This is a genomic window from Yimella sp. RIT 621 (assembly GCF_004146205.1).
Taxonomy (GTDB): Bacteria; Actinomycetota; Actinomycetes; order Actinomycetales; family Dermatophilaceae; genus Yimella; species Yimella lutea.
Map to the genome: position 1 here is coordinate 56,271 of NZ_SEIP01000001.1, position 55,614 is coordinate 111,884.

At 66.2% G+C, this 55,614-nt stretch carries 60 protein-coding genes, 1 tRNA gene and 1 pseudogene (1 of these 62 cut by a window edge); 29 read left to right on the forward strand and 33 right to left on the reverse strand.

Annotated elements, in window-relative coordinates; all coding sequences use genetic code 11:
* The 4 genes from EU513_RS00280 to EU513_RS00295 all read left to right on the forward strand — a co-directional run.
* Positions 1-271 carry the 3' end of a YncE family protein gene (locus EU513_RS00280; RefSeq protein ID WP_168990071.1) on the forward strand. Its footprint begins 788 nt before the window's first position, so only the last 271 of its 1,059 coding nucleotides appear in the window; the start codon falls outside the window, past its left edge; the stop codon is at positions 269-271.
* A 96-nt stretch (positions 272-367) separates the two neighbouring features.
* A tRNA-Pro gene (locus EU513_RS00285) sits at positions 368-441 on the forward strand.
* Positions 442-708: 267 nt separating this feature from the next.
* Complete coding sequence (locus EU513_RS00290) at positions 709-1,032, forward strand: helix-turn-helix domain-containing protein (RefSeq protein ID WP_129623870.1); 324 nt, start codon at positions 709-711, stop codon at positions 1,030-1,032.
* Entirely contained in the window at positions 1,032-2,309 is a 1,278-nt protein-coding gene (locus EU513_RS00295) for a tyrosine-type recombinase/integrase (RefSeq protein WP_129623871.1), read from the forward strand. Before EU513_RS00290 ends, EU513_RS00295 begins: the two co-directional genes overlap by 1 nt.
* Before the next feature lie 60 nt (positions 2,310-2,369).
* Here the strand turns inward: EU513_RS00295 and EU513_RS00300 are convergent, their stop codons facing one another.
* Positions 2,370-2,969 carry a 3'-5' exonuclease gene (locus EU513_RS00300; RefSeq protein ID WP_129623872.1) on the reverse strand — a complete coding sequence of 200 codons (600 nt, stop codon included), beginning with the start codon at positions 2,967-2,969 and terminating at the stop codon, positions 2,370-2,372.
* A 733-nt stretch (positions 2,970-3,702) separates the two neighbouring features.
* Here EU513_RS00300 and EU513_RS00305 point away from each other — a divergent pair.
* Positions 3,703-3,936 carry a hypothetical protein gene (locus EU513_RS00305; RefSeq protein ID WP_129623873.1) on the forward strand — a complete coding sequence of 78 codons (234 nt, stop codon included), beginning with the start codon at positions 3,703-3,705 and terminating at the stop codon, positions 3,934-3,936.
* Positions 3,937-4,248: 312 nt separating this feature from the next.
* Here EU513_RS00305 and EU513_RS16600 read toward each other — a convergent pair.
* Both EU513_RS16600 and EU513_RS15640 read right to left on the reverse strand, forming a co-directional pair.
* Positions 4,249-5,452: pseudogene (locus EU513_RS16600) on the reverse strand (CoA transferase).
* Positions 5,421-6,782, reverse strand: a complete 1,362-nt coding sequence (locus EU513_RS15640) for an FtsX-like permease family protein (RefSeq protein WP_168990073.1) — start codon at positions 6,780-6,782, stop codon at positions 5,421-5,423. The pseudogene EU513_RS16600 and the gene EU513_RS15640 overlap by 32 nt, the downstream one beginning before the upstream one ends.
* A 12-nt stretch (positions 6,783-6,794) precedes the next feature.
* Between EU513_RS15640 and EU513_RS15645 the strand changes: the two genes are divergently transcribed.
* The 4 genes from EU513_RS15645 to EU513_RS00335 all read left to right on the forward strand — a co-directional run bounded on the left by EU513_RS15645 (position 6,795) and on the right by EU513_RS00335 (position 9,880).
* Positions 6,795-7,445 (forward strand): hypothetical protein, encoded by a 651-nt coding sequence (locus tag EU513_RS15645; RefSeq protein ID WP_168990074.1) that lies wholly within the window; start codon positions 6,795-6,797, stop codon positions 7,443-7,445.
* 43 nt (positions 7,446-7,488) lie between these two features.
* A complete protein-coding gene (locus tag EU513_RS00325) occupies positions 7,489-8,424 on the forward strand; it encodes a hypothetical protein (RefSeq protein ID WP_129623876.1) in 936 nt (311 codons plus the stop codon).
* Positions 8,425-8,526: 102 nt separating this feature from the next.
* Entirely contained in the window at positions 8,527-9,204 is a 678-nt protein-coding gene (locus tag EU513_RS16235) for a hypothetical protein (RefSeq protein ID WP_240795855.1), read from the forward strand.
* 166 nt (positions 9,205-9,370) lie between these two features.
* Positions 9,371-9,880, forward strand: coding sequence for a hypothetical protein (locus EU513_RS00335; protein WP_129623877.1), 510 nt, complete (start codon positions 9,371-9,373; stop codon positions 9,878-9,880).
* Positions 9,881-9,931: 51 nt separating this feature from the next.
* On the opposite strand, the gene EU513_RS00340 is transcribed toward EU513_RS00335, so the two are convergent.
* The 6 genes from EU513_RS00340 to EU513_RS00365 form a co-directional block, all read right to left on the reverse strand.
* The gene (locus EU513_RS00340) at positions 9,932-10,606 is read right to left on the reverse strand and encodes a deaminase (RefSeq protein ID WP_129623878.1); all 675 of its coding nucleotides are present in this window, start codon (positions 10,604-10,606) and stop codon (positions 9,932-9,934) included.
* Positions 10,599-10,805, reverse strand: a complete 207-nt coding sequence (locus EU513_RS00345; protein WP_129623879.1) for a hypothetical protein — start codon at positions 10,803-10,805, stop codon at positions 10,599-10,601. Before EU513_RS00345 ends, EU513_RS00340 begins: the two co-directional genes overlap by 8 nt.
* Positions 10,802-11,050, reverse strand: coding sequence for a hypothetical protein (locus EU513_RS00350; protein WP_136622849.1), 249 nt, complete (start codon positions 11,048-11,050; stop codon positions 10,802-10,804). The genes EU513_RS00345 and EU513_RS00350 overlap by 4 nt, the downstream gene beginning before the upstream one ends.
* Before the next feature lie 8 nt (positions 11,051-11,058).
* The gene (locus tag EU513_RS00355) at positions 11,059-11,751 is read right to left on the reverse strand and encodes a hypothetical protein (protein ID WP_129623881.1); all 693 of its coding nucleotides are present in this window, start codon (positions 11,749-11,751) and stop codon (positions 11,059-11,061) included.
* 81 nt (positions 11,752-11,832) lie between these two features.
* A complete protein-coding gene (locus tag EU513_RS16520) occupies positions 11,833-11,955 on the reverse strand; it encodes a hypothetical protein (RefSeq protein WP_255407397.1) in 123 nt (40 codons plus the stop codon).
* A gap of 160 nt (positions 11,956-12,115) precedes the next feature.
* Positions 12,116-12,667 carry a TetR/AcrR family transcriptional regulator gene (locus EU513_RS00365; protein WP_012397337.1) on the reverse strand — a complete coding sequence of 184 codons (552 nt, stop codon included), beginning with the start codon at positions 12,665-12,667 and terminating at the stop codon, positions 12,116-12,118.
* A gap of 83 nt (positions 12,668-12,750) precedes the next feature.
* Between EU513_RS00365 and EU513_RS00370 the strand changes: the two genes are divergently transcribed.
* Positions 12,751-13,206 (forward strand): DoxX family protein, encoded by a 456-nt coding sequence (locus EU513_RS00370; protein WP_026077386.1) that lies wholly within the window; start codon positions 12,751-12,753, stop codon positions 13,204-13,206.
* On the forward strand, positions 13,203-14,249 hold the full coding sequence (locus tag EU513_RS00375) for an IS481-like element ISKrh1 family transposase (RefSeq protein WP_129623883.1): 1,047 nt from the start codon (positions 13,203-13,205) through the stop codon (positions 14,247-14,249). The genes EU513_RS00370 and EU513_RS00375 overlap by 4 nt, the downstream gene beginning before the upstream one ends.
* Here the strand turns inward: EU513_RS00375 and EU513_RS00380 are convergent.
* From EU513_RS00380 to EU513_RS00390, 3 genes are all read right to left on the reverse strand, one after another.
* Positions 14,183-14,884 (reverse strand): AbiV family abortive infection protein, encoded by a 702-nt coding sequence (locus EU513_RS00380; protein WP_129623884.1) that lies wholly within the window; start codon positions 14,882-14,884, stop codon positions 14,183-14,185. The genes EU513_RS00375 and EU513_RS00380 overlap by 67 nt on opposite strands.
* A 69-nt stretch (positions 14,885-14,953) precedes the next feature.
* Positions 14,954-15,220: a hypothetical protein gene (locus EU513_RS00385; RefSeq protein ID WP_129623885.1), complete on the reverse strand. Its 267-nt coding sequence runs from the start codon at positions 15,218-15,220 to the stop codon at positions 14,954-14,956.
* A gap of 28 nt (positions 15,221-15,248) precedes the next feature.
* Positions 15,249-15,773, reverse strand: a complete 525-nt coding sequence (locus tag EU513_RS00390) for a hypothetical protein (protein WP_129623886.1) — start codon at positions 15,771-15,773, stop codon at positions 15,249-15,251.
* 735 nt (positions 15,774-16,508) lie between these two features.
* Here EU513_RS00390 and EU513_RS00395 point away from each other — a divergent pair.
* A complete protein-coding gene (locus tag EU513_RS00395) occupies positions 16,509-17,228 on the forward strand; it encodes an ABC transporter ATP-binding protein (RefSeq protein WP_129623887.1) in 720 nt (239 codons plus the stop codon).
* 1,788 nt (positions 17,229-19,016) lie between these two features.
* Here EU513_RS00395 and EU513_RS00400 read toward each other — a convergent pair.
* From EU513_RS00400 to EU513_RS00420, 5 genes are all read right to left on the reverse strand, one after another.
* Positions 19,017-20,420: an IS256 family transposase gene (locus tag EU513_RS00400; protein WP_129623888.1), complete on the reverse strand. Its 1,404-nt coding sequence runs from the start codon at positions 20,418-20,420 to the stop codon at positions 19,017-19,019.
* Positions 20,350-21,165 carry a hypothetical protein gene (locus EU513_RS00405; protein ID WP_129623889.1) on the reverse strand — a complete coding sequence of 272 codons (816 nt, stop codon included), beginning with the start codon at positions 21,163-21,165 and terminating at the stop codon, positions 20,350-20,352. Before EU513_RS00405 ends, EU513_RS00400 begins: the two co-directional genes overlap by 71 nt.
* Positions 21,166-21,226: 61 nt before the next feature.
* Positions 21,227-21,523, reverse strand: a complete 297-nt coding sequence (locus EU513_RS00410) for a hypothetical protein (RefSeq protein WP_129623890.1) — start codon at positions 21,521-21,523, stop codon at positions 21,227-21,229.
* A 74-nt stretch (positions 21,524-21,597) separates the two neighbouring features.
* A complete protein-coding gene (locus EU513_RS00415) occupies positions 21,598-21,882 on the reverse strand; it encodes a hypothetical protein (protein ID WP_129623891.1) in 285 nt (94 codons plus the stop codon).
* A gap of 56 nt (positions 21,883-21,938) precedes the next feature.
* Positions 21,939-22,214 carry a helix-turn-helix transcriptional regulator gene (locus EU513_RS00420; protein WP_129623892.1) on the reverse strand — a complete coding sequence of 92 codons (276 nt, stop codon included), beginning with the start codon at positions 22,212-22,214 and terminating at the stop codon, positions 21,939-21,941.
* Positions 22,215-22,286: 72 nt separating this feature from the next.
* On the opposite strand from EU513_RS00420, the gene EU513_RS00425 reads away from it, so the two are divergent.
* The 10 genes from EU513_RS00425 to EU513_RS15655 all read left to right on the forward strand — a co-directional run bounded on the left by EU513_RS00425 (position 22,287) and on the right by EU513_RS15655 (position 32,087).
* A complete protein-coding gene (locus tag EU513_RS00425; RefSeq protein WP_129623893.1) occupies positions 22,287-22,481 on the forward strand; it encodes a hypothetical protein in 195 nt (64 codons plus the stop codon).
* On the forward strand, positions 22,478-22,654 hold the full coding sequence (locus tag EU513_RS15650; protein ID WP_168990075.1) for a hypothetical protein: 177 nt from the start codon (positions 22,478-22,480) through the stop codon (positions 22,652-22,654). The genes EU513_RS00425 and EU513_RS15650 overlap by 4 nt, the downstream gene beginning before the upstream one ends.
* Before the next feature lie 199 nt (positions 22,655-22,853).
* Positions 22,854-23,459, forward strand: coding sequence for a hypothetical protein (locus tag EU513_RS00430; protein ID WP_129623894.1), 606 nt, complete (start codon positions 22,854-22,856; stop codon positions 23,457-23,459).
* 37 nt (positions 23,460-23,496) lie between these two features.
* Complete coding sequence (locus EU513_RS00435) at positions 23,497-24,657, forward strand: hypothetical protein (RefSeq protein ID WP_129623895.1); 1,161 nt, start codon at positions 23,497-23,499, stop codon at positions 24,655-24,657.
* Between the two features lie 19 nt (positions 24,658-24,676).
* Complete coding sequence (locus tag EU513_RS00440) at positions 24,677-29,050, forward strand: hypothetical protein (RefSeq protein ID WP_129623896.1); 4,374 nt, start codon at positions 24,677-24,679, stop codon at positions 29,048-29,050.
* A gap of 301 nt (positions 29,051-29,351) precedes the next feature.
* Positions 29,352-30,347 (forward strand): hypothetical protein, encoded by a 996-nt coding sequence (locus EU513_RS00445; protein WP_129623897.1) that lies wholly within the window; start codon positions 29,352-29,354, stop codon positions 30,345-30,347.
* Positions 30,347-31,564 carry a hypothetical protein gene (locus EU513_RS00450; RefSeq protein WP_129623898.1) on the forward strand — a complete coding sequence of 406 codons (1,218 nt, stop codon included), beginning with the start codon at positions 30,347-30,349 and terminating at the stop codon, positions 31,562-31,564. Before EU513_RS00445 ends, EU513_RS00450 begins: the two co-directional genes overlap by 1 nt.
* A gap of 1 nt (position 31,565) precedes the next feature.
* The gene (locus EU513_RS00455; protein WP_129623899.1) at positions 31,566-31,790 is read left to right on the forward strand and encodes a hypothetical protein; all 225 of its coding nucleotides are present in this window, start codon (positions 31,566-31,568) and stop codon (positions 31,788-31,790) included.
* A complete protein-coding gene (locus EU513_RS16525; RefSeq protein ID WP_255407399.1) occupies positions 31,787-31,915 on the forward strand; it encodes a hypothetical protein in 129 nt (42 codons plus the stop codon). The genes EU513_RS00455 and EU513_RS16525 overlap by 4 nt, the downstream gene beginning before the upstream one ends.
* 22 nt (positions 31,916-31,937) lie before the next feature.
* Complete coding sequence (locus EU513_RS15655) at positions 31,938-32,087, forward strand: hypothetical protein (protein WP_168990076.1); 150 nt, start codon at positions 31,938-31,940, stop codon at positions 32,085-32,087.
* Here EU513_RS15655 and EU513_RS00460 read toward each other — a convergent pair.
* Together EU513_RS00460 and EU513_RS00465 are read right to left on the reverse strand one after the other, a co-directional pair.
* Complete coding sequence (locus EU513_RS00460; protein ID WP_168990077.1) at positions 32,070-32,870, reverse strand: bifunctional 2-polyprenyl-6-hydroxyphenol methylase/3-demethylubiquinol 3-O-methyltransferase UbiG; 801 nt, start codon at positions 32,868-32,870, stop codon at positions 32,070-32,072. The genes EU513_RS15655 and EU513_RS00460 overlap by 18 nt on opposite strands.
* Positions 32,867-34,123, reverse strand: coding sequence for an MFS transporter (locus tag EU513_RS00465; protein WP_168990078.1), 1,257 nt, complete (start codon positions 34,121-34,123; stop codon positions 32,867-32,869). The genes EU513_RS00460 and EU513_RS00465 overlap by 4 nt, the downstream gene beginning before the upstream one ends.
* Before the next feature lie 751 nt (positions 34,124-34,874).
* Here EU513_RS00465 and EU513_RS00470 point away from each other — a divergent pair.
* The 3 genes from EU513_RS00470 to EU513_RS00480 all read left to right on the forward strand — a co-directional run bounded on the left by EU513_RS00470 (position 34,875) and on the right by EU513_RS00480 (position 36,835).
* Entirely contained in the window at positions 34,875-35,054 is a 180-nt protein-coding gene (locus EU513_RS00470) for a hypothetical protein (RefSeq protein WP_129623902.1), read from the forward strand.
* A 9-nt stretch (positions 35,055-35,063) separates the two neighbouring features.
* Positions 35,064-35,324 (forward strand): hypothetical protein, encoded by a 261-nt coding sequence (locus tag EU513_RS00475; protein WP_129623903.1) that lies wholly within the window; start codon positions 35,064-35,066, stop codon positions 35,322-35,324.
* Positions 35,325-35,590: 266 nt separating this feature from the next.
* On the forward strand, positions 35,591-36,835 hold the full coding sequence (locus EU513_RS00480) for a cysteine desulfurase-like protein (protein WP_129623904.1): 1,245 nt from the start codon (positions 35,591-35,593) through the stop codon (positions 36,833-36,835).
* Between the two features lie 80 nt (positions 36,836-36,915).
* Here EU513_RS00480 and EU513_RS00485 read toward each other — a convergent pair whose 3' ends face one another.
* From EU513_RS00485 to xerD, 11 genes are all read right to left on the reverse strand, one after another.
* Positions 36,916-37,668, reverse strand: coding sequence for a PIG-L deacetylase family protein (locus EU513_RS00485; protein ID WP_129623905.1), 753 nt, complete (start codon positions 37,666-37,668; stop codon positions 36,916-36,918).
* 32 nt (positions 37,669-37,700) lie between these two features.
* Positions 37,701-38,459, reverse strand: coding sequence for a PIG-L family deacetylase (locus EU513_RS00490; RefSeq protein WP_168990079.1), 759 nt, complete (start codon positions 38,457-38,459; stop codon positions 37,701-37,703).
* 124 nt (positions 38,460-38,583) lie between these two features.
* On the reverse strand, positions 38,584-40,053 hold the full coding sequence (gene der, locus EU513_RS00495; protein ID WP_129623907.1) for a ribosome biogenesis GTPase Der: 1,470 nt from the start codon (positions 40,051-40,053) through the stop codon (positions 38,584-38,586).
* Positions 40,054-40,091: 38 nt separating this feature from the next.
* Positions 40,092-40,769 carry a 1-acyl-sn-glycerol-3-phosphate acyltransferase gene (locus EU513_RS00500; protein ID WP_129623908.1) on the reverse strand — a complete coding sequence of 226 codons (678 nt, stop codon included), beginning with the start codon at positions 40,767-40,769 and terminating at the stop codon, positions 40,092-40,094.
* Positions 40,762-41,433 carry a (d)CMP kinase gene (gene cmk / locus EU513_RS00505; RefSeq protein WP_129623909.1) on the reverse strand — a complete coding sequence of 224 codons (672 nt, stop codon included), beginning with the start codon at positions 41,431-41,433 and terminating at the stop codon, positions 40,762-40,764. The genes EU513_RS00500 and cmk overlap by 8 nt, the downstream gene beginning before the upstream one ends.
* A 37-nt stretch (positions 41,434-41,470) precedes the next feature.
* Positions 41,471-42,541 (reverse strand): prephenate dehydrogenase, encoded by a 1,071-nt coding sequence (locus EU513_RS00510; RefSeq protein WP_345770841.1) that lies wholly within the window; start codon positions 42,539-42,541, stop codon positions 41,471-41,473.
* Between the two features lie 108 nt (positions 42,542-42,649).
* The gene (locus EU513_RS00515; RefSeq protein ID WP_129623910.1) at positions 42,650-43,513 is read right to left on the reverse strand and encodes a pseudouridine synthase; all 864 of its coding nucleotides are present in this window, start codon (positions 43,511-43,513) and stop codon (positions 42,650-42,652) included.
* Positions 43,510-44,151 (reverse strand): SMC-Scp complex subunit ScpB, encoded by a 642-nt coding sequence (gene scpB / locus EU513_RS00520; protein ID WP_129623911.1) that lies wholly within the window; start codon positions 44,149-44,151, stop codon positions 43,510-43,512. The genes EU513_RS00515 and scpB overlap by 4 nt, the downstream gene beginning before the upstream one ends.
* On the reverse strand, positions 44,144-45,070 hold the full coding sequence (locus EU513_RS00525) for a ScpA family protein (RefSeq protein ID WP_129624130.1): 927 nt from the start codon (positions 45,068-45,070) through the stop codon (positions 44,144-44,146). The genes scpB and EU513_RS00525 overlap by 8 nt, the downstream gene beginning before the upstream one ends.
* Positions 45,071-45,131: 61 nt before the next feature.
* Entirely contained in the window at positions 45,132-45,986 is an 855-nt protein-coding gene (locus EU513_RS00530; RefSeq protein ID WP_205744615.1) for a ParA family protein, read from the reverse strand.
* Between the two features lie 314 nt (positions 45,987-46,300).
* Positions 46,301-47,227, reverse strand: coding sequence for a site-specific tyrosine recombinase XerD (gene xerD, locus EU513_RS00535; RefSeq protein WP_129623913.1), 927 nt, complete (start codon positions 47,225-47,227; stop codon positions 46,301-46,303).
* A gap of 103 nt (positions 47,228-47,330) precedes the next feature.
* Here xerD and EU513_RS00540 point away from each other — a divergent pair, with 103 nt between their 5' ends.
* Positions 47,331-48,056: a hypothetical protein gene (locus EU513_RS00540; protein ID WP_129623914.1), complete on the forward strand. Its 726-nt coding sequence runs from the start codon at positions 47,331-47,333 to the stop codon at positions 48,054-48,056.
* Here the strand turns inward: EU513_RS00540 and hisS are convergent.
* Together hisS and EU513_RS00550 are read right to left on the reverse strand one after the other, a co-directional pair.
* Complete coding sequence (gene hisS, locus EU513_RS00545) at positions 48,043-49,389, reverse strand: histidine--tRNA ligase (RefSeq protein WP_129623915.1); 1,347 nt, start codon at positions 49,387-49,389, stop codon at positions 48,043-48,045. The genes EU513_RS00540 and hisS overlap by 14 nt on opposite strands.
* Before the next feature lie 20 nt (positions 49,390-49,409).
* The gene (locus EU513_RS00550) at positions 49,410-50,105 is read right to left on the reverse strand and encodes an MBL fold metallo-hydrolase (protein ID WP_129623916.1); all 696 of its coding nucleotides are present in this window, start codon (positions 50,103-50,105) and stop codon (positions 49,410-49,412) included.
* Between the two features lie 210 nt (positions 50,106-50,315).
* On the opposite strand from EU513_RS00550, the gene EU513_RS00555 reads away from it, so the two are divergent.
* From EU513_RS00555 to EU513_RS00565, 3 genes are read left to right on the forward strand one after another with little or no spacing between them, the layout of a single operon-like run.
* Positions 50,316-50,990, forward strand: coding sequence for a peptidylprolyl isomerase (locus tag EU513_RS00555; protein WP_136622850.1), 675 nt, complete (start codon positions 50,316-50,318; stop codon positions 50,988-50,990).
* A 2-nt stretch (positions 50,991-50,992) separates the two neighbouring features.
* The gene (locus tag EU513_RS00560) at positions 50,993-52,357 is read left to right on the forward strand and encodes a DUF349 domain-containing protein (protein ID WP_129623918.1); all 1,365 of its coding nucleotides are present in this window, start codon (positions 50,993-50,995) and stop codon (positions 52,355-52,357) included.
* Positions 52,357-53,634 carry a M18 family aminopeptidase gene (locus EU513_RS00565; protein ID WP_129623919.1) on the forward strand — a complete coding sequence of 426 codons (1,278 nt, stop codon included), beginning with the start codon at positions 52,357-52,359 and terminating at the stop codon, positions 53,632-53,634. Before EU513_RS00560 ends, EU513_RS00565 begins: the two co-directional genes overlap by 1 nt.
* Positions 53,635-53,646: 12 nt before the next feature.
* On the opposite strand, the gene EU513_RS00570 is transcribed toward EU513_RS00565, so the two are convergent.
* Positions 53,647-55,560, reverse strand: a complete 1,914-nt coding sequence (locus EU513_RS00570) for an acyltransferase family protein (RefSeq protein WP_168990080.1) — start codon at positions 55,558-55,560, stop codon at positions 53,647-53,649.
* Between the last annotated feature and the right edge of the window lie 54 nt (positions 55,561-55,614).

Sequence of the window (55,614 nt, forward strand, 5' to 3'; positions counted from 1 at the left end):
CACCGAGCGCGAACCCCGGACGATGGCCATCTCCCCCGACGGCAAGGCGCTCTACGTCGTCGACCACTGGGCGAACGTCGCGCAGAAGATCCGCACCAGTGACATGCGGGTGATCCAGACGGTGAAGACTTTCGCGAACCCGATCGGTGTCTCCTACGACTCGGTCACCGGGACCGTGTGGATCGCGAATTACTCCGGGCGGATCCAGGTGTTCGACGACACCTCCCCCGCTGCAGCGACATCCTCGGCAGCGCCAGACGCGACGAACTGAAGTAGGACATCTGCCTGAAAGGTCGGCGAAGTCGGGTCCGATTCGGCTCTCCCGCGACGGTCGGCTAGGATTCCGGAGGTTCGGAAACGAGCCGATCGGGCTGTGGCGCAGTTTGGTAGCGCACTTGACTGGGGGTCAAGGGGCCGCAGGTTCAAATCCTGTCAGCCCGACAACGCAAAGGACACCTGTTTGTCCCGGAAATCCGGGACACATAGGTGTCCTGTTGCTTTCTCCACCGGTGTCTTTGAGTTGTGGGCCCGAGTGTTGTGGGCCCACAACCGGGCCCACAACGACCTCGGAGGTGCGTGTTGAACCGCGACGAGCCCACAACGACGCCGTCCGACGCGCGACGCCTGCGCCTTGACGGACACGGCGGTCCGACGGTGGAGCGGTTTCGGTGGCGAGGTGTCGGACGGGACTCGTCGCACCGTCCGCCCATGAGTAACCAGACACCTTCCAAGAGCGTCATCCTCGCGACGATAGCTCGACTCCAAGAAGACCTTGAGCGAGTCACCAGCATGGTCGTGGCTTCCGTTCCAGACGAGACCGTTGGACCTCCGATCATCCCCCTGACCGACCCGGCGTACACCCTCGCTGATGCGTCAGCCCTCCTCGGCGTTTCCGAGCCGACCTTGCGTCGGCTGATCTCAGAGGGAGAAATCAGTCGCACCCAGGTCGGCCACTCCCCCCGGATTCTGCGATCGGACATTGAGGAATACCTCGAGCGCCACCGCGTCCCGTCCATCGGCCAGGCAAGCTGATGGCCCGCCCGATCAACCCCGAGGGGACATGGACGGTCACCGCCAACAAGAAGCGTCGCCTGAAGCAGTCGTTCCGCCTCGCCGACGGACAGACCGTGCGCAAGAGCTTCACGGCCACGACCAAAGATGCGTGCCGGGACCTGCGCGATGAATGGATGCTCGCCAATGGACTCGACCCGGTCCGACCGACGGCCCCGGCTCGGTCGATGCCGACGCTGGACCAGTGGATCGTCGAGGTCCGACGTACTGACGACCTGAACAACCTGGAGGCGGCTACCGTCTCAGCCGCAGCCAGCTTGTACCGGAACCACCTGAAGTCACAGCTCGGCAATCGTTTGATCGACACCATCACTGCGACAGACGTCGTCGAGCTGCAAATCCACCTCAAGGCCAAAGGCATGTCCGCCAGCACCGTTCGTGCAGTGCACGTCCAGCTCGCAAAGGCGCTCAACCTCGCCGTGCGCCGCGGACACCTCACACGAAATGTCGCGGCCGACGTCGCCAAACCGGCACCCGCCCAGCGTTCACCTCAGCCCTTCTCTCAGACGGAGTTGCTTGCCGTCTGGAACGTCGTCATTCGACACCGAGACTCCGCTCGTTGGGCCGCTCAGCTGATGACCGGGGGCCGCCAGTCCGAATGTCTCGGGTTGGCATGGGGCGACTTCAATCTCGAAGAGAACCGTCTGATCATCAAACGATCTCTGAAGCGAGTCCAGTGGCTGCACGGATGCGACCCGAAGGAGCAGGATCAGCACACCCCCGCGCAATGCCCCCACAAGACGAAGGCCAGCCAGTTCGGAAAGACCAAGTCGGCGGCTGGCGTTCGGGCGATCTGGCTTCCTGATCAGCTCGTTGAAGTGCTGCGAGACTGGCGCGTTGACTGGGAGCGAGCGGCAAAACGCGGAATCTTCGACACCTCGATCCTGTCCGAGCACGGTGGCCTGGTGTTTCCGTCGAGCACTACCGGTGGCGCCCGTGACCATCGCGCCGATGCTCGTCAGTGGCAGGCGATTCTGCACGAAGCCGAAGTGCTGCACCGCGGAACTCACTCCTCGCGTCACACGGTGGCGACACAGTTATTGACCGAAGGAATCGACCCGCGCATCGTGCAGGAGGCACTGGGCTGGTCTGACGGCTCTCAACTTCCCCGGTACCAGCACGTCACCACGTCGCTGACAAAGAAGGCCGGTAAGGCAATCGAAAACCAGTGGGATCAGATCATCGGCCGCGACGCCGACGTCCTGCCGATCCGTCGCGCCGGAACGACCGTCGACTGACGGACCGACGATCAGCGCCCTCCGGAGATCCCGGAGGGCGCTGCTGTGTGGTCTGGAAGGTCAGGCGGCCAGCAAGCCCATGCGCTGGCCGATCTCGTAGGTGATGACTGCGTCGGAGACGACGTACTCGCGCAGCTGCTTCCCGGTGAGCAGGTGCATCTTGGTGCGGTCGACCTCTACGGGGTGCAGCCCGTACTCGCTGCGCGCGTGCATCTTGAGCGAGCACCAGCGGCCGGTCCGTTCGCGGGTGACGAGGGCGACATCGACGTGGTTGGCGCCCAGACCTCGCACGTCGTATCCGCCGAGGTAGCCCGGCGTCGGTTCGTACTTGACGGGGATGTCCGGGTTGTGGACCAGCGTCCACGGTGTCTGGATGTCATGCAGGCCCATCCGCGCGTCGAGGAACGGGAAGTCGAACGCGGAGCCGTTCCAGGTGAGGACCGTGTCGGCGTCGCTGGTGCGCAGCCGGTCCGCCAGGTCGGTCAGGAGTGACCTCTCCTCGCCGGAGAAGACGTGGCTGTCGGTGCCGTCGTACATGCTGACGGCGGTGACGGCGGTGATGGCCGGGTCCAGTCCTCGAGAGGTGTAGCCGGCGGCTTTCTCCTTGTCGGTCAGCGGGGATGTGTCGGTCTCGATGTCGAGCGCAATCGCGTTTGCCATATGGGTACGGTGCGACGCACCTCACGATCGAACGACCCTCGGTAGGTCCGTGCGACGGGATCGGATCTGCGGCAAGGTATGCGTCATGCCGTGCACGAACCAGCAGCCCTCTCTCCCCCGATCGGGAAGGAGGGGCCGGCGCAGGAACGCGACCCGGCCCGAACGACGGTTCGTCCCTGGACAGACCGTGCTGTGGCACTGCCAGCACCAGCGGTGGATCCGCAACTACCGCGCGCACTGATCCGTACCGCCCGTAGGTGAACCCACGCCCCCCTCGAAACGACGATAGGACGCCATCAAATCGATGTACCAGCACTCGAACTCGCGCTCCCGGCCAAAAGATCGAATACCCCCATGCCTGGCGAGCCCGCGCGAAACTCAACGAACCGTGACCTGTCCACCGGTCGTACCGGCCCTTCCACGGGTGCGCTTCCAACCCCTGAGCCTCCGGGAACCCCATCTGCGCGCCAGCTTGGATGAATGTGATAAGCAGGTCACCATCGTCCTGCACGACGCCCCAGCGGCCAGAAGCAGCGCCTCGAGCGGCTGGTGATCCTCGGGCGTCATGCCAGATCCTCAGGACGAAGACCTTCGGTTCCGAGGTAGACGTCGCGACTCGACTCAAGGGCAAGTGTCAGAGTCTTGCGGTAGCGGTCATCAAGTTCAGGAAGTGCGTCAACGGTCTCACCCGGCATGATGCTGACCTACCTTTGCGGCGAGCTAGTTTGGGGCGTTGAGCACGCCGACCAGCGGTACGCCATTCTCAACGCCTGCCGCGGCGTACGCGACCGACCAGATCATCCTCTCCAAGATCGACGGCGGCCGCTGGTGGGCCAGGCGCTACGGCCACGATCGCCTCGTCCAACAGGCGCCGGCGGCACAGGCCGCGGGCTACGACCTCGGGCCGTGCACACCGGACGCCGCGCAATTCATCCAGCGACCAGCACGGACACTGGCACATCTGTAGGAGGACTCGCCGGCTCATCGTGCCGACCTTCGCGCCGGCCTTGGCCAGGTCGGACAGGTACCCGGTGATCGTCGACGCGGCCGCCGGCAACGGGGCCCGGCCGTGGTGGGCGCACCAGGTGGTGAACTCGGTCCAGTCCGAGCGGTACCCGCGCGACGTGTTCGCCGAAGGTTCCTCGACGCACGACTTAGCGCCAAGTCATTGTTGAAGTCCCGTATCGCTGCGGCATTGAAGTGAACTCCAGCTGTGTGCCGTCGATCGTTAACGGGGGTGGGACAAATTCGAGGGACCCGAACGAGCTCACTGATCGCCTCAGGTCGACCTTCTCGAGGGGGCGGGCGGTCCGGAGGGTGGGGCAGCCTTCAGCAGCTCCACGGCCGTCCTGGCCAGAGAGAGGTGTGCGTGACCGGACCGGCCCTGGGCGCGGACTCGAAGTAGTGTCAGCAGGGCCGCGCCCATGCCAAGGCCGGTGGCATGGTCGAGTGCCTGTACCGGCAGTGCCCCCGGCTTCCACTCGTCGCCCTCTCCCTGACCATAGAGGTGGGAAATCGCGGTCGCTGCTTGGACGATGCTGTCGAAGCCGCACTGGCCCGTGTACGGGCCCGTCGTTCCCCACGCGTCGAGCGAGACGACTACGAGGTGCGGATGCCTCTCGCGTCGACACGACGTCAAACCCGAAGCGCTGCAGTCCGTCCAAGCGGTAACCGAGCATGACGGCATCGGCCTCATTCAACAGCGAATGCGCTCGCTCACGGGTCCTGCGGTCCCTGAGGTCGGCGACCGCGCTGCGCTTGTCAAATCCCGTATCCGCGTGGTGGTCCCACAACTCGGGGATGTCCGGTGGGTCGAGTCGCAGCACATCAGCGCCAAGGGCACCGAGCAGTCGGCTCGCGGACGGACCGGCAATCACCCGTGTTAGATCGAGCACCCGGACTCCCTTGAGCGGGCGTCGCCCCTCCCCTCCTACGTGCGGTCGGATCGGCGCCCCTTCGCTGGTTTTCCACTCGATCCACGCAGTGTCGTTCAGTGCGGCTGCCGAGGGAGAAGCAAGCCATTCATGCGGTTTGCGTACCTCCGCTGCCAGTCCGCCATGGGCGCGTACCGCCGCTTCGATGTCGGCGCTTGTCCGACGTGCTAGTTCTTGGCGTGCCACCTCCGTCGTGCGGGCGCCAAGGGCGGCCAGGAGTGCCTGCTCATGATGGGGGTAGTTCGCGTGCAACCGAATCCAGCCGTCCGCGGTGCGGTGGAAGCCAGACAACGGCGCGAACCCGACGCAGGGAGAGTCGTCGATACGGAGGTGACTGAAGGATCCGAAGGATGCAGCAACCACACCCGCGTCGAGCGCGAACTTGGCCGAGTCTGCCGAAGGGTCGAGAGCAGATCGCGACGATCCGGCGGTGCATGTGTCTCCATTCCCCGAGCAGACGTTGTTGGTGCGTGATGTTGATGCGTGGCGCAGTGCGCGGTGCACGTGCAGGGGTAGATCAGTCGGTGAACCTATCGGTGGCACGGACACGACGCCCGGACAGCAACGAGGACAGCAATGCGGCGCTCACACCCAATCCTGTCGTCGCGACGATCGGGACCCACGGGACGACAAGTGGAAGCCCTTGGTGGGCTCGGCTGAAGGCGGTGACGCTGGCGACACCGATCGCAGCCCCGACGAGGGTCCCGACGACGCAGATGATCACCGCTTGTCGCAGCAGCACCCTGCCAACCCACACTGGCGTCAAACCGATCGCGACCAGACTCGCGAGGTACCGGCTCATCGTGCGGGCTTGGCCCCGGAACAGCACCAACGCGGTGAACCCGACGACCGCAGCGAGCATGACGGCCGCGAGGGTGAACGCCAACGGCACGACGACACTGTTCGGTTCCTCGTGCACAACGACCTGGCTGATGTCGATGCCGCGGGCCACCACATCCCGCGCGACCGCTTGCGCGTCAGCGTCTGACACGCCGGTGAACACGACCAGCCCACCGTCGCTACGCAGCCCATGCCGCTCAAGGCCCGCGCGGGTGATGAGCCCGGACGCGCTTCGCTGCCACGACGGGTCGATGACCGCCGGTGTCGCGTCCACGACAGCCGCGACATGCGCACCGTCCGGACCCGAAGTGGGTTGCGCCCATGATGTGAGGCGGCGGGTTCCGGCCGGCTTGTCGTCCCACACGAGTATCCCGCCCCGGCCCAGAGTAACGCGCTGCGCCTCGGTCAAGGGCGAACCGATGAGCCGTTCCGCGTCTGCGGGCCCGTTCACCGTCCACACACCCATTGCGGGCGCGTTCTCGATCGCGACCGGTCCCGCCGCACCGGACGCGGCACCAAGGACCACGGTCCGCGCGGCGGGCAGGTTCGCCCTGACCACGTTGACGACGTCGGTACTCGGTGCGCCGATGCCGCTCTGACCGTCGCTCACCATGATTTGCCCGGGGGGCACCGCCGCAACGCGAGCGTCGTTGCCGGCGTGGGTGACGGTCGAGACGAGGGTGAAGAACGCGACCGGGACAGCGACAGCGACAACCAAGGTGAGGATTGCGGCTTGGGCGCGGCTGCTGTCCGCGCGTAGTTGTCGCACCGCGAGGCGTTGACCCGGGGCACCTTCGGGCACCCGTCGAAGGATGACTGGTACGAGGTCCGGCATCACCAACACAGCCACCCCCAGACACGCACCGACCAGGATCATCGACTCTTTCGTCGTGTTCGTCGACACCGCTAACGCGATCACCGCGGCGCATCCTGCCGCCGCCGTGACCCGCCGCAGGAAAGTCAGCCACGAGGCACCGGCCGAACTCTGGTCACCGTTCCCGAGGAGTCCGGCCAGATCGGGTGGCTGCGCTGGGGTCACGACGGCGACGAGGTGGATGTCCTGACCGCTGCACAGTTCAAGGCGCTCGGTGAGAGCATCAAGGCTTCCACGCAGCAGAAGGTCACCGTTGGCGGCGCCGTCATCGAGCCGACGTATCGGGTGCGTGTGCCGCGCTCCGTCGTCGATCTGGAACTGACCGAGACCGCTCTCGTCGCGTTGTGCAAGGAGTACGGCGGTCATTTGCGCGTCATCAACCGGAACGACGGTGTGAACCAGCAAGCCGTGACCTCGACCTGCCCGGTACTCGTGCAGAAGGACGGTCGCGCCCCGGCGAAGAAGTGGGCCAAGGCTGGGCTGACGATCACCCGTGCGGACAACTACTGGTCGGAGATCCGGCAGGTCGTCGCTGGGCTCAACACGGTTGAACGGGATGCGTTGGCTCTCGTCAACCATCTCGCCCCTCTGACGGAGTACGCCGACCGCCTGTTCGACCCACGGCTGCGTGCGGCAGCGTCGGTGCCGGATCAGGATTGGCTCGCCGTCCTGGCGACGTTCAGCCCAAACAGCCGCGAGGACAGCATCGCCGAGGTGTATCCGGTGCTGCGGGCGCGGCATCTGGACGGCGATGACCTGCTCGATGTCCTCAACGGGGTCTACCTGTTGCGTCAGCACCAGGCGGCTCAGGCGGCTGTCGCGGCATGAGGACACGACGCCCAACCCGCGAGCTTCGTCGCACCGTACGGGTATGAAAACCACCATTCCGTACAACGTCATTTCCACCGGAAACGACTCGACGATCACGTTCTTCGACCCGGCAGGTTCGGGCTCCAAGACGCTCTCATCCGCTCACCCGAACTACGCCCGAGTCCGCGACTGTCTACTGTCCGGTGACGGTTCGAGTTACGCCGACCTGGCGGTGTTGGTGGACACCAAGACGCACATCGCACAGTCGCTGTCGAAGCTGTCCGACCACATCTCCTACGACGGCACGAACCTGTTGTGGGACGGCGACGTCATCAACAACGCTCTGGCCCGGCACATGCTGCGGCTGCTCAAGGACGACGATCAGCGGTACGTCGCGCTGGTGCATTTCATGGAGCGGCTCGCCAAGAACCCCTCACAGGTGTCCCGCGTTCACCTGTGGACGTGGTTGGAGTCCGAGGACTTCACCATCACCCCGGACGGCCTGATCCTGGGCTACAAGGGTGTCCAGAACGTCGAGGACAACCTTTCGATGCGTTCCGGTGTCGAGCCGGTCTACGTCAACGGCGTCGCCCACATCGGGCACATTCCGAACCCCGCTGGTGCGACCGTCGAGATTCCACGCTCGTACGTGCAGACCGACCGCAACGTTGCCTGCTCGGTCGGCTTGCACGTCGGCACCTGGGACTACGCCAACGGATTCGGCCGCAAACTGTTGCGCGTACTCGTCGACCCCGCCGACGTGGTGAGCGTCCCCAAGGACAGCGGCTGCGCCAAGATGCGCGTCTCGCGTTACGTCGTGCTCGACGCTTCGGAGAAGAAGGTTGTCACGCCCATCTTTGATTACGTCGGCCCGTTCGACGACGACGACGACGACGAGGACTACTGCAGCGACTGCGGCGCGGTTGTTGAGGAATGCGTCTGCGACTCGACGTGCTCGGAGTGCGGCGAGAATGTGGACGACTGCGAATGCCTGTGAGCGGACGACGCGCTCGTCGTGGGTTAAGCAGACGTTGACCGTTAAAGGTCGGCTGGCTGCCGAAGGCGCCTGACGACCGAAGCGCGTCGCACCGTCTACTTCATGCACACCACCCAGAAGACCAAGCTGCTGTCCACCCTCGCCCTCCTCGCGATCGCTGCGCCCGCTCAAGCGATGCAACCGATCGACAAGGGGCCCTCATCAACTCCGTTGCGGCCCGTCGAGATCAGCGTCTCCCGATCGAGCGCGCGACCTGTGATGCTTGCCCCGGCGGCGCAGGCACTCCCGCTCGTGCAGTCCACGCCGGTCGTCATCGTCCCGACGCCCACTACTGTCCCGGCTCGGCCCGCGCCCGCAGCGAAGACGCCGACCCAGAAGTCGAAGACCAGGGCTCCGTCCGCCGCGACGCCTGCGCAACCGACGAAGGACACCAGCGCCCCGAACCCGAAACCTGTTGAGAAGGCCGCTCCGGTCCCCGCGGGTTCCGCACGCTCGATCGCACAGTCCATGCTGTCCTCGTACGGCTGGGGTCAGGATCAGTTCGGCTGCCTGGACAGACTCTGGACCCGCGAATCCGGTTGGGCGCACACCGCGACGAACCCCTCCTCGGGCGCCTACGGCATCCCGCAGTCGCTGCCGGGATCCAAGATGGCCTCCGCCGGCGCCGACTGGCGCACCAATCCGGCCACCCAGATCACCTGGGGCCTGACCTACATCAAGGGACGCTACGGCTCCCCCTGTGGCGCGTGGGCTCACTCCGAAGCCGTCAACTGGTACTGACCGACTTCGTCGGTCAACACCACGCGGTACCGAATGAACGAGCCCACTCAGCACCACCCGCTGCGCGGTGGTACTGACCGAGCGATCATGCGAATCTTCCCTCGTCGTAGGGCCGTGGCTTCACAGCCAGCGCCCCACCATCCGTAGACCGTCGCACCGTCCGGTTATGACCACCGACCTCCCCACCGCCGTTTCCTCCCTGCTGCGCATCGCCTCTGCCAAGACCCCCGCAGCGTCCGTCCGACCGCACGACATGAGCACGGACGACCTGCGCGCGACCGTGGCTGCGACCCGCGGGATCATGCTCGCGGTCATCGACCGGATCAGCCCGTACGAGACTGACGAGGAGAGGGTCGCCGCGGCCTGGGACATCATGGGAGGTGTTGTCGATCGGTTCGCCGTCCGGCTGACTGAGGCCGACCCTGAGCATCTTGCTCACGTATCGGCGCTGTTCGACGAGACGTCTCTGGCGATCGCTCTCATGCGCGAGTCGCTGCTTGATGAGTCGGCCCTGCTGGACATCACCGATCCGAATGAAGGCATCGGCGCTGTCATTCGGTGCTTCGGCAGGTGGCCGGCTCAGGCGCTCGAGCTCACCTGGCCCTCGGTCGAGGTGCTGGTCGCCGAGTGCGTGCGCTGGTCGGAGTACCGGTTGCCGTCGCCCGCGACGAGCTGAGACGAGACGAGTCCCGCGCAGACTGTGCGGGGCTCGTTCGTGCTCTCGGCGTTACTCAACCAACCCGAGCAGACCCATCAGCACGTCGAACGGGGCGGCTTGGCCTTCGGGCCAGACTGCTCGGGTGATGCCGGAGGCTGCCAGTGCCTTCCAGCACGACGGGCACGGCTGATGGGTGACGTAGCAGGTTGCGCCGCGCACGGATGCGACCGCGTTGGCGAGGGCGTTGGTCTCGGCGTGACTGGCCGGGCAGTACCCGTCGGTGCCGGGGCTGTCGTATCCGGTGTCGGGCGGGATCTGGCCGGGTGCGGTCAGACCAGGCGGGCAGCCGCCTTCCAGGCAGTCCGGGATGCCGGACGGGGCTCCGTTGTATCCGGTCGCGATGATCCGGTGGTGCTCGTCGACGACGATGGCGCCGACTTGCCGGCGGCGGCACTTACCGCGGACCCCGGCGCTGGTGGACATCCTGAGGAAGTAGTCGTCCCAGTCGGGGACGCTGATCGTCAACGGGGCGGCCGGGTTGTCGGTGACGACCACCCGGCCGAGCTGTTCACCGGCCTTCGAGATGAACGGCTCGATGACCCTGCCGTCGTCGTCGATGAGTGCGTCGCTGTCGTGGCTGGACACCTTCACCCAGCGGGTCCTGTCGTCGGTGATCGCTTCGACGTAACTGCCGTCGGGAACGTCGGCGATGCGATGCAGTCCGCGCACGAAACGCTCAGGCATCGTGTAACCCGTGAGCGGTGGTGTTGCGGACGCGCGCTGCGAACTCGGCGTGCGCATGGGCTGCGCGTCCCTTCGATTGACCGGTACCAGGGCCGATGCGACGCAGGCACTCGGCCCGCTGTTCAGCCCAACGGGCGCTCGTGTCGAGGTCGGCCAGCAGTCCCTGCACGTTCAGCGCGGCCTGTGCCTGGCCGTTCACCCTGCCCGCCGGTCGGCTCGGTCGATGGGCCGCATCGGGTCGACGGTCTCCTCGCGGGAGGTCAGGTCGGACAGATTCAAGGTCGTGCCGCCGGCCATCTTCATCGCGACCGAGAGGTCCGAGCAGGCGATGACGTCGCTCGCCTGCTGTCCATCCATGCTGACGGTCAGGACCAGGGAGCCGTTGCGGTCGTAGACCTCGAACAGTGGAGACTCTCCGGACGCCGAGGATCCTTCGCTCACCATCTCCACAGCTACCAGCCGAACTCGACCGGGACGTACACCTGCGACTGGGCGCGGATGAAGTCAGCCGTGCGCGGCTTGAGCTGGTCGGATTCGGTCACCCGGATGAGCAGCCGCCAGCCGGTTGCGGTCGCGGGAATCGCGCGGTGCACGTTCCACCAGTCCCAGCTCACCCAGCGGTCGGACACCGCAACGGTCGACAGGTCGCCGTTCTGCACGAGCGTCTCCACCTTGCGGGTCAGTTCGGCGTACAGCTGCGTGGAGTCGTAGTGCTCCATTTCCAGGTCGAAGGTCTGGTCGATGAACTCGGTCGGTGAATCCAGCCCGACGGAGATGACGTGGTAGCGCGGACCTTCGCCCATGTCGACCTGTTCGTCCAGTCGCGGTGCACCTTTGCCGTCGGGTCTCAGGTCGGCGCCGCGTGGGACGCCGTCGGTGTGCCATCCGGGAATCGCCGGGTACCAGCCCGGCATCAACAGCGTGACCTTGGTGTCGACCGTGACGTAGCTGCGGTCGCCGCGCAACGGCACCTGTTCCAGCAGCCGACGCACGACCGGGCCACCGAACTGCACTGCGGTCTCCAAGGAGGGCCGCCGCAACACGGGCGTCGCTTCAATGGCTTCCGCAGTGGCCGGTTCGCCGACCACCGTGGCTGAGACGACGGGGCGCTTCTGGGTGAACGTGAAGGTTCGAGGGGAGGACATGCTCAGACGGTGCGACGGACCTGACCGTTCAGCGTTCATGGTGGCCGAACAGCCGGTACCGCGTACTCGCCGGCAAGCTGGTCACCATCCACCGCCGGTATTGGGGATGCCGCGAATGTCGGCAACGACCGCTTCGGCGCGGTCTGTGTCGTCGTCGATGAACCGGCTGTCACCGGTCCGGATCACAACCAGACTTCCGTCCATGCTCGCCAGGGTGAGTGAACGCGGCCAGCGGCGGCCGAGCCGTTGGAGTGCAGTAATCGCCGTCCGCTCCTGGTCCGACAGCTCGTCGTCAGGCATTGGCAGCCGCCAGTGCTTCTTCGATGTCGGCTAGCTGTACTAACCGGGGACGTTGATCGAAGACTTACGCGAAGAGTTGCCGAGCGGCGCGGCGGGCGAGATCGTCTGTTTGAAGATCGGGGGTAGCGCCTTCGGCTGCAAGGGATGCAAGCCCGTGAACCAGGGACCAGGCCACGTGCGCTGCTTCCGAGGTTGTCAGGTGTGCCCTGCGTTCTGCGGGTATTGATTCGACGCCTGCCATAAGCGCCTCCATCGAGGATGCCCGGGCTGCACTCAACTCACCGTCATCGGCGTGGAGCAGCTCCGGCCTGTGCATCACGGCGTAGTGGCCAGGGTGCTCACGTGCGAACCTGACGTACGCGACTGCTGCCTCGTCGAAGCCACCAGCCGTGGCTGCGGCCACATCGGCGGCAAGCAGGCGCAGACCTTGCGCGGCTAGCGCCGTGAGCAGGCCTCGTCGATCGCCGAAATGATGCGCGGGTGCGCCATGCGAGACCCCGGCCCGACGGGCAAGCTCGCGCAGCGACAGTGAACTGGGTCCAACCTCGTCGATCATCTGCGCCGACTCGTCGAGGAGTGCTCGTCTTAGGTCGCCGTGGTGATATCCGTCGCTCATGACCACACCCTATGAGTTCGATCTAGGCATCGACCAGATCAAAGGCTAGCCTTATCTAGTCATTGTCTAGATAGGGAGTTCCCATGGCACCTTTGATCGTCCTACTCGTCTTCACAACTCTTGCCCGAGCGGTGGGGGCGCTGGGCGTCGGCTACGTCGCCTCCTGGCCCGCCGCCACGGCTGTGGGGCTGGCTGCCATGTTCATCGTGACCGGCGCCAGCCACTTCTTCCCTGCACGGCGGGCAGGGCTCATCGCCATCGTCCCACCGGCTCTCAAGCATCCCGCCGCGCTGGTCGCACTCACCGGCGTGCTCGAGCTGCTGGGTGCCGTCGCCCTTCTCGTTCCTCCCGAGGCGGGACAGCTGCGCGTGGCAGCAGCGCTCAGTCTGGCCGTGCTGCTGTTCGTGATGTTCCCCGCGAATGTCTACGCGTCACAAGCCCGTAGGTCTGAGCACTCACCCAACACGCCCCTGCCGCAGCGAACGGCGATGCAGTGCGTCTTCATCGCGGCGACACTCTTCGTGGCTCTGGCTTCATGACACGAGGACATCACGCCAACGCCGCTCTCACGCCCCGACACCGACTCAAGGTCGCCCGTCTCGTCGTCGACGACGGCTGGCCGATCAGTGAAGTCGCCGCGCGGTTCCAAGTGTCATGGCCGACCGTGAAGCGATGGGTCGACCGCTACCTGGTCGGCGAGTCCATGCAGGACCGGTCGTCGCGCCCGAGGACTTCGCCGAACAAGACCCCGAAGTCGGTGACGAAGCGCTGCGTGAGCCTTCGAATGCGACTGCGGGAAGGGCCCGTTCAGCTCGCTTCCCGACTCGACATCGCACCGTCCACCGTGCATCGCATCCTCACCACGGCGCGCCTGAACCGGTTGTCCTACGTGGACCGCGCCACCGGTGAGCCCGTCCGCCGGTACGAGCACCCTCACCCCGGGTCGTTGGTGCACGTGGACGTGAAGAAGGTCGGGAACATCCCTGACGGTGGCGGTTGGCGGTACGTCGGCCGCCGCCAAGGCGAGAAGAACCGCGCCGCCACGCCAGGCAAGCCGCGCAACCAGTACGGCGGCCCGAAACTCGGGTACGCGTTCGTCCACACCGTCATCGACGACCACTCCCGCGTCGCATACACCGAGGTCCACGACGACGAGACCGCCATCACTGCCGTCGCCGTCCTTCGCCGGGCGGTGCAGTGGTTCGCCGGCCATGGCGTCACCATCGAGCGGGTGCTGTCGGACAACGGTGGGGCGTACCGGTCGCACCTGTGGCGCGACACCTGCCATGGCCTGTCGATCACGCCGAAACGGACGCGCCCGTACCGCCCGCAGACCAATGGGAAGGTGGAGCGCTTCCACCGGACGATGGCCGACGGGTGGGCCTACGCCCGCTGCTACACCAGCGAGCAAGAACGCCGCGACGCGCTCGAGCCGTGGCTGGGGCACTACAACGAAGTGCGACCGCATACCGCGTGCGGTAACCAGCCGCCACTCACCAAACTCAGAGCGGCTGGCTACTCTTCGGTGGCTTCGACGCCCACGCCGGGCGGCTCCTCGGTGAAGAACTCGGGGTCCGAGTAGGGAAGGATCGTCCAGTGGAGATCCTCCGCCGAGTCGATCCGGCTAGGAACGGAGGCGTCTTGTTGGCGGGTGTGGTCCTGGATCAGATGCATCTGAACTACCTTGGCCGCTCGACGAATCTGCTCCACGATCCCCCCGGCGGGTATGTCCAGCGGCGAGGAGATCCGGTCGGCTGCACGGTCGACATAGAAGCCAGCCTGCTTGTCGAGGTTCCGCTGCCGCGCCAACCCATGGAACGTCTCCAAGTCCGGCAACTGGTAGTACTCGATCCGACGGTCTGGGTCCCAGAAGCCACCCAGACCTGACGCAAACTGCTCCGCCACCTGCAGCTTTTCTGCATGTGGTGCGCGGGTGGTGCGTAGGCCGTCCGGAACCCGAACCAGGCCAGGTTCGTGAGGCTGCACCCCGTAGAGGCCCAAAGGTGCACTCCACTCCCACTCGGCGGCCTCGTAAAGCCAGCGTGCCTTCGCCACTTCCTCCATCGCGAGCACCAGGAGCGCCTGAGCCCGGCCGGCACTGCCCCGGTCCGCCAGGGCGTGGGCATCCTCCACAAGCGCCACCGCGTTCGCCATCAGGGACTTCCACCATCGGCGCGCGAAGTCTGCGCTGACCTCTTCAACCTGCGGCTCGCCCATGCAGCGAGTATCTCGCGTCACCGGCCGATCGTCGATCAACGTCTCCGGTCAGTACAGCTAGCAGTCCGTTCATGACTGAACCTCCTGGTGGGCTGCTCGGACGCGATCGGTGAGTTCGCGTCGGGACAACCCCATGATCCTGGACCGCTCGGCCTTGTCCGAGATGCACTCGCTGCACGTCTCGATCGCCCCGGTGCGCTGGTGCCCCCAGACGGTCACCAGGTGGTAGCAGTCCATCCCGCTGTCGGGGTGGCACACGCGGTCGTCTCCGACGTGCGCCATACCGCGGGCGGGCTGACCGCAGTGTGCGCATACCGGGTGGGCGGTGTTCGACATGCCCGAGACGGTGCGACGCGACGGACGGTTATCGGATCTTGTGATCGTCGTGGTGCGCGACCCGTGCCAGCTCGACGGTGCCGTCGGTCAGCTCCCACCACAGCAGACGAGGACCGCCGGACTTAGTGATGATCGTGCAGCGGTACGCCGAGGCTCCGTCGTGACGTATGACCTGCCTGCCGCCCTCTCCGGCAAGTTGAGGGTGCGCTTTGCGCCCGTTGGTGTACGCGCGCCGGGTGAGGACGTCCACGGCTGCGGCGATGATCTGCTGCCGGTTCGCGAGCTGGAACGAGGGGTCGTTCAGGCTGCCCAGGAAGTCGACGCCGAACACGTACCGGCGCATCGGGTGCTGGTCGCGGTCTGCCGGTGGCAAGTGGCGCAGCCAGACCTGCTCGATGTCGTATCGCGCCTGCTGCGCCGGGTCGGTGAACAGGTCTTCGTCGCACAGTCCACCTGCATCACCGATCTGGCTGACGATGTGGGTGAACCGGTTGATCTTCTTGTTCAGGTCGGCCATGTCGGCGCGCAGTCCCACCAGGCCTGGTGTTCTCATTCGTCATCACGTGGTGGCCCTGCAGCCACGAGTGCGGGATCGCGTTGACGGGCGAGGGCGGCCTGTTGACCGCGCTGACCCGTCAGGTGCTGCAGTCGCCGCTGGAAGCGGAAGTGGCCCTCCATTTGGGATATGACAAGCACAACCCGCTACCCCGGACAGAACGCTCGCGCGAAGAGCACACGACACGCGGCAGCGGTGGAGCAGAAAGCCTGGACGTAAAGGTTTCGTATAGTAGCCGTCATGAGTAGCTAAAGACTCCGGGCGTTGAACCCTTGATGTTGTTGACTTGGCGTCGGTCGTCGGACGGCGATCTGGAGGCGGCTTCGCCTCAACTAGACACGTTCAAGGGAGAATTTGGATGCACAGGAACTTCGTTCGAGCGGTAGCCGTGGGCGCCGCCTGCCTAGCGATCGCGGGACCGGCCTACGCGGAAGGGAGCTTCACCACTTCGGTGACTGGGGTAGGTCCGGGTTTCGGTTCGCGTACGTGGACCGACAAGAACTCCGACAGCGCTTCGAACTACGCTCAGATCTACTCGTGCAACCGGGGAGCCAGAATCGCTATCTACCGGAACCGGCAGTGGCCGGTCCCCGATGAGGTGGTCGGCTCCGAGGCTGCGACCTGTGACGCCCGGGTCGGGTACAAGCGGACCTCCGGTGACATTCACTTCACGGTGAAGCAGGTTTCAGGTGGTGGCGGTCTCTCCGGCTCAGTGAAGGTGGCCTACTAGTCATGACAGTTGCCCTCGAGGACGTTTCGGTCCGGATGGCGCGCCGGGATGTTCTCGAGGGCTTGTCCTGGCAGCTGCCCTCCAAGGGGAAAACTTTACTGTTGGGGCGCAACGGTGCCGGCAAATCGACGACGCTGCGAGTGGCGAGCGGCCTCCAGGCGCCCCGTGAGGGTCGCGTATGTGTCGATGGGGGACCGGTGTCTCAGAAGCAGCTGAAAGCTCGGGTTGCGATGATGCCGCAGGACATCTGCGCGTTGGACGGTCTGACAGTTCGGGAGCAGGTCGCGTTCGCTTCGTGGCTCGGCGGGTCCAGCGAACGTGAGGCTAGGAAGCTTGCCGATGAGGCTCTGAAGGCAGCTGATCTTGTTAGTCTGGCGGATCGTTCACCGAGTGCTTTGTCCGGTGGTGAGCTGAGGAGGGTGGGGCTAGCTGAGGTTCTCGCTCGCCCAGCCGATGTTTTGTTGCTAGACGAGCCGACTGCTGGGTTGGACCCTGCACAGCGGGTTCGTGTGAGGGATCTGATCCTGCGCATTGATCGACCTGTTGTCGTTTCCACCCATCAGCTCGACGATGTTGATGTCATCTTCGAAGAGGTCGCGGTCATTGACGGGGGGAAGCTGGTCTTCCAAGGAGACATTGACGAGTTCATCGCACGAGGCGAGGGCAACAGTCCATATCGTCGCGTGGAGTCAGCTTTCCTTGCTCTGACAGGTGACGTGTGAGCTGGTGGAGGGGGCTGCGCTGGTCCCTGAGCTGGGTATTCGTCCCGCTGGTGGTGGCCTGCACCTACGCAGCTGCAGTTTCCGAAAAGGAACACTTCGGTGACTACCGGCTCGTCGGGTTGAGCCAGGCGTGGGTGTCGCTGGTCGTGAGCGCTCCGCTCATGGCGGCCTGGGCGGCTTGGGATGTTGGACGGCTGCGGCGCTGGTTGGGGCAGCGGTTCGGTCCAGCACAGCAAATGCGGGCTGTGATTCGCGTGCTGGGTGGAGGAGTTGCTCTGACCATCGGGGGGGCATGCGTCGTAGTGGTCCTCGTTGCAGGCGCACCGGACTCACTCCTGGCCGGATCCACCCTCGTGATAGGCGCGGTCTCCTTGGTGATGGGAGCTGCTTGGGGAGCCGCACTCGCCGCCGTGCTCCCTCGCGTGATCGCTAGTCCTATCGCTCTTGTGACCGGCTATGCAGTGATGGCTATCTCCATCAGTGACCCGGGCCGCCGGGTCGCTCGTGTTGTTCTCCCGGGAGTGACGGCGTCCTGTTGCTCATCGACTGAGCAAATCCATGCCTCCGCTTTGGCGACGGTAGCCACCATGGCGCTTCTCGTGATCCTGCTGTCGATCGTCGTGATCGCTGCGGCATCTCGAACACGCCGGGACGGCATCACTGCGCTACTTACCGCGGCAGTGCTGGCCATCGCCGGCGCATGGGGCCTTGCTCATCTGCCGGGAACCACAGCAAGTACCGCGAGAACGACCAAGCCAGTCTGTACCGCTACAGGTGGCCAGCAGGTCTGCGTATGGCCTGAGCACCAAGACGAGCTGCCGGAAGTGGTGGGTTTCCTCCGGGGCGCGCACCAGAAGATGAACTCCGCAGGGGTCTCGCTACCTCCTCGGTGGAGCGAAAAGCCTACGCCCGGCTCAATCACCTTCCTGTGGACGCGGGGCCTGACCCTCTCCGAGCACAGGTATGCCCTAGCCGTGGACCTCGCTCACGCGTCAGGATGCAACACCGTCGAATCCGAAGAGCGAGCGACGGCTCACCTCGGCCGTTTCCTGGGCCTGACCCGTGGCGAAGTCGCTGAACGCAACCCATCTGCTGCGGCAGCGGTCAAAGAACTCGACGGTCTCCCCGCTGACCAAGTGCATTCACGCCTGAGATCCGTGTTGACGGGGTGCGGCTCATGATGTTGTACCTGAAGTCCCGTCGCGTGGCCTGGCTCATCCTCGCGGCAACCGCAGCCGTCATCGCGGGGTCTATCGGCCGATCAGGCGTCCTAGTTCCCGGCATCATCGGCGGAGGAGAAGGATCGACTGCGGACATCCCCACCATCGCCGCACTGGCCCTCTCGGTCACCGCCGCCGCGTGCCTGCGGAACCGGCACACACACCTCACCCGCGGGGCGGCACGATCGACAGGGTGGATGGACTCGGCCCTACTCCTGTCGTTGTGCGCCGTAGTCCTCCTCGTCGCGTCTGCCGCCCCAACCCCGCAATGGGACGCCGCACGCAATTGCATCCTTCTCACCTCCTGTGCCGCCGGACTGTCCGCAATCTCCAACCCACCAGTAGCCACCATCACCACGGGCCTGCTGACCCTCTTCATGCTCACCTACGGCAGCTCCGCCCCCGGTGGACGGTTCGTCCGGATACTCCAGACGCCCGCAGGAAACACCTGGTCGCTACTCGCAACCACCACATGCCTCGGCGCAGGACTACTCGCCCTAGCGGCATCCTCCAGGTGGTCTGGGTCCGTCGGGGAGTGTCAGAATTTCGGTGTTTCTGGTCCTGTTGATTAGTACTGTTCTGCGGTGGGCCAGCGGCCCTCGAAGACGGTCGCGAACACGTTGAGTGCTGGCTTCCATCGCATGGTCCATCGTGCCTGTCCTCGCCCGGTGGGGTCCAGCGACCTGGTGACCAGGCACAGGCATTTGAGGGCTGCTTGCTCGTTCGGGAAGTGCCCGCGGGCGCGGACTGCTCGCCGGTAGCGGGCGTTCAACGACTCGATCGCGTTGGTGCTGAAGAAGATTCGCCGGATCTCGACGTCGTAGGCCAGGAACGGGGTGAACTCTTCCCAGGCGTTGTCCCACAACCGGATCAGCGCCGGGTACTGCTGGCCCCAGCTGTCGGTGAACGTCTCGAACTGTGCTCGTGCCGCCTGCGCAGTGGGCGCGGTGTACACCAGCTCCAGTTCCTTGGCGATCTGGTCCCAGTACTTACGCGACGTCAGCCGGAAACTGTTGCGGAGCAAGTGAATGACACACGTCTGGACGGTCGTGTCCGGCCAGGTCGTGGCCACCACCTCCGGCAAGCCCTTCAGGCCGTCACAGACAACGAACATCGTGTCCTTGATGCCGCGGTTCTTCAACTCGGTCAGCACCGCCAGCCAATACTTCGCACCCTCCCCGTCGCCGGGGGTGCCGGCCCACAACCCGAGCACGTCCTTACGCCCGTCGACGCTCACCCCGATCGCGGCGTAGAACGGCCGGTTGGCGACCTGCCCGTCACGCACCTTGACCACGATCGCGTCGATAAAGATCGCCGCGTACACCGGGTCCAACCGCCCGGGGGCCAGCCACTGGTTCAACTCCTCGCCGATTCGGTCGGTGATCCGGCTGATGGTGTCCCTGGACACGCTCGCGCCGTAGATCTCCTCCAAGTGCGCGCTGATCTCACCAGTCGTCAAACCCTTCGCGGTCAGCGACAGCACCACCTGCTCCACCGACCCGAGCTTGCGGTGGTGCTTGGGCACGATCACCGGTTCGAACATGACCGCCCGGTCCCGCGGCACCTGGATCTCGACCTTTCCCACATTGTCCGTCAGTACGGTCTTGGTCCGAGTTCCGGTGCGACCATGACGAATCCGCTCATCCGCATTGCTAGTCGCATCATCGTCATCGTCAGTACCAGCGGCTGGTGCCGGCGGCTCGTGCTTGCCGTGGCCGAGGTGCTCGGTCATCTCCTCTTCCAAGGAGACCTCCAGCACCATCTTGGTCAGGTCCTTCAACAGTCCTGACCCGGGGCCGGTCAGCGAGTCACCGTTCGCGCGGGCTTCCTGCACCAGCTCGGTGATCGCCGCCAACCAGCGTGCCTGCTCCTCAGATTTCTTTGGCAGACGACCGGCCGGCTCACGCCGCCGAGACGATACCTGGGCTTCGGCCCGGTCCTGGTTGCTGTTGTTCACGTCCTGCAGTGTCATGCGCTACTGCTCCGACCCCGCCCCAACGAAGGGGCGTGTCACGGACCAGCTCCGTCGTCTCGGTGGCGAGGATCTCGTTGCTCAGCGTCAAGTCCTCGATCTGCTTGGCCCACGGTTGGTTCTCCTTGACCGGTGGCTCTACGCCTTCCGTCTCGGACGGTCGTTCCGGACGCTGCATCGTCGGCTCGCAGGAGGCATTTTTCTGCTCCGGTGAACCGACCGTGCTTGACACCGGCCCGGGTTTCGGAAGCTCATCCCGGTCCCGCATCTTCGACAGCAGGTCGGCGACCTCAGCCGGTAATCGGTGAGTCAGCGCCTGACGTGTCCCGTGAGACGGCGGTAGCGCGGGCGCCATGCGACGGCAGGCGTGCTGGCAGGAGCGACGGATCCGTTCGAGTGCTTCATCGTCATCATCGCCGGGGCGGTGAATGACCATCGTGTCGTCCCAGCCGCCACGCTCAACGACACGGATCTCACCGCCGTACGTCGTGTACCTCTTGTTGTCGATCCGGTCCAGGTCCCACCCGGTGTCGAAGCTGGCAAGGACACGGACATGGGCGAGGTTGCCGAGAACCTCGATGACGCGCTGCGGTGGTATCGAGGTCTCCCCCGACCGGCGCCGGCTCATGATGACGACGGGCTTGTCGCGCTCAGGGTCTTGCAGCAGATCGGCGAGGCGGTCAAGGCCCGAGCTGTCGACATGGTGCTCGGAAGGGGCGGCCGGTAGGGAGGACACACGAGCCATGCTCGCGGGTGTCGCAGCGGTCTGGGGCCGTTCGCGATGGCGGTTACGTGCCGGCATCGCTTCAGGCATCCCCATTGGTCTCAGTGTCCGTCTCCGTCCCGGTCTCGATACCGGACACGATTGCCTCGGCGATGAGCCGGAGCATCCCGGCGGCTTCGTCAGCCGGCAGTTGCGACAGCGAGACGTCGAGCGCGATGGAGTACTCACCGTCCGGTTGGTTGTCCGAGGGCTCAATGAGGATCAGGGGTTGCATACCGAAAGCGATCGACCGGACAACGGCCCGACCACTGCTTTCGGGGTACTCGTTCAGGGTGACGACGAACTGGTCTTCGGCCTGTGCCGAGGAGGATGTGCTCATACTCGCGACGGTGCGACGGACCGCAGACATCAGTGCGGTCCGCCGCACCGTCGGTCGACCAGGTGTGGCCGAGGTCAGCCCTCGGTGGACTCAGCGGACTCCGAAGCGCCCTGTTGCCCCGAGCCGCTGCTGACGGCCTCGGCGTTCTCCATTGCGTCGGCGAGGTCACGCAGGATGCCGACCGCCTCTTCGATGGTCAGCTGGCTGAGTGCGACATCGAGGGACAGTGAACTCTCATCGCCGCGCTGGTCGTCCGAGGGTTGGATGAGGATACTTGGGAAGTCGCCGAGAGCGACCTCGAGGTTGGCGCCCTCGGTGAAGAGCTGGATGTTGGCGTGCAGGTGGCCTTCGGCGTCCAAGGCGGTCTTCTTTCGTCGAGAAATGGACAGTCAACCGGCACGGTGCGACGGACCTGTCAGTTCGCTGCGTCGCGCGGTAGCAGCAAGTCGTTCGGCGTGCACTCCAGGATCCGGCACAGCGCGGCCAGTTGCTCGATCGGCAGCCGGATCGGAACAGACCGCAGCACTCGGTTCGCCTGTGGGTGACTGATCCCGACGCCCTCATCAAGCAACCGGCGGTGCAGATCGACAGCCGTCCAGATCCCCCGCTCGGCGGCCAGCACCCGCACGTTCCACGTCACGCCGGATTCCCCGGCCGGACCTGATCCGTGCAGTCCTGTCTCTTCAGACATGTCCTCGTCCACCTCGGCATCGAACCATCGCAGGAGACGGTGGGACAGCCCCTACGTCGCACCGTGGGCAACATGGAACCGACCAGCTCAACGACAACCGTGAACGCCCTGGAACGGCTCCGGGCCCGGCGCGGATTATGGCTCGAACCGGCCGACCTGCTCGATGCCGACCTCGCCGCCACCAATCCCACTGCGGCCCACCTGCGCGGACAGCACATCGTGTATCGCCCCGGCGATCCGGTCGAGCTGCCTGCCGCTGCGCAATGACACCCCTCGCCTGGGCCGCCGCGACGGCTCTGTCCTCGTTGACCTTGTCCGGGTGGGCGGCACGGCAGTACGCAGACCACCCACATGCCATCGCCCGCTGGGCAACAACTGCGGCGTTCATCCTCTCGCTGTGGACCTGCGCCGAAGTCGGCTACCTGGCGATCCCCCGGTAGTGATCAACGGCGCAGGCCTGACAGGCCTGGCTCCGTGGAAGTTGCCCACGGAGGTGAAGCCGCCGGTGGGTAGCTCCTTCCCGGCAAAAGTCGACCTGGCTCAACGGGATCTACCCACCGGACTACGTCCGGCTGGGCAACTTCCGACCTCCGGCAGAAACCGCACCCTGGCTCCGTGGAAGTTGCCCATGAAACAGGTGTGAGCGATTACAGCCTTCCCAACAGCACCTACGATTCGGCGTCCGACCGCGGATCCGATCCCGTTTCCGACGACGCGTCGACGCAGCAGGTCGAGCAGACCGAGGCGCCGAAGAAGAAGGCCGCCAAGGCCCGGGAGTTCTCCGAGGAGCAGAAGCAGGCTCGTGCTGCCGCCGAGCGGGAGCGCACCCAGCGCCGCAAGCTCGTGGCAGCGCTGGACAAGTACGAGGACTTCCGCGACATGGAGTCCGCGCACCTGCAGTTGGCCGCGACGTTGCTCGGCTGCTCCGCGGACGCCAAGTCGGTGACGATCGCCGCCGTCATGCCGCCAGCTGGAGCGTCCAGCCCGTCAGCCGTCGCCGAACTCATCGACCAGCTGCGCGCTGACGACCCGATGGACGCCCTGGTGGCTGCCGCTGGGATCGCCGAGGACAAGCCGATGCTGCGCGGCGTCTGGTCGCTGCTCGGCATCTTCCTGCCTGACCTGTCTGAGCGCGTCCCGACCGGCGACAACTTGCACGTCGGCCGTGACCTGGCTCGTGCCGCCGCCCGCTTGTCCGACGACGACCTGCAGACCGTGCAATCCGTGCTGTCCACCCTGCGCTGACCGTCCTTCCCACCCGCGACCAAGGAGCCCACCCCACATGGCCCTGCTGACCAAGAAGAAGTCAGGGACCGAGAACCTGGACATCGCCGACGGCGGTGACCTGTTCGGTGAAATGGAGACCGCGCCGCGCGCGGACCTCGACCTGCGCGAGAAGAACATTCGGCGCGGCAAGCTCATCAAGTGGGGTCTCATCGTCTCCTTGGCGATGATCCCGGTCTCCTGCCTCGGCTCGGTGAACGCCTCCAACCTGGCCGCAAGCAACCAGGCCGAGGTCGCCGAACTGAAGGCGAACGGCATCGCCGACATGGGCAAGATCGAGGACGATCCTGGAAAGTTCGCAGCCACCTCGGCACTACAGTCCTGGCTTGACGCGGTGCCCGCCCCGCTCCCCGGCGGACAGATCATGTCCTGGGACGGTTCGGTGAAGCAGCCCGGATATGACAAGACCAAGGTCAGCCGGATGTTGGAGAACTTCACCGTTCTCGATGGCGCCGGACGCGGGTACACCGCCACTCTCGAGGTGTCGGTCGACCCCCGCGGCGGAGCGCAGGTCATGTTCGGTCCATCGCTCATTCCGATCCCGCAGGCCGCGACCGACGGATGGGCCGGCACCGAACTGTGGCCGGGTCTGGAGCCGGGCGGCGACGTCACACCGTCGGTTTCGACGGCTGTGCAGTCATGGGCGACTGCTTACACCTCCGGCGATGCCGACGCTCTGCGCGTGGCTGTCGGCGACGGCGACTCCTCGCACACCTACTTGGTGCTGTCCGGCATCACCTCGGTCACCGCCTCGGCGTCCGCGATGGCGACGACCAAGGACGGCACGATCGCTCGCGTCGAACTCCAGCCGACCTGGGCGGGTCGCTCGAACGGCAGCAGCGGGCAAGTCACCCCGATGATCTTCGACGTCCTCATCCAGCGTGCCGACACGGCCGCGCCGCAGGTTGTCGCCTGGGGTGCCCCTGGGTCCGGGCCCCGGCTCAAGCCGTACGTCAACGCGATCACGGTGCCAGCGAACGTGCTCGGTACCGCGACCGCCCCGTCAGCGGAGACCTCGGAGCCCACGAAGAAGGGCGACCCCGGCGGCACCGCGAACACCAGCGCCCCGACCGGAACCGGATCGCCGTCCGCGTCAGGCAGCGGCACCTCCACTCCGGCCGCGCCGTCGAGCACCTCCGACGCGTCCTCCTCGAACTGATCCAAGGAGACCACCCAACATGGCTACCAAAAACGCACCCAAGAACAGCAAGCCCAAGAAGCTGAACTCGCCGATCACCGACGACCAGCCGGACTGGCCCACTCAGGTCAAGAAGGTCTACTCCTCCGGCGTCATCGTCACGGTCAACAACGAGGTCTGGCTGTACCGCCGTGTGCCGCTCGGCCCCGTCGTTTCCGCGCGGTCGATGAAGGACGCCGTCGACATCGGATCCCCGATCTTCCGGGCCTGCCAGGAGGTCGAAGCGCTCACCTCTCGGTCGATGGCGAAGAACCGGCGCATGTCCAAGCACAACTACCGGGACATCCACATGCTGCTGGTGAACGTGCCGAAGTTGTACGTCCCGGACGACAAGCAGCCGCTGAAGGCCTACCTCGCCCAGCAGTTCTCCGGCAAGACTGTCGACCAGCGCTTGCTGCTGTTCGGGGTCCGGCTGCGTAACTCGGCTTTCCGTTCCGGTTGGGACTACGCCCTGCAGGCGCTCACCGAGGCGATCACGTTGCAGAACGTCGGCGTGCAACTTCCCGAGTACGCCGCGGACTTCAAGAAGGTCTCCGCTGCACTGACCCGTGCCGGCATGATCGAGGCCACCAGTGGGCAGCTGCACCTGGCGGACTCGTGGTGGAACCTGGGTCGCAACGCCGACGTGCCCTACCTGGTTCACTCCGACCACCTGCACATGTTCACCGCGCCCGGTTCACTCACCGACGCCGCCCGGCTCGAGCGGGACAAGGTGCCGTGCTCGGCCCCGGAGTGGAAGAAGCTGCGGCAGACGCACACACTGTCGATGTCGGCCTTCGACACCTTCAACTTCAACTGGCGTGACATCAACTCCTCCGAGGTGCATTTCTTCCCGGAGCTGCTCGGCGCCGGCGCTCAGGCGGTCAGTCTGCGCGGCAAGGTCGAACCCACGGACATTACCCGCAACGAGCTGCGCTCCGGCCGCCGCCGGATGATGGCCGACATCAACGAGTCGCGCTCTCAGGGTGCGATGGACCGCGCCGAGCAGGACGAGAAGCTCGAAACGCTGCGCCAGATGGAAGACCTGTACTCCGGTTCGACCTTGTCGTTGCCGAGCATCATCGACTGCTCGATCGTTACGGCGCTCAACGGTTCGCGAGGCGGGTCCTACGACGTGCGTGGTGAGACGGCCCGAGTGAAGCTCGGCCTGCTCACTGAGCGCCAGGAGAAGGCGCTGGCCGAGATGATGCTTGGGTCCAATGTCCGATCCAACCCCAACCTGCGCGACCTGCCGGCGACAGCCGCGGCCTTCACCGGGGCACCGAACCTCGCGATGTGCGGCGACAGGACCGGTGCGCTGCTCGGCTTCACCGAGAACGACAAGCAGCCGGTCTACATCTCCAGCGACGCGGCAGCCAACGAGGACCAACTGCCGATGTTCCTGGTCGCCGCCGGAACCGGGTCGGGTAAGCTCCTTGACATGTCAACTACTTTGCCAACTCCGTTGGGCAACAAGCGAGTTGGCGATCTAAAGGTCGGTGACGAGGTCCTCGGACGCAACGGGAAGATCACCACGATCACCTACCTGTCGCCGGTCAACCCGAACCCGGACCTGTACCGGATCACCTTCTCCGATGGCCAGACCCTCGACGCGGACTTCGACCACCAGTGGGTCGTGTCCAGCTTCAAGGACCGGCACCGTAACAACTCCGGCGATCACCGCGAGGCCATCACTCGGTGGGAGGAGAAGCGCGCCGTCGCGGACCGCGTCCACGACCTCGCTGAGCGTTTAGCTGCCGACGACACCGGTGCCAGCGTGACCGAACTGCACCGCCTGCTCGATGTCGAGCTCGATGCGCTCAACCCGTGGTCCGGTCCGGACGCTGTCCGTGCCGCCCTGGTGATGATGGACGCCCCGTTCGTCACCAGGATGCAGTCAAAGACCGCCACCCGTCACCGCACCGAGCCGATCGTCAAGATCGACCCGGTGGTGCTGTGGCCGGTGCGTGAACTGCTCGAAGCCAACATCTCCCGCTGGACCACCACCTCCCCCGGCAACGCTGCCCGGTGGAAGGACCGCATCGCCTCGCGCGTCGCCGCGGCCCAGTCGATCCTGGCCGACCTGGACGACGGCCGCGAAGAAACCGCCGCTGAGATCGCCCGGATGCTGCGTGCTCACCAAGGAGACTTCCGTCAGGGGGCCAAGGCCGAACTGGCAACATGCGGCCGCGCCGCTGGAGTGCCGTCCCGCAAGGGTTTCCGTGAAGTCACCGTCCCGCTCGGCGGTCACTTCACCAGCCAGCACCCGGTCAACTTCTACGCGACCACCATCGCCCTGAAGTCGCTGGCAGCCCGCCTGGACCAGCAGCTCCACAACAAGCCGGTCACCGGTGTCATGGAGCAGCGGATGACCACCGGCGAAATGCTGGCTGCCGGGCTGAAGCACGCCGGCACACATAGCAACTTCGCGATCCGCCTCGCCGAAGCGATCCAGCTGCCTGAAGCCGACCTGCCGTTGGATCCGTACATCCTGGGTGCGTGGCTCGGTGACGGCACCACGGGGAACGGACAGTTCACCAGCGGCACCGCGGGATCCTGTACGGATCGCTGCGGTGTGACCGACCAGGAGTACCTGTGTCGCGAACTGGAGCGCGCTGGTTTCACGGTGGGTACGTGTGGCGTGAAGACGATCAACGTGCTCGGAATGCGTCCCGCGCTTCGGGAGGCAGGGGTGTTCGCAGACAAGCGCATCCCAATGGCCTACCTGCGCGGCAGCTACGAGCAGCGCCTCGCGGTGCTGCAGGGGCTCATGGACACCGACGGGTCGATCGACGCCGAAGGCGCGTGCGAACTCACCCTGTGCAAGCAAGACCTCGCCCACGACGCACTGGAGCTCATCCGTTCGCTCGGCATCAAGGTGGCGATGCGGGAGGCTGAGGCCGCGTACACGCTCACCGACCCGGAGACCGGTGAGAAGACCCGCACCGTCACCGGAACCCGCTACCGGATGGCGTTCACCACCAACCAGGAGATCTTCCGTCTGCCCCGCAAGCGGGAGAAGCTGCCGTTGACGGTGCGCGACACCCAGAAGTGGCTCTACATCACCGACATCCAGCCGATCGAATCAGTGCCTGGGCGGTGCCTGACCGTGGCCGACCCGGACCACGTCTACCTCGCCGGCGGCTTCATCCCAAGCAGCAACACGATGTCGCTGCTGAACATGGCCGATCAGTGGGCCCGTGCCGGTGTCCCCCAGATCATCACCGACTGGAAGCCGGGATCCGACCACTCCGACACCGTGCGTGCAGCTGGAGGACAGTGCCTCAAGCTGTCCGACCTCACCTCCGGTGACGGTGTCTTCGACCCGCTGCGTTTCAGTCACGACGTCAAGGCCGGCCTGGAGTACGCGAGCTCGATGCTGCTGGAAGTCTCGCCGTGGCCGGAAGGCTCCAAGAAGTATGAGTCGCAGCTGATGGTCGCGCTCGACTACGGCGTGAAGAACGGTGCCACCTGCATCGGTCAGGCCCTCAAGATCGCTCTGGACGCCAAGAAGGCATCCGAGGACATGGTGAAGCCGATCCTCGACTACGCGGAAACCTCCATCAACTTCCGCGCCTGTGTGGGGATGGACCCGCAGGCTGAGGGGCTCGCCGTGGCCGACGGCATCACCTACATCTTCGTCGGTGACTCCAGCCTGGAGCTGCCGCCGATGGGCAAGCCGGCGACGACGATGAACCAGCGCATCGCCGCGCAGCTGGTGCGCATGGCGGTCTTCGGTTCAGTGATGGCGCTGGCGTACCGCGACGGTGTTTGCCACTTCGACGAGGCGTGGGTTCTCACGAACAACAGCCCCGAGGAGCTGGACCGCATCGGTCGTCTGGTGCGCCAGTTGAGGGTGCTGCCCATTCTCTACACCCAGCGCGTCAGCGACGCCGTGAACGCGGGTCTGACCGGATTCATCAGTCGCGGGCTGATCATGCACATCGCTGACCGGGAAGAGGCACTGGCCGCCTGCGCCCTGTTCAAACTGGAACCGACCGAGGAGCGGTTGGAGCGGATCACCGCCCGGTCGTCGCTCGGTAAGGGCACGGATGCCGGGGAGGACTCCGCTGGCCTGAACTGGAACTCACTCAAGGCGTTGGTCATGAAGAGCGACGACGAGGGCGGGCCGCGAATCGTCAAACGCGGCGCGGTCGGTATTCACATCGACCTGGAAGGTCGAGCCGTTCCTGTCGTCATCGACCTGCCGCCGGACTTCCTCGAGATGGCGTCGACGAACCCTGTCGACATCGCGCGCCGTGAGGCGAAGAAGCGGTTGCGGTTGCTGTCCAAGGACTCGGCCCCGATCGAGGCCACCGAGCCGGTCATCATCACCGCCGCCGACGAGGATGCCGACATGTTCGCCGCCAGTTAGGCGAACTCATAGACCGACGAACCCCGGCAGGCATGGGTGGGCTCTGCCGGGGTTCGTCGCCTCATCGCTGACGACTTAGCGGTTTCTGACGCCCAATGAGCCGCGCCATTGCGCGGTTCGTCGACCCGTGACGTCCATTTTTCACGGACGTCGCACCGTCAGCATCATGTTGGTCGATCGACTCGCGCATGACATGTGCTCACAACCGCAACCGGATACTGAGCGCATCCTCCGGTTGGCTCTGCGGTCCCCTGAAACGGAGAAGGCGATCCGTCGCGCCGTTCGCCGGGCATCTCGCAACTTGTCGCCGGCCACCGTCGATGAGATCACCGACCAAGTGCGCTCGAAGGTGCATGCCGCACTCGGGCGTTCGATCATGGGTACCCCCGGTGCCCCACCGACGTTCCACCCGTCCAAAGTCGCCGACGGTGCATCGTTCAGTGGCTGGCTCGACCGGTTCTGCACCCCGGTCGCCGCCCACGAGGTCGCCTCGTTCCTGCGGTCCTGGAGGCCTGCCACGCCGATCGACCCGACGGACCTGGCTGATCTTGAAGTGCCGTGGATGGTGCCTTCGGCGGCGCGTGCCCGCGAAGACCTCATCGACCAGATCGCCCAGGGACTGCATCACGACCAGTCGGCTCTGCGTGGATCCTCACGTCACCTGCGCTTGGCGAACGCCCTGGCTCGCGGACTCAACCTGAAACCGTTGATGCGTCCCACCTTCGAAGGGCCGCACCAGCGATCGGAGTTCCTGTCATGGGTGGCGACCGACGAAGGCGTCGCCGCTGTGGTGTTCGCGCTCGGCCGGATCGCCTCCGGCAAGGAGACCGCGTGTCCCATCCGCCACCTGCGCGTCGTCGAGCAGATGGTCAGCCACCACAAGGTGTCCGAACTACGCCGACTGCTTGACCAGCAGGACGTCGTGTTGCGTCAGATGCTCACCGCGGCTGCGGTCCCCCGTCCTGTACCGAAGCAGTCGTTGTGCCAGCAGCTCATTGCCAACCTGCAGACCCAGAACCCGCAGGCCGTTCCCGGGCGGATTACCAAGCTCGTGCGCACCTGGGCCACCGCAGCAGCCGAGCTCGAGGTCTCCGAATGGCGCGACCCGAACGCCGCGGAGAAGACCCCACAGCAACGGCAGGTCGAGTGGGCGAAGTTCAGCTCCTGCGCGGTGGACGCCGCCGATAACACCACCACCTTCGCCGGTATGACGCCGGTTCAGATCAGCGCCCGCCTCGACGAGATGTTCAACGCGCTCGAGCAGGCTGCTGTCGCCCACGCTGAGGAGATCGCCTGATGCGCACCACCCGCGCGCTCGTGGCCGCCCTTGCCATCGGATCGGTCGTCCTGACCGGCTGCGGTGAGACCAAGCCGACCACCATCACCAAGACCGTGACCGTGAAGCCGTCAGCGCCGACCGCCAAGACGGTCACCAAGATGTACGACGCAGGATCTTCGGAGCCCTACGACGGCATGATCACGTTCGGGGACGGCGGAATCGTCGCCACACCGGAGGGAACGTGGCACTTCGGACTCGGCAAGGTTGCCAGCTCCGTCGACGGCGAAACGATGAGTTACCTCACCGAAGGTAAGAACGTCCTGGTTCCGGTGGCGTGGTCCTTCACCCCGCCCGGCGGATACTCCCAGGCCGAACAGGCCGGGGCTGTGAGTCAACCGGACCAGACCGAGATCCGGATGGTCGCCGGCGGCAAGCCTTACCTGCTCACGCCGGACATGACGAGTTCCGACGCTCAGATCGTCGCCGTACCCGGAGCGGCCAACCAACCGCTGTTCCTACGGGTCACCTACCGCGACCTCACGCAGACGATTGACCTGCGTACCGGCAAGGTCACCGGCACCGAACGCGCCGCCGGCCTGTACGACGGGCTGTCGGCCTCCGGCTCGGGAACCTGCCCGGAGATCTCCAACGGCTTCACTTCCGGCGTCGGTCTGCAGGTGCGCGCGACCTGCGGCATCGTCGCGGTCACCCGGGCCTCCTACCGCAAGGGCTCCGGGTGGGCTCCGGCCGGGACCGCGTGGGTCACGGCCACCGTCATCGTCAACCCCGGTTCTTTCGTCTGGCACAACCCGGACAAGACCGTCTCGATCTACAGCACCAAGGTTGAACTGACCGGGGCAAGCCTGGGTGGGAAGCCGAGCAGTTCGATCAGCCGCACGGGCAACTCCTTCAACATCACCTTCGCAGCCCCCGCCGGCAAGGCCTCGATGCAGCTGGTGCTGAACCAGAAGCTCACCGGCATCACGACGCAGGTCGCCCCGCCGCAGACGGCCGCAGTGGCACCGGAGCCGACGAGCACGTCGACATCGCCGACCTCGACCGCTGCACCGTCCGATCCGTCAAGCAGCCCGAGCGACCCCAGCGCGCCGCGGAGCACGACGTCGAGCACGGTTCCGTCGCCGAGCAGCACCAAGACGCTGCCGGGAGTCAACGCCCCGCAGACGGTCACCCTCACCCAGAACGTCGTCTCGACGATCTCCTTCCGGAAAGCATGACGTGGCGAAGTCGCAGGCACAGCTCTATCGTTGGCAGCACCCAGGAACCGGCGAAGTCATCACTTCCCGGCGCGGGTTGGCGATGTTCGTGGCATTGCAGTACGGCCAGGATGAGCCCGAGCTGCGTTACGGGACACGCGTCGCGTTGCTGGCCGCACTCGCTGGTCTCACCGCGCTGGTCTCACTCGTCGGACTCGGGTGGTTCGTCCTCGGATTCGGGCAGTGAACCAGGCTCAGGAGAAGCGCCGCAGGAACGACGAGGCCGAGGTCACCGCAGGCAAGGTCGTTGTCGTCTGCCTGTTGTTGTTCTTCTTCGTCGCCATCTCGATCGCGGTCGTTCTGACAGCCTGATGCCCGGTGCGACGATGTCGTCATGCGCGAGGTCGACGAGCACGGTCAGCGGCGATTCGTCGTTCAGCAGGTGCTCAACACCGCTTGGCCGCCGAACGCGCGCACCATCCGCCCGGCGCCGACAGGAATCCCCGTGCAGCCCGGCGGTGAGGCGTCATCCTCCTCGACGTAACACCAAGTGATAGAGCCTCGCCACCGAGCGGTAGGGATCCCTGGAACCGGCGAGGCGCTCAAGCTCCAAGAGCGCTGCCAGCTCAGCGGGATCCTGGGGGACATCAGTGTCCTCCAAGTGATCCGTGAACACCCGCACCCCAAACTCCGCTTCGGGAACGAAGCCGAATTCGGCGGCGACATCAACCAGCGTGTCGCGATCATGGGTCCACGTCGGCAGGTATCGACTCTGCGCCTCGTCGCCGTGCTGCATCGCGGTAAGTGCCTCATCCCAGCGACGCTGTAAGGCCGATCGCATAGCGATTGACCGCGGGTTCGTGGAAAGCACGGAGACGCGTGCCGTGCTCTTGAGGACACGCGATGCGGCCTCGAAGAAGGGTCGAACATCTTGGAAGTACATGAGCACGCTGTGGAGCAGCACCGCATCGCACTCGCCGGCGCCGAGACTCTCCAGCCGCCGACCGTCGTCCGGCACTAGGACAACCCGCGAGGCAAGCGCTTCCTCCAGGGTCTGAATTCGCGACTTCACCATGGCCAGCATGTCGGGGTCCGGGTCGCAAACCGTGACACGGAATCCTTCGCGTGCGAGCATGATTGCCTGCTCGCCGAACCCGCCACCCACGTCGACGACGTGGCCCTCCGTCCGCGGAAAGACCTCCAGGAGTTGACTCGAAACCAGTTCGAATCGGACACGTCCCAGAACCGACTCGGCGTGTTGTGCGTAGGCGGGCCCGAGCAGGTCGGCGGAAGGCGTCCACGCGTCACCGCAGGCACCCACGGTCACCCTTGCACCCACATGGCCGCCACCCCGGCCAGCAGAACGTAGAGCAGGACTGCTGCGGTCAGCGCCGCCTCCGCACCCGCGGTCGAGCCGACGGTGCCACCGACCAGCAGTCCGGGGAGTGCGGCAGCCTCCAGTCCGATGCTGGCGGCGGACATCGTCCGTGCCACGCGGTGACTCGGCGTGATCATCTGCAGGCGCCCCATCGTCGACGCGATCATGAGAGTGCCGAAAAGGGCTGTGACGAATTCGTAGGCGATGGCAGCCGGAAGCGCCCAATGACCGAGACCGTTGGCGCCCAGGAGCAGGCCGATGGCGAGAGCGGACATAACAGCACCGGTCGCCAGCACAACGCTCGCCCGGAAGCGGCCGGCGACCGCGCGGACCAGCAAACCCCCGACAATGCCGCCAGGAGCGGCTGCGGCGAAGGTGACACCGATGAGCCACATCGGAATCCCGAGTACGTCCAACAGGAACACCAGGATCGCGGGCGCCGAGACGGAAGCAACGAACCCGATCATCCAGATGGTCAGCAATGGTCGGTTCGTCCGAATCGACGTCCACACCGACGTGGCATCGCTCGATAACACGTCCTCATCAGCCTTGGCCGCCTCACCGGTGGCGCGACGCAATGATCGGACGCATATCGCTGATACCACGCTCAGGACGACGTCGATGAGAAGCACCACCGGCGGCGGAACGAACCGTGTCAGTGCGGGGCCCACCGCTTCGCCGACGACTGAGCCCGCACTGTTCACGCTGCTCAAGTGCCCGGTCATGCGGAGCCGTTCCGGCCCATCCGCGATTCTGCCGACCACCGCATACCCGGAAGTGGAGACAACCGTGCGGCCGAGGGCGATGAGTAGAACGCAGGCCAGAAGGAAGGGGTAGGTCAGCACGCCGATCATCCAGGCCGCCCAAATCAGGGCTGACCCGATGGCTGCAAGCACAAGGGCCAATGCCTGAATGCTTGCCTCGTCGGTCCTGTGATCCAGGATCCGCGCGATCGGAAGGCGAAGCACAAGTGCTGTTCCGAGCGTCGCGATCAGGACGGCGCTGATCTGACCCGGACCGCCCCCGAGCGTTACCACGATGACCAGTGGGATGACTGCTTCCGCCGTCGAGCTGCCGACCACCGCGATACCCCGCGTCGCGAGGTAGCGCCGCTGCAGTGCGGAGCGACGCGCTGCCTCCAACCGCGGCGCGTCGGTGAGTAACTCGCGCGCCTTACCCAATGGCGACGGTCTCCGGCCCACCGCAGAACAGTACTGATCAACAGGACCAGAAACACCGAAATTCCGCCCAAGAACCTTGGCTATTGCGGCGTCAGGACGCCGGTCGGCGCCCAATTGTGCGGCCAGCCACCCATTAGAACTTGTTGCAGTCGAGAGCACCGCGCGGCGGAGCGCTGGCGACCCAGCCACCACTTGGCGACGCCACCGTGTCCAACGAACGAGTGCCCACGACCCGTATCGACTGGTGCATCACTCAGGCGTCGGCCGACCCTTCAGCATTCCCAACCCGACTGCCCGACTAGCGTTTCCGCAGGTAAGAGGTGGTTTCAGTTAACCACCGGGACCGCCTCTTTCATGTTTCCGACCGGTCGTCTATGCACTGTGTGCGGGCGCATCCGGCCATCCGGCCGTCGGGCTGGCTGTCGTAGGCCGGCAACCCGCGGGCACTCGCCCACCTCCGGTTAGCCGGCGGTAGCCCCGGAGGCTTCGTAGTGATCCTCGATGGCCGCTGCCGCACAACAATCTGAGTACAGGGGCTTTCGCTCCAACCGGCCAGAGAATACGTTCGTCAGCACACGCCGCTCGCGGGGACTTCCGAGGGACAAATGCTCAAGCGACTAATAGCACTCGCCGCGACGGCGGTACTTGCAGGGCTGGTGCTGTTTTCCGCCGGCCGAACCCTGAGGCAGTACGGCGCAACTTTGAAGGTTGGATAGCGATGAAACGACTGGGTATCCGACTTTGTACCGCGCTGGCAGGGTTTGTTCTTGTGATGACAGGCTGCTCCGGGCCGACGGGTCCTGAGCCGACGCAGACCGGTGGAACGATCCCGGTTCTCACCCAGTCGACTGCGGGGCAGAAGTACTCCGAACTGAAGGCGAAGCACCCGGCCGTCAACGGTATGTACCAGACCGGAGCGAGCTCCTTCTTCGTGATCGTCCCCGCTCAGTAACGCGCCGCGATGTCCACGATCAGGGACGAGGGCTTCTTGCCGCGCATCTCCGAGGTTGGGGATCGTGAACTTCGACGCACCCAGCAGGACGTCGAGAAGATTGACCCAACGGGCCGACAGATCACGGGCGTCGGTGTCGATCTTCGCAATCTGCGCGTGAACGTACGGATCACCACTGCCGCGTCCAAGGGGGAGGTCGGCAAGAAGGTCCGCGCCCTGAACCACGTGAATGTGCAGGTGTCCGACGAAGTGGAGACCGCCGCCCAGTAGCCATGGCCCGCTTGCCGGTCGAGACGGAGCACATTTTTCACCTGGCCAGGTCTGGTCAGCTTACGCGCTTCGGTCTCACGGCCTCGTCGCGCATGGTCGGCCGACCGGCGCCGGGCGACCGTCATCAGCCAGGCCGTGGGGTTGGCGAAAATCCCATCGCCCGGCACACAAGACGTACCTGGTCGACGTTCGCTTTCCGACCGTCGAAATCTGCTCCCTCATCTTCTCCGTCCCGCTGTGTCAGAGCGCCGTGCCACGCTGAGGCCATGAACTTCGACACGCAAACCCAGTCCCCCGCAGCGCCCTTGGACGTCGAAGCGATCCGTCGCCACTTTCCCGCACTCCACGATGGAGCGGCACACTTCGACGGTCCGGGCGGCACCCAGACCCCGGACGTGGTTGCCGATGCCATCCGGCACACCATGCTGAGGCCGCTCTCCAACCGGAGTTCGAGCACGGCGGCCGGACGCAACGCCGAAGATGCGGTCACCGAGTGCCGTGCCGCCCTCGCAGACCTGCTCAACACGCGAGCGGAATGCGTCATCTTCGGCCGCAGCATGACCGCGTTGACCTTCGAGATGTCCCGGACGCTGTCGGCACTGTGGTCTCCCGGCGATGAAGTCGTCGTGTCCCGGCTGGATCACGACGCGAACGTCCGCCCCTGGGTCATCGCGGCGGAACGTGCCGGTGCCACGGTGCGCTGGTTGGACTTCGACCCGAAGACCGGCGAACTTCCTGTGGAGGTGCTGAACGAACAACTCACTGATCGCACCAGGCTGGTCGCCGTCACGGCCGCGTCGAATCTGATCGGCACCATGCCTGACATTCGCGCCTTCGCCGACGCGGCACATTCCGTCGGAGCGAAGATCTACGTCGACGGCGTCCACTACACCGCCCACGCGGGCGTGGACTTCAAAGCAAGGGACGCCGATTTCTTCGCCTGCTCGCCCTACAAGTTCTTCGGCCCGCACTGCGGAGTGCTGACCGGAAAGCCCGAACTGCTGGCCGAAGTTCACCCGGACAAGCTCCTGCCGTCGTCGAACAATGTCCCCGAACGCTTCGAGCTCGGCACGCTGCCGTACGAACTGATGGCCGGCACCACGGCTGCGATCAACTTCCTCGCCGGGTTCGGCGCGGCCACCGGATCGCGTCGGGAACGTCTGCAAGCCAGTCTCAAACTCGTTGAGCAGCACGAGGACCGGTTGCGCGAGCAGATCGAAGCGGGACTGTCCGAGCTACCCGGTGTGACCATGTTCTCCCGGGCGCGCCGGCGCACACCCACCTTGCTGGCGACCTTCGCCGGTGTGCAGTCGTCCGCTGTCAGCGAGTTTCTGGCGCAACAGGGCGTCAATGCCCCGGCGTCCTCGTTCTACGGCTACGAAACGTCCGAATTGCTCGGACTCGGGGAGGCAGGTGGCGTACGCATCGGGCTCGCTCCGTACAACAACGACCGAGATGTCGCCCGACTCCTCGACGCGCTGAACGCCTACTTCGCCCGCGAGACCGGGTGAGTCACCGGGTTCGGCCCGTTCAGCGCTGCCCTGGGGCGACCGTGCGCTCGTGGACGAAGGGCGCTCAGTGGCGACCTACTTCACTCCTCCTCGTCTCCCGTGGACACCCCTATGTCGTACACACGGAAGAGCACCGCGTACTGCGATCCGGCGGCCCGGCCACCGTCCTTCAGGATCTCCGGAATGAACTTCTCCGGCTTCGGATGGCCCGGCAGATCGGCGAGGTACGCCTCGTGGCACTCCAGCGACGCAACGGCCGCGGCGACCGCGTCCTGATCGACAGTCACGGCGTGCGTGGCGTCCGGGTGACCACCGACGAGCAGCCGGCCGGTGCTCCACTTGGCGAGACCCTCATCGGCAAGTTCCCGGAAGACCCAGGTGTTGTCCGCGTCCCGCACCGCGTCGATCGTCGCCATGCCGGCAGCGCGGTGATCGGCCTGGTTCAACCCGCCGTACGCCTCCAGGTCGAAGTTCATCGTCATGACCGCGTCCGGGCGAACCTCGCGGATCACCCGCGCGATGTCGCGCCGCAGTTCCAGCGTCGGCATGAGCATTCCGTCCGGGTGGTCGAGGATGCGAAGCTGCTTCACGCCCACGGTGTCGCAGGCTCGCTGCTGCTCCTGCGCGCGCATCGGTCCCACCTCCTCCGGCGACCGCTGCATACCCGCTTCACCGCTGGTCAGCAGCAGATAGGTAACCTCGATCCCGCGCTTCGTCCACGTGGCAACGGCCGCGGACGCGCCGTACTCCATGTCGTCAGGATGCGCCACCACGCACAGGACGCGAGACCACGACTCGTCAGGAAGGGTGGGAAGGACAGCACGCTCGGTCATGCGATCACCGTACGCGCAGCGTTCGACCGAGGTCAGAGTTCGACCGGGCGCAGACCGATTCTCGTGACGATCGGTTCGCGTTGCCCACCGACGTGAACGACCTCGTCACCGTCGACGGTCAGCTGCGACGCGTGGGCCCGGAGCGCCTCGCGCACACTGGGCAAGTGAGCCGACAGGTCGCTCCACTCGATCCGATCGAGGTCTCCCCCGACCTCCCGATCGGGCGGAATGACTTCCAGCATCGGCAGACCGCGAATTTTCGCGACCTCGCGGGTGATCTCCTGGGTGCGGACGTGGTCGGGATGGCCGTACCCGCCGTTCTCGTCGTAGGAGATCAGCACTTCCGGACCGATGGCGTCGACGTACGCTTCGAGGTCTGCCACAGCGTCCGAAAGCTCTGCGGCAGTGAGAGATTCGTCGTCGGCGTCCTCGGCGGGACCGGCGACGGTCTCGGTGATCCACCGCATGCCTGAATCGCGGTAGGTGCGCTCCTGCGTCTCCCCCGCAGCTCGTGCGGGCGGGCTGCCCAGGAAGGCGTGACCGGCGACCCCCAGCACCCGAAGGGCCGACGCCAGTTCGCCCTCGCGCAGCGCGACGAGCTGGTCCGACCCTGGTTCGACGCCCGAGACGGCAGGCGTCAGTTCGCCACGCTCGCCGCGTGTCGCGGTCACGACCCGCACCTCCACACCGCGTTCGACGAGCTCGGCGATCAGCGCACCGGTCGCGAGAGTCTCGTCGTCAGGATGGGCGTGGACCAGCAGAACTCGACGCGCGCCACTCAGCACACTCACGGATATCGGCCTCTCTTGGTCGGCGGCAGAAAGAACGCGGTCAGCCGGTGAGTCGCTGTAGCCGCGGCGTGCGCAGCAGGTCATCACCCAGGGCGCGTTCGATCATCCGGCATGCCGACCCGGACTAGCGCTGCTTGCGCTTCTCGCGCACCCGCATCGACATCTCGATCGGGGTGCCCTCGAAGCCGAACTCCTCGCGGATGCGGCGCTCGAGGAAGCGTCGGTAACCCGCCTCGATGAAGCCGGACGCGAAGATCACGAACCGCGGCGGACGCGTGGAGGCCTGCGTCGCGAACAGGATGCGGGGCTGTTTACCACCGCGCACCGGGTGCGGGTGACCGGCGACGATCTCGCCGATGAACGCATTCAGGCGGCCCGTCGGGATGCGGGTGTCCCAGGACTCAAGGGCGGTCTCGATCGCCGGAACCAGCTTCTCGACATTGCGACCGGTGACCGCGGAGATGTTCACCCGCGGCGCCCAGGTCATCTGGACGAGTTCGCGCTCGATCTCGCGCTCCAGGTAGTAGCGGCGCTCCTCGTCCAGCAAGTCCCACTTGTTGAAGGCGACCACCAACGAACGACCGGCGTCGATGACCTGCTGCACCACGCGGATGTCCTGCTCGGCGATCGACTCCTCGGCGTCGATCAGCACGACGGCGACCTCGGCCTTCTCGATCGCGGTCTGCGTACGCAGCGAGGCGTAGAAGTCGGCACCACGGGTCTGGTGCACGCGGCGCCGAATGCCGGCCGTGTCGACGAATCGCCATGTCTTGCCGGCGAGTTCGATGTACTCATCCACCGGGTCACGGGTGGTGCCGGCCACGTTGTCGACGACGACACGGTCTTCACGGGCCAGCTTGTTCAGCAGCGAGGACTTGCCGACGTTGGGGCGTCCGACCAGTGCGACGCGGCGCGGACCGCCGCGCTGATAAGCACCCGAGACGGTCGACTTGTCGGGGAGCACATCCAGCAGCGCGTCGAGCGCGTCGCCGGTGCCGCGTCCGTGCAGCGCAGAGACGGGCCAGGGCTGGCCCAGGCCCAGCGACCAGAGCATCGCGGCGTCGGCCTCGGAGCGCTGGTCGTCGACCTTGTTGGCGATCAAAATGACGGGCTTACCCGATTTGCGGAGCAGTTTCACGACGGCCTCGTCGGCGTCGGTCGCACCGACGGTCGCGTCGACCACGAAAAGGACGGCGTCGGCGAGGTCGATCGCGACCTCGGCCTGCTCGGCAACGCGCAGGTGAATACCCTGGGCGTCGATCTCCCAGCCGCCGGTGTCGACGAGCGTGAACCGGCGTCCGCTCCATTCGCCGTCGTAGGCGACGCGGTCGCGGGTGACACCGGGGACGTCCTCGACGACGGCCTCACGGCGTCCGATGATGCGGTTGACGAGGGTGGACTTGCCGACGTTCGGGCGGCCGATGATCGCGACGACCGGGCGGGTCGATTCCTCCGACTCCTCATCGAGGTCGGCGCCCTGTCGTTCGAGGAGGGCGCGGTCCTCTTCACTGAGGTCGAAGTCCTCCAGTCCGGCACGCAAGGCGCGCTCGACGTTCTCCTCGTCGGTGACGGTGGGGGGATTCTGCTCAGTCATTGATCCATCATCCCCGACACCTGGGTTGAACGAGAAACTCAGAGGACCGGTGGGGCGTCGACCGGCAGCTTGAGGCCGGTCTCCTCGACCGCGGCGTGCACGTGTTCGGCCAAGCGGGAACGGATCTCCTCCGTCGCCAACTGCAGTTTCTGCCGACCTGGGACGCCTTCGTAGGGCGGCAGATCGAACGGTTCACCGAACACCACGCGCAGCGTCGCGCCCGGCCTTGGCCAGGACTCCCGACCGCGCCCGGTTCCGCGCGTCCCGAGGGTCGCCGCGGGGACGATCGTGGCTCCGGTCTGCAGCGCCAGCCACGCCGCGCCCTGGTGGGCCGACTCGACCGTGCCGGTGCCCCGCGTCCCTTCGGGAAAAATGCCGAGCGCATGGCCGTCGGACAGCAGGGATTTCGCGACAGCCAGCGCCTGCCGATCGCCGGTGCGCTGTTCGATCGGGATCTGGCCCATGCCGCGCAGCAACCGGCCCCACACGGACTTGAAATAGCTCTTCTTCACCAGGAAGTGAACTGTGCGTGGCGCGAGGCAGAAGACGAGCGGGCCATCGAGGAATCCGGTGTGGTTGGAGATGATCAACACCGGTCCGGTGCACGGAACCCGTTCGGGGTGAAGGGCTTTCGCGCGCCACCCGAACCTCACCAGTCGGTTGCCGATGCCGCGTCCACGGTCGGACCAGCCGCGGTCGAAGTCGATCTCAGTCACGTCGGGCCCCCTGGACGATCTGCAACACCGCCGCCAGCGATTCCTCGAAGGTCAATTCGGAGGTGTCGACGAGCGTGACGCCGTCGGCGGCGGTCATGAACTGGGAAACGGTGGAGTCGGCCTTGTCGCGGTCGACGATCTGGGAGCGGGTCGCCTCGACGGTCGAGCTGAGTTCCTTGGAACGGCGCGCGAGCCGTGCCTCCTCGCTGGCCGTCATCAGGATCCGGACGTCGGCGTCCGGTGCGACGACCGTCGTGATGTCGCGGCCTTCGGCGACGACTCCCCCGGTCTGTTCCGCGAGCTGCTGCATGAGCGCCCGCTGTCGCTCCCGCATGTTCGCGCGAACCTCGAGATTGGTGGCGACCTTCGCGACCTGACGGGTGAGTTCGGGCTCGCGGATCTCTGCATCGATGCGTCGATCCCCCACTGCCACCGTGGGGTTCGAGGGATCGGTGCCCATCTGCAGGTCGAACGACTTCGACGCGTCCGTGACCGCAGGTCCGTCGTCCAGGTCGACGTCCTGGTCGAGACACCACCAGGTGAGGGCCCGGTACATCGCGCCGGTGTCGAGGTAGCCCCAGCCGTGCTGCTTGGCGACGAGCTTGGAGACGGACGACTTGCCGGTGCCCGAGGGGCCGTCGATCGCGACCTGGATCTGCTTCATGCCACTCCCTTTTCGTTCGTCACCATTGTCGCCACCCTCACTCATGCACGCTCCATCCCTTCGCGGTGAGTTCATCGCGCAGTCGCTCGGCCACGGACGGGAGCACCGACACTTCGGCGAGGCCGACCGGTGCACCCTGACCGTGTTCCAGGCGCAGGTCCTCCATGTTGACCCCGGCCGCACCGATGTCGTTGAACAGTCGGCCGAGCTCGCCCGGCCGGTCGGGCACCACCACGACGAGCGTGGCGTAGGTCGTCGGTGCGCTGCCGTGCTTACCGGGGATGCGCGCGTGGCCGAGTTGGCCGTCGGCGATCACCCGGGCCAGCACCTGCCGGGCTCCGTCCTCGTTGCCGGCCGCCAGATCGGTGACCGCCTGCCGAACGCGACCGAGGTCGTCCAGCAGAGCATCGAGCACCGGGGCGACGGCTGCCGCATTGCCGGCGAGGATCTGCGTCCAAAGCATCGGATCACTCTCGGCGATGCGCGTCACATCACGAATTCCCTGTCCGGACAGACCGATTGCTTCGTCCGACAGTTCACGCAGCCGTACGGCGACCAGACTGGCGGCGATTTGGGGGACGTGCGAGACCGCCGCGACGGCGTGGTCGTGTTCGGCGGCGTCCATCGTCGTGGTGGCGGCGCCGGTGGCCTCAGCCACAGTGCGGACCGCGGCAACGGCTCCCGGGTCATCATCCTGGGTCGGGCAGATCACCCAGGTGCGCCCTTCGAACAGATCGGCGCGCGCGGCGACGGCACCGGAGCGTTCGCGTCCGGCCATCGGGTGTGACCCGACGTAGCGCGACAGATCGGCGCCGGCGGAGCGCAGTTCGTCGAGCACCTGCTGCTTCATCGAGGCGACGTCGGTGACGACGGCGCCCGGCCAGCGGTCAAGTTCGGCACGGACGACGGACACAACGACGTCCGGTGGTGCGGCCACCACAACGACCTCGGGTGCATCGGTGACGTCGATCTCGCCCGCTCCCATGTCGCGGGCGATGGCCTGCGACGTCGGGGACGGATCACTCAACGAGACACGGAACCCGCTGCGCGACAACGCAAGTCCGATCGACGTTCCGATCAGGCCACAGCCGACAATCCTTATGTGCACGCAGATGCTCCAGCCATGTTCGGGGCCCCCGCAACGTATCGGAGCGACGAAGGAGCGGAGAACTTTGTGGGGTCAAGCCCACAGACGACGACTCTGACGTGCATCCGTCTACAGTCCTGCCGCCTTGTAGAGACCCTTCACCTCGGCCGAGGACAGCGGACGCATCTTGCCCGGTCGCAGGTCACCCAGCTGAACCGGGCCGACGTCGGTGCGCACGAGGGACTCGACGGGGTGGCCGACCGCCTCCATGATGCGTCGCACGATGCGGTTGCGGCCCTCGTGCAGGATGATCTCGAGCATCACCCAGCCGGGTCGTGAGTCGACGACTTTGAAGGAGTCGACCTTCACCGGGCCGTCCTCGAGTTCGATGCCCGCACGCAGTTCCTTACCCAGGCCACGGGGCAGCGGACCCGGGACGACGGCGACGTACGTCTTCTGCACGCCGTACCGCGGGTGCTGCAGACGGTTGGCGAGTTCGCCGTCGTTGGTGAGCAGCAGCAGTCCCTCGGTGTCGGCGTCCAGGCGTCCGACGTGGAACAGGCGCTCCTTGCGGGGGCCGACGAAGTCGCCGACCGACTCGCGGCCGAGATCGTCGTCCATCGTCGACACGACACCGAGCGGCTTGTTGAAGGCGAAGTAGACGCGGCTCTCGTCGAGCACCACGCGCTCACCGTCGACGTGCACGATCTGCTTCAACGGGTCGATGCGCACCCCGAGTTCGGTGACGATCTGGTCGTCGACCGACACGCGTCCGTCGGCGATCAGCTGTTCGCAGACGCGGCGGCTGCCCACGCCGGCGGCAGCGAGCAGCTTCTGCAGGCGTACGCCGTCGGGGTCGTGGACGTCGATCGGCTCGGCCGGGGCCTGCCGCTTCGGCGGGAGCGGCGCTCCGCCGCGGTTCGCGGTGGTACCCGACGAACCCTTGCGGTGGTTGGTCTTCTTCGCCGGACGGCGGCCGTTCGGAGTGCTCATGCGTGTCCCTGCTCAATCAGTTCGTCGATCACGTCGGTCTCGGGTAGGTAGGGGGCAAGCGCGGGCAGTTCGTCGAGTGACGACAGGCCCATGCGCTGCAGGAAGTAGGGGGTGGTGCCGTAGAGCATCGCGCCGCCGTCGCCGTCGGTGCCCATCTCGGTGATCAGGCCACGGGTGGTGAGGGTGCGGATGACGCCGTCGACGTTCACGCCGCGCACCGCGCCGACCCGGGCGCGGGAGATGGGCTGGCGGTACGCGATGACGGCGAGGGTCTCCAGCGACGCCTGGGTCAGCTTGGCCTGCTGACCGCCCAGGAGGAACTTCTCCACAGCCGGTGCGTAGTCCGCCCGACTGTAGACGCGCCACCCACCGTTGATCTCGCGGATGGTGAATCCACGCTGCTGCAAGGCGTATTCGTCCTCGAGCGCGAGGAGGTGTTCCCGGACGTCGTGCTCCTCGAGTTCGAGGGCGTCGGCCAGCTCGAGAGGCGTCAGCGGCTGGTCGACGACCATCAGGATGGCCTCGATCGTGCTGCGTGCACCACCTGGGAAGTCCTCGACGTCGAAGCCTTCGGGCTCGACCGGCACCTCGATCGCGGGCACCGGCACGTCGAGCGGTTCCTGTTGCGGCTCAGTCATCGCCGGCTCCTTCGTCATCTGGTGCTGTGGTGTCGGGGTCGGGCTCAGCCGTCGGCACCGGGTCGTCCTCGTCGAACTCGGCGCTGACCTCCACGTGAGTATCTGTGTCCGCGGTCCAGCGCACGGTGAGATCGCCCAGCGCCTCCTCCTGCTCGAAGACGATCACCGCCTCCTTGAACAGTTCCAGCACAGCAAGGAACCGCGCGACGATCACGAGCGTGTTGTCGGCGTCGGCAACCAAGTCGCGGAACGACGAAACCGGTTGCGCCCGAAGCTTGTTCGCGACGATCTCGGCTTGCTCACGCACGCTGACCGCAGCCTGGTGCAGATGCTCCAGACCGACCGACGGCGGCATCTTCGGGATCATCGCGGACGCCGCGATCATCGCCAGTTGCTCGGGCGTCACATTCATGACGAGTTCGGGCAGCAGACCGGCGAACTGCTCCTCCAAACCTGCCTGGCGGGCCGTGATGCGTCCGGCGGTCGCCATGCGCTGATCGAAGGCTGCGGCAACCTGCTTGAACGCGCGGTACTGCAACAGTCGTGCGAACAGCAGGTCGCGCGCCTCGATGAGGGCGAGGTCGTCCTCGTCCTCCGGGCCGGAGTTCGGCAACAACCGAGCAGCCTTGAGGTCCAACAGAGTTGCCGCGATGAGCAGGAACTCCGACGCCTGACCGAGGTCCCAGTCGGCCTTCGTCTTCTGTGCCTGCCGGATGTGCGCGATGAACTCGTCGGTGACCTTGTGCAACGCGATCTCGGTGACATCGAGCTTGTGCTTGGCGATGAGTCCGAGCAGCAGGTCGAAGGGCCCGGAAAAGACGTCGAGGTGCACCTGGAACGGGGTGGACGCACTGCGCTTGGTGATCACGCCACCGGGTACGACCTCTTCCGATGTGGATTCGTCAGCGGATTCGGCCATCAGTGGAGCGTCGCCGGACTCGATCGCGTCCTCGATGACGTGAGTGGGCTCGCCGCCCTGCTCAGGCTGCGTCGCCGCGGGCGATGAGTTCACGAGCCAACTGTCGGTAGGCCTCGGCTGCGCCGTGGTTGGAGGCGTACTTGGTGATCGGTTCGGCCGCGAGGGTGGCGTCGGGGAACTTCACCGTGCGGTTGATCGTGGTGTGGAACACCTTGTCGCCGAAGTGGTCGACCACTGATCGGACGACGTCGCGGCTGTGCAGCGTGCGTCCGTCGTACATGGTGGCGACGATGCCGTCGATCTCCAGGCGCGGGTTGAGGCGGTCGGTGACCTTGTCGATGGTCTCGACCAGCAGGGCGACACCGCGCATCGCGAAGAATTCGCACTCGAGCGGGATGATCACGCCGTGTGACGCGGTGAGCGCGTTGACCGTGAGCAGACCCAGGCTGGGCTGGCAGTCGATCAGGATGACGTCGTACTCGTCGGCGACCGGACGCAGCACGCGCGCCAGGATCATCTCGCGAGCGACCTCGCCGACCAGCTGGACCTCGGCAGCCGACAGGTCGATGTTGGCCGGCAGCACATCGAGATTCATGACCCCGGTGCCCTGGATGACTTTGTGGATGTCGTGACCGCGTTCGACCAGCAGGTTGTAGACGGTGAGGTCGAGTTCGTTGCTGCGGACGCCGAGACCGGCGGAAAGCGCACCCTGCGGATCGAAGTCGACGACGAGGACGCGCCGGCCGTACTCGGCCAGGGCTGCGCCGAGGTTGATCGTCGTGGTGGTCTTGCCGACCCCGCCCTTCTGGTTGCACAACGCGATGATGCGCGCGGGTCCGTGACTCTCCAGCCGCTTGGGGTACGGGAAGGTCGGTAGCGGGCGACCGGTGGGACCGAGGGTCTCCTGCTGGCTCAACTTCACTCCTAGAACGTGCTCTGGCTCTCGCCGATCAGCGGCCAGCCTATGCCACCACCCCAACCCGCGCCCAGTCCCCGATGAAGACGGTGGCCGAACTGGGGCGGAGTGCCTGCACTTGTCCTGAGCCGACGCGAGGTCCGAGCGTCGTGTCGAAGGGATCGAGAACCCACCCACGCCCGCTGGTTGAGCCCGACGGATGAGGAACGAATCCGTCGGTGCCGAAACCCCCCGAACCCTCGACGCAAACCCACTCCGTTCCCCAGTCACCATTGAAATCGGCGTGAGTTCGTGCTCTTCGCCGGAGGGTGAGATCAGCGCGCCCTCGGGTGCGATCCGGCGAACACCTCACGCAGTTGCTGGACGGTGACCAGCGTGTAGATCTGCGTGGTGGTGACGGAGGCATGACCGAGCAGTTCCTGCACGACGCGAACGTCGGCACCGCCGTCCAGCAGGTGCGTCGCGAACGAGTGGCGCAGCGTGTGCGGCGACAGGTGAGCGGTCAGTCCGGCACGCTCCCCACAGGCCTGAATGGTGTTCCACACCGACTGGCGCGACAGGCGTCCGCCGCGCTGGTTCAGGAACAACGCGGGCGTCCCCTTGCCCTTCGATGCGAACACCGGACGGGCACGGACGACGTACGACTGCACTGCGTCCTTGGCGAACGAACCGAGCGGTAACAACCGTTCCTTGTCGCCCTTCCCCAGGACGCGGACGGTGTCGGTCTCGAAGTCGACGTCGTCGACGTCCAACCCGGTGATCTCGCTGACGCGCGCACCGATGCCGTACATCAGCTCCAGCATTGCCCTGTCCCGCATCGAGTTCGGCGTGTCACCGACGCTCGCCGCGTCGAGCAGTCGCGCCACCTCGTCCTGGCTGATCGCCTTCGGCAACCGTCGTCCCGGAGTCGGCGGGGACACACCTTCGGCCGCGTCCTTGGTGGTCTCCCCCTCCAACGCGAGGAACTTGTGGAAGCCGCGCACGGCCACCAGCGACCTGGCCGCAGACGACGCCGCGAGTGGCGGATGCTCGTCGTCGCCCTCTCGCAAGTGAGCCAGGAACCCGCTGACCTCGTTCTCCCCCACCTTCACGGCGTCCGTGACACCGAGGTCGGCGAGATAGCCGCGGTAGCGCTCGAGGTCGCGACCGTACGCCTTCAGGGTGTGTACCGAGACACCGCGCTCCACCCGCAGGTGATCGAGCCACCCGCGGATGTTGCGTTCGAGCGCGGTGGCAGCCATGGACGTGCATTCTGCCCTCTGCACCGGCCGATCGGGACGAGCGCGTCCGCGCGGCGTGGCCGCCGGGTAGGTTCCATCCCATGCGCATCGCGAGGGGACACCGATGAAGCTCTACGCCGAACGACCGATCCGACTGCTGCCGCAGATCCTGTTCGACGCGGCGATCGTCACGTGGCTGGCCTTCTGGTGGAACGTCGCGAATCGCGTGAACAACACGGCGGACGCGTCGACCGTCGGTGCGAACAAGCTGGAGACGAGCGCCGCCTCGCTTTCGGGCAACCTCACCGAGGCGGGCCAGCGCCTGCGCCAGGTGCCGTTGGTCGGCGACACCCTGCAGTCGCCGTTCGACAAGTCGGCCGCGGCAGCCAACCAGATCTCGGCGGCCGGGCGTGACATGTCCGTCGGCATCGACGACCTCGGGGATCTGCTCGGCTACCTCACCGCAGCAGCTCCGTACCTGTTCGCCCTGCTCCTCTGGGGCATGATCCGTATCCCCTGGCTACGCAAGGCGTCCCAGGCCGCCAAGCTGCGCAGGACGACGGCAGGCATGGACGTGCTCGCGCTCCGAGCATTGCAACACCGTTCGGCTGCAGAGCTTTTCGCGGTGTCGTCCGGACCGGCGACGAGCTGGCGCACCGGTGACGAGGAGACCAATCGGGCCCTCGGTGAGCTGCACCTGCGCAAGCTGGGTCTGAACGCAGCCAAGGCCGAACCGATCGTGTCCCGTGCTGCGACGGCCCGCCCGGTGACCGCGTCGGAGCCGGATCGCGGGCCCACCGGTCCGGCCACTGAGCCGGTGCGGCGGGACGACGACGTCAGTCCGTCGTAGGACTCACCAGCGACGGACGCAGGTCGGCCTGCGGCGGCGTCCACGAGGAGCGGTCGGCTGCCGACTGCTCGCCGGAACGGATGTCCTTCACCTGGTCGCTGCCGTCCTCGCCGGCCCCCGGGAACCACACGAACGGAATCCCGCGACGGTCGGCGAACTGGATCTGTTTGCCGAACTTCGCGGCCTTCGGCGCCACCAGCGTCGCAATCCCGCGACTGCGTAAAGCCGTTGCGATGTGGGTGGATTCGGCCCGCGAGTCCTCGTCGTTGACGGCGACGAGCACAGCGACCGGGGTCTCCCGGGAGGCCGTCAGGCCCTCCTCGCCGATGAGCAGACCCAGCAGGCGCGAGACGCCGATCGAGATGCCGACCCCGGGGTAGGTGCGCTTGCCGTCGGTGGCGAGCGAGTCGTACCGACCTCCGGAGCAGATCGACCCGTAACCGGGGTCGCGTTCGAGCATCGTCTCGTAGACGGTGCCGGTGTAGTAGTCGAGGCCGCGCGCGATGCGCAGGTCGGCGATCGCGACGCCGGGAGCGTGCTCGGCCGCGGTGGCGATGACCGACTCGAGGTGCGCCAGTCCCTCGTCCAGCGTCGGGTGCTCGACCCCAAGGGCACGGACACGCTCGACGAACGAACCGTCCGGTGAGTTGATCTCCGCCAACGCGAGGCACTGCTTGGCCTGCTCGTCGGTCAAGCCGTTCGCGACCAGGAGCTCCGCGACCTTCTGCGGCCCGATCTTGTCGAGCTTGTCGACGATGCGCAGCGTGCCGATCACGTCGTCGATACCGAGACCGAGGTAGAAGCCCTCGCAGATCTTGCGGTTGTTGACGTGAATCGTGTAGTCACCGACCGGTAGCCGCGCGAACACGTCCGCGATGACCAACAGCAGTTCGGCCTCATAGTGCGCGGGCAACTCCCCCGCATCGACGATGTCGATGTCGGCCTGGATGAACTCGCGGTACCGGCCGCGCTGCGGTCGTTCACCGCGCCAGGCCTGCTGGATCTGGTAGCGACGGAAGGGGAACGTCAACTTGCCGGCGTTCTCCAGCACGTAGCGCGCGAACGGCACCGTCATGTCGAAGTGCAGGCCCAGCGTCGGCTCAGCCTGCTCGTCGGCGGGGGCTGCCAACCGGCGGACAGCGTAGATCTCCTTGTCGGCGTCCTCGCCCTGGCTGGACAGCCGCTCGACCGACTCGACGGAGCGGGTGTTCACCGAGGCGAAGCCGTGCAGCTCGAACACCTCACGGATGGTGTCGAGGAAGTACTGCTCGGCGATGCGCTCGGTGGGCAGCCATTCCTGGAAGCCACTGATCGGAGTGACCTTGGAAGCCATGTGTTGTGAATCCTTGTGTGTCAGAGGTTCTGGAGGAAGGGGTTGCTCATGCGCTCGTGAGCCATGGTGGTGCCGGGGCCGTGGCCGGGCAGCACCAGTGCGGTGTCGGGCAGCGGCAGGACGACGTCCTTCAGCGACCGCTGCATCGACTCGTGCGAACCGCCCGGTAGGTCGGTGCGGCCGATGGAGCCCGCGAACAGCACGTCGCCGGACAGCACGGTCGAGGTCACCTCGACCTCGCCGGGAAGACCGTCCGGAGTCGTGTCGATGCCGAACATCACCGAACCCTCGGTATGGCCGGGGGCGTGGCTGACGGTGAAGTCGAGGCCGGCGAGCGTCAGCTTCTGTGCGTCGGCGATCTCGACGATGTGCTCGGGTTCCTTCCAACTGGCCTGTTGCCCGAACTGCTGCTCGAACATGTGCAGCAGGCCCGGATCGAGGCTCGACAGCGGGTCGGCGAGCCGGTAACGGTCGTCGTGGTGGATGTAGGCGCCGAGTTCGCCGCCGCAGACGGGCGTCACGGAGTACACGTGATCGACGTGTCCGTGGGTCAACAGCACGGCGGTCGGCTTCAGGTCGAGATCGGTCAGGACCTCGGTCAGCTGCGGCATCACCCCGATGCCCGGGTCGACGACGACGCACTCCTGTCCGCGGCCGGTGGCCAGCACATAACAGTTGGTTGCGAAGGCCTGGGCCGGGAAATAGACGGTCAGCACCGGCCAAGCCTATCGACGGCGTATCCAGGTCGTGACCTGCCGCCCGGGCACGCGCCGGACGGATGTCCCTAGACTGGCCGGCGACCGTGCCCTTCGGGGCAGTACAAGCCGCCAGGCTGCACCGACTGGGAGTCCTCACCCGTGCGACCCACATCGCGACCCACCGAGCGAGCAAGCACGCGCCGTCCGCACCGTCTGATCTCAGCCCTTGTGGCAGCCACCGTGATCGGCGGTTCACTCGCCGGTTGCGCCGATGGTGACGACAGCCCGCAGAACACCACGTCCGCCGGATCGTCGGCGACCTCGGCCGGCGCGGGTGGTGCAGGTGGCGCGGCCTGCACGCCGGCGACGAGCAAAGAGGGCCTGAAGCTGCCGGCCAAGGAGTGCGCGCAGGGCAAGACCTTCGACGCCAGCATGGAGACCGACCAGGGCACGGTGAAGTTCGAGCTGTACGGCGACAAGGCACCGCAGACGGTCGCGTCGTTCATCCAGCTCTCGGGCGCCTACTACGCCGACACCTCGTGCCACCGTCTCGTGCCTGACTTCGTGCTGCAGTGCGGTGACCCCACTGGCACGGGTCAGGGCGGGCCGGGCTACACCTACGGCCTGGAGAACGCACCCGCCGACGACCAGTACCCGCGCGGCACTCTTGCGATGGCGCGCCAGGGAAACAAGGGCGACAGCAACGGCGGTCAGTTCTTCGTCACCCTGAAGGACGTGCCGATCCCGTCCGACAGCGCCGGCGGCTACACCATCTTCGGCAAGGTGGTCAGCGGCATGGCCGTCGTCGACAAGGTGGCTGCCGGCGGCGTCGGTGCCGACGGCACCGCACCCAAGACCCCTGTCACGATCAAGAAGATCACCGTCACTGAGAAGAAGGCCTGACGATGTCGACCGACGCACCGAAGCCGACGCCCCGCCCCGGCGTCCCCACGCCCGCTGCGATCAAGCCGCACACCCCGGCCGCAGCGCCCGCTGCCACCCCGGTGGCCGCGTCCAGCAACTCCGTGACGTTCGGCCGGGTCGCCGACGACGGCACCGTGTTCGTCCGCACCCCGGACGGTGAGAAGGAGGTCGGGTCCTACCCCGACGCCACCCACGAGGAGGCGCTCGCCTACTTCGCCCGCAAGTACGACGAGTTGGCGGCATCCGCGAACCTGCTGCTGCAGCGCGTGGTGCAGACCGACCTGTCCACCCAGGACGGCCAGACGGCGCTGAAGTCCCTGCGCGAGCAGGTCTTGCAGGCGAACGTCGTCGGTGACCTGCCCGCACTCGACAACACCGTCGAGCAGATCGCGACCGCCCTCGCAGCCAAGGCCGAGGTCGAGTCGAAGGTTCGCGCCGAGGCCAAGAAGGAGTCGGCCGCCAAGCGCGAGGAGCTTGTCGCCGAGGCGGAGAAGATCGCGTCCCAGCCGGTCGAGAAGGTGCAGTGGAAGCAGTCCACCGCTCGAATGCGCGAACTGTTGGACGAGTGGAAGACGTTGCAGCGCAGCCAGGTTCGGCTCGACAAGGAGACCGAGAACTCCCTGTGGACGCGGTTCAGCGCCGCCCGGAACGGCTTCGACAAGACCCGACGCACCCATTTCGCCAAGCTCGACGAGGAGCACTCTTCCGCCAAGGCCACCAAGCAGAAGTTGGTCGAGGAAGCCGAGAAGCTGTCCGAGAGCACCGAGTGGGGCCCGACCGCAGGTGCGTTCAAGCGGTTGATGAGCGAGTGGAAGCGCGCCGGTCGCGCCTCCCGTGCCGACGACGACGCACTGTGGGCGAAGTTCAAGGCAGCTCAGGACGCGTTCTTCAACGCCAAGGACGAAGTGGCCGCCGCTGAGAACGTCGAGTTCGAGGCCAACCTGAAGGTGAAGGAAGAACTCCTCACCCAGGCGCAGGCGCTTGTGCCGATCAAGGACCTGGAGAAGGCCAAGAAGGATCTGCACGCGATCCAGGACAAGTGGGACGCCGCCGGCAAGGTGCCGCGTAAGGACATCGAGCGGATGGAGCGCGGCATGCGCAAGGTCGAGCAGACCATCCGCGAGGCTGAAAACAAGCAGTGGAAGAAGACCGACCCCGAACTCGCTGCGCGCGCCGGATCGTTCGCGCAGCAGCTGCAGCGGGCGGTCAGCGACCTGCAGGACGAGATCACCGCGGCCGAGGCCAAGGGTGATGACAAGAAGGCCGCGAAGCTGCGCGAGGAGCTCAAGACCAAGCAAACCTGGCTCGACCAGGCGATGGGCGGACTGAAGGAGTTCGGCAGCTGATGCTGGATGCCGCGGACGGACTGATCGAGTACCTGGGCACGAGCCCGTCGCCGTTCCATGCGTGCGAGACGTCAGCTCGCATGCTGGAGGACGCGGGTTTCGTCCGGCTGCTGGAGACGGACGCCTGGCCGAGCGAACCCGGGCGCTACTACCTCGTCCGCGGCGGCACGCTGGCCGCGTGGAGCACCGAGCACGCCGACGGCGCCACGACACCGTTCCGCATCGTCGGGGCGCACACCGACTCCCCCAACTTCCGGATCAAGCCGCAGCCCGACCATCGCAGCATCGGCTACGCACAGTTGGGGGTCGAGCCGTACGGCGGCATCATCCTGAACAGCTGGCTGGACCGCGACCTCGGCCTCTCGGGTCGGGTCACTGTTCGCGAGAACGGCTCTGTCGCAGCGAAACTGCTACGGATCGACGAACCGCTGCTGCGTATCTCGCGACTTGCGATCCACCTCGACCGCAGCGCCGCGGAGGGCGAGGTCTTCAACAAGCAGTTCCAGATCGCACCGCACTGGGCGCTGGGTGACGCACCCTCGTTCCGCGGATTCCTCGCTGACCGGCTCGGGGTCGACGGGGCCGACGTCCTGGCATGGGATGTGATGACGCACGACATCCAACCGGCCGCCCGCACGGGGCTGAACGGTGAGTTCGTGGCCGGCGCGCGGATGGACAACCTCGCTACGTCCTACGCGGGCACCCGGGCGCTGATCCGCGCGGTCGAGGACGGGCCGGCCGAACCGGCCGTCCAGGTGCTGGTGCTCTTCGACCACGAGGAGATCGGGTCGATGACCGAGCGTGGCGCCTTCTCGGTGCTGCTGCCGACCGTGCTCGAACGGATCGTCTCCGGGCTCGGTGGCGGACGGGACGACTACCACCGTGCGCTTGCCGGCACGGTGATCGCGTCCGGCGACATGGCGCACGCCACCCACCCCAACTACGCCGACCGGCACGAACCCGACCACCGCATCGCGCTGAACGGCGGTCCGGTGTTGAAGGTCAACACCAACGGCCGTTACGCCACCGACAGCGTCGGTGCCGGGTCGTTCGCGCTCGCCTGTGAGCAGGCCGGCGTGCCGATGCAGTCCTTCGTCATGCGTTCGGATCTGCCGTGCGGCTCGACCGTCGGACCGATGACCTCGGCGCTCACCGGTGCGACCACCGTCGACTTCGGTGCGCCGACCCTGTCGATGCACTCGGTGCGCGAACTCGTCGGTTCGGACGACCAGCAGATGTACGCCGACGCGTTGACCGCGTTCCTCGCACCTGCCTGAGCAGGTTCGGTTCTACTCGCCGAGGACGGTGCGCTGGATCAAGTTGCCGTACTCGCGAACTCCGTTGCCGTTCGGGTGAACTCCGTCGACGAACCAGTCGTCGTGCGGGTTGGCCAGGGAGTACCAGTCAGCCACCTTCACTCGCGGTGAGCGAGCGGCGACCGAGCGCAACTGCTTGACCACCTCGTTCTGCCAGAACCGAGGCACGCGAGGAAGCCCGAGCACCACGACGCTGTGCGTCGGGATCTTCGCGATGGCGGCGGCCAGCGCGACCTCGTCGATGACACCGTTGTTGCCGACATGGATGAGGACGATGTCCGTGGTCAGGGACGGCGCCAACCGGTCGAGTTCGGACACAGCGACGAACCCCTGCTCACCTTCCTTGGCGTGCAGGGTCGCCGTCTTGAACCGCCGGTGCAACCCGTTGGCGGCACCGATCGCGAACGAGTCACCGAACACGGTCATGGTCATGTCCGATGTGCGACCGTCGAAGGACGGAGTCGGTGAACTGCTGGTTGACGACGTCGGCGATGCGGTCAGGGACGGCGCCGAAGTGGCGGAACCGGTCGGTCGGTCGCTCGTTGCTGACGGCGCCGCAGACGGGACGGCGAACGACGGCGGAGCAGGCTCCTCGACAGCCGCGGTGACGGCAGCTTTCGCCGTGGTCTTCGGCTGCGGGCTCATCGCGGCGACGGCACCGGTCGATGCGAAGACCGCGACGAGCGTGCACACCAGCGCCGGACGCGCGATACGTCCGATCGAGTGCGAACGCAGTGACCGCCATGCACCGCGCAGCCCCAGCCGTCGGACGGGTTGCTCGACCAGTTGATACGACAACTCCGACAGCACGAACGTCAGTCCGAGCTTGAGGGCGATGTTCGCCGTGCCGGTCAGCGGGACGTCGAGTTCGGGACGGGTGAAGACGAAGACCGGCCAGTGCCACAGGTAGAGGCCGTAGGACCGGCGTCCGATCGCAGCGAGGGGTTCGAGGTCGAGCACTCGGCCCAGCACACCGGGACGAGTGGCAGCCGCGACGAGAACGGCCGTGAGCAGAGCGAGAGCCGCGAAACCCCAGCGGTACAACGCAACCGACCATGAGTGCACCGCCCACAGCGACCACAGCAGGGCACCGAGCGCCACGACTCCGACAAGCGTCGACCGAACGGTGGCCGGGCGGAGCGCGGGTCCGCCGAAGCCGGCGCCGCCGCGCCATACCGCAAGCGCCGCGCCGACCAGCAGACCGGCGCTGTGGGAGTCGGTGCCGAAGTAGAAACGGGAGGCGTCTGCTCCCAGCGGCGCGCCGGAACGCCAGGTGCCCACGCCCATCACGAGCATCGACGCGGCCGCGCCGAGTACGCAGACCGTGAGCATCGCGAACCTGCGCGCATGCGGACGACGGAACACGAACACGATGATCGCGACCACCAACGGCCAGACGACGTAGAACTGCTCCTCCACCGCCAGCGACCACAGGTGCTGCAGGGCCGGCGGTCGACCGAACGCCTCGAAATAGGAACGTTCGTGCAGCACGTACCACCAGTTGGAGGTGTACGTCGCGGCCGCACCGAGGTCGCCGAGGTAGCTGGTGAGCTGATCGCGTCCGGCGGCGAGCTGCGCGAGCGTGGTGGCGAGCAGGACGACGACCAGTGCCGGGATCAGCCGGCGTGCACGAGCCGCCCAGAACCGACGCAGATCGACTCCGCCGCCCGGAGCAGATGCGCGGGCCCACAATTGCGAGGTGATCAGGTAGCCGCTGATCACGAAGAAGATGTCGACTCCGAGGAATCCGCCTGCGGCCCAGGGCAGTTCGAGGTGGTAGAGGATGACGGCGACGACTGCTATCGCTCGCAGTCCGTCCAGTCCCCCGACATGCTTACGCGCAGCCGGCGTTTGCTCGCCGGCGCGCACGCCCCCCTCGTCACGCATGGCCACCATGGTACTACACCCAGGGGTGGGTCGTCACGGGTGACGCGGCCGACG

Excerpts from the sequence above, each read along its gene's own strand:
- EU513_RS00290 (WP_129623870.1), top strand. The coding sequence starts at position 709 with ATGAGTAACCAGACACCTTCCAAGAGCGTCATCCTCGCGACGATAGCT.
- EU513_RS00295 (WP_129623871.1), top strand. The coding sequence starts at position 1,032 with ATGGCCCGCCCGATCAACCCCGAGGGGACATGGACGGTCACCGCCAAC.
- EU513_RS00300 (WP_129623872.1), bottom strand. The coding sequence starts at position 2,969 with ATGGCAAACGCGATTGCGCTCGACATCGAGACCGACACATCCCCGCTG.
- EU513_RS00325 (WP_129623876.1), top strand. The coding sequence starts at position 7,489 with ATGAAAACCACCATTCCGTACAACGTCATTTCCACCGGAAACGACTCG.
- EU513_RS16235 (WP_240795855.1), top strand. The coding sequence starts at position 8,527 with ATGCACACCACCCAGAAGACCAAGCTGCTGTCCACCCTCGCCCTCCTC.
- EU513_RS00335 (WP_129623877.1), top strand. The coding sequence starts at position 9,371 with ATGACCACCGACCTCCCCACCGCCGTTTCCTCCCTGCTGCGCATCGCC.
- EU513_RS00340 (WP_129623878.1), bottom strand. The coding sequence starts at position 10,606 with ATGCCTGAGCGTTTCGTGCGCGGACTGCATCGCATCGCCGACGTTCCC.
- EU513_RS00350 (WP_136622849.1), bottom strand. The coding sequence starts at position 11,050 with ATGGTGAGCGAAGGATCCTCGGCGTCCGGAGAGTCTCCACTGTTCGAG.
- EU513_RS00355 (WP_129623881.1), bottom strand. The coding sequence starts at position 11,751 with ATGTCCTCCCCTCGAACCTTCACGTTCACCCAGAAGCGCCCCGTCGTC.
- EU513_RS16520 (WP_255407397.1), bottom strand. The coding sequence starts at position 11,955 with ATGGACGGAAGTCTGGTTGTGATCCGGACCGGTGACAGCCGGTTCATC.
- EU513_RS00365 (WP_012397337.1), bottom strand. The coding sequence starts at position 12,667 with ATGAGCGACGGATATCACCACGGCGACCTAAGACGAGCACTCCTCGAC.
- EU513_RS00370 (WP_026077386.1), top strand. The coding sequence starts at position 12,751 with ATGGCACCTTTGATCGTCCTACTCGTCTTCACAACTCTTGCCCGAGCG.
- EU513_RS00375 (WP_129623883.1), top strand. The coding sequence starts at position 13,203 with ATGACACGAGGACATCACGCCAACGCCGCTCTCACGCCCCGACACCGA.
- EU513_RS00380 (WP_129623884.1), bottom strand. The coding sequence starts at position 14,884 with ATGGGCGAGCCGCAGGTTGAAGAGGTCAGCGCAGACTTCGCGCGCCGA.
- EU513_RS00385 (WP_129623885.1), bottom strand. The coding sequence starts at position 15,220 with ATGTCGAACACCGCCCACCCGGTATGCGCACACTGCGGTCAGCCCGCC.
- EU513_RS00390 (WP_129623886.1), bottom strand. The coding sequence starts at position 15,773 with ATGAGAACACCAGGCCTGGTGGGACTGCGCGCCGACATGGCCGACCTG.
- EU513_RS00395 (WP_129623887.1), top strand. The coding sequence starts at position 16,509 with ATGACAGTTGCCCTCGAGGACGTTTCGGTCCGGATGGCGCGCCGGGAT.
- EU513_RS00400 (WP_129623888.1), bottom strand. The coding sequence starts at position 20,420 with ATGACACTGCAGGACGTGAACAACAGCAACCAGGACCGGGCCGAAGCC.
- EU513_RS00405 (WP_129623889.1), bottom strand. The coding sequence starts at position 21,165 with ATGGCTCGTGTGTCCTCCCTACCGGCCGCCCCTTCCGAGCACCATGTC.
- EU513_RS00410 (WP_129623890.1), bottom strand. The coding sequence starts at position 21,523 with ATGAGCACATCCTCCTCGGCACAGGCCGAAGACCAGTTCGTCGTCACC.
- EU513_RS00420 (WP_129623892.1), bottom strand. The coding sequence starts at position 22,214 with ATGTCTGAAGAGACAGGACTGCACGGATCAGGTCCGGCCGGGGAATCC.
- EU513_RS00425 (WP_129623893.1), top strand. The coding sequence starts at position 22,287 with ATGGAACCGACCAGCTCAACGACAACCGTGAACGCCCTGGAACGGCTC.
- EU513_RS15650 (WP_168990075.1), top strand. The coding sequence starts at position 22,478 with ATGACACCCCTCGCCTGGGCCGCCGCGACGGCTCTGTCCTCGTTGACC.
- EU513_RS00435 (WP_129623895.1), top strand. The coding sequence starts at position 23,497 with ATGGCCCTGCTGACCAAGAAGAAGTCAGGGACCGAGAACCTGGACATC.
- EU513_RS00440 (WP_129623896.1), top strand. The coding sequence starts at position 24,677 with ATGGCTACCAAAAACGCACCCAAGAACAGCAAGCCCAAGAAGCTGAAC.
- EU513_RS00450 (WP_129623898.1), top strand. The coding sequence starts at position 30,347 with ATGCGCACCACCCGCGCGCTCGTGGCCGCCCTTGCCATCGGATCGGTC.
- EU513_RS15655 (WP_168990076.1), top strand. The coding sequence starts at position 31,938 with ATGCGCGAGGTCGACGAGCACGGTCAGCGGCGATTCGTCGTTCAGCAG.
- EU513_RS00470 (WP_129623902.1), top strand. The coding sequence starts at position 34,875 with ATGACAGGCTGCTCCGGGCCGACGGGTCCTGAGCCGACGCAGACCGGT.
- EU513_RS00475 (WP_129623903.1), top strand. The coding sequence starts at position 35,064 with ATGTCCACGATCAGGGACGAGGGCTTCTTGCCGCGCATCTCCGAGGTT.
- EU513_RS00480 (WP_129623904.1), top strand. The coding sequence starts at position 35,591 with ATGAACTTCGACACGCAAACCCAGTCCCCCGCAGCGCCCTTGGACGTC.
- EU513_RS00485 (WP_129623905.1), bottom strand. The coding sequence starts at position 37,668 with ATGACCGAGCGTGCTGTCCTTCCCACCCTTCCTGACGAGTCGTGGTCT.
- der (WP_129623907.1), bottom strand. The coding sequence starts at position 40,053 with ATGACTGAGCAGAATCCCCCCACCGTCACCGACGAGGAGAACGTCGAG.
- cmk (WP_129623909.1), bottom strand. The coding sequence starts at position 41,433 with ATGAAGCAGATCCAGGTCGCGATCGACGGCCCCTCGGGCACCGGCAAG.
- EU513_RS00515 (WP_129623910.1), bottom strand. The coding sequence starts at position 43,513 with ATGAGCACTCCGAACGGCCGCCGTCCGGCGAAGAAGACCAACCACCGC.
- scpB (WP_129623911.1), bottom strand. The coding sequence starts at position 44,151 with ATGACTGAGCCGCAACAGGAACCGCTCGACGTGCCGGTGCCCGCGATC.
- EU513_RS00525 (WP_129624130.1), bottom strand. The coding sequence starts at position 45,070 with ATGGCCGAATCCGCTGACGAATCCACATCGGAAGAGGTCGTACCCGGT.
- xerD (WP_129623913.1), bottom strand. The coding sequence starts at position 47,227 with ATGGCTGCCACCGCGCTCGAACGCAACATCCGCGGGTGGCTCGATCAC.
- EU513_RS00540 (WP_129623914.1), top strand. The coding sequence starts at position 47,331 with ATGAAGCTCTACGCCGAACGACCGATCCGACTGCTGCCGCAGATCCTG.
- hisS (WP_129623915.1), bottom strand. The coding sequence starts at position 49,389 with ATGGCTTCCAAGGTCACTCCGATCAGTGGCTTCCAGGAATGGCTGCCC.
- EU513_RS00560 (WP_129623918.1), top strand. The coding sequence starts at position 50,993 with ATGTCGACCGACGCACCGAAGCCGACGCCCCGCCCCGGCGTCCCCACG.
- EU513_RS00565 (WP_129623919.1), top strand. The coding sequence starts at position 52,357 with ATGCTGGATGCCGCGGACGGACTGATCGAGTACCTGGGCACGAGCCCG.
- EU513_RS00570 (WP_168990080.1), bottom strand. The coding sequence starts at position 55,560 with ATGCGTGACGAGGGGGGCGTGCGCGCCGGCGAGCAAACGCCGGCTGCG.